The organism is Micromonospora sp. NPDC050495 (assembly GCF_040655175.1).
Classification (GTDB): domain Bacteria; phylum Actinomycetota; class Actinomycetes; order Mycobacteriales; family Micromonosporaceae; genus Micromonospora.
Genome location: NZ_JBFAJK010000009.1, coordinates 90,915 through 148,585 on the forward strand (window position 1 = coordinate 90,915; position 57,671 = coordinate 148,585).

The window sequence follows — 57,671 nt, forward strand, 5'->3', positions numbered from 1 at the left end:
TAGGGTGCCCGGCGGCGGCGTCGACCCGCGGGCGCCGTCGGGGTGGCTCCCCGGAGCCGCCCGCCGCCGAGCCGTGCGAGGAGGAGACGTGCAGGTGACCGTCCGGACGGCCGGGTACTCGGCATGACCAGTTCCCCGGCCGCCACCCGCGCCCCCCGCCTGCCGTCGCTGACCGGGCTGCGCTGGATCGCCGCGCTGCTGGTGTTCGGCTTCCACGTCGGCACCATGCAGATCATCGCCGAACCCGACCTCAAGGCCGTGGTGAACAAGGCGTTCAGCCTCGGCCTCTCCGGGGTGGAGTTCTTCTTCATCCTCAGTGGATTCGTGCTGGTCTGGTCCTACCAGGACGGGGAACGCCGCCGGGTCTTCCTGCGCCGACGGTTCGCCAAGATCTACCCGAACCACGTGGTGACCTTCGTGGCGGCGCTGGCCGTGGCGTTCTGGCTCGCCGACCCGGTCCTGCCGTGGGCCGCGGTGGCGAACCTCTTCCTGGTGCAGGCCTGGCTCCCCTTCGACGGCTACTTCTACAGCGTCAACAACGTGAGCTGGTCGCTCTCCTGCGAACTGGCCTTCTACCTCTGCCTGCCGCTGGTGCTGCCGTGGCTGCGCCGGGCCCGTACCGGGTTGCTGTGGGCGGTGGTGGTCGCGGTGCCGCTGCTCATCCTGGCCCTCTGGCCCGGCCAGCTGCTGGTGCCCGAGGAGAGCCGCTGGTGGTTCACCCAGATCTTCCCGGTGACCCGGTCGTTCGAGTTCTGGATGGGGGTGGCCGCCGCCGAGTTGCTGCGCCGGGGGCGCTGGCGCGGGCCGAACCTCACGGTGGCCAGCGGGCTCTTCGTCGCCACCTGGGTGGTCGCCGCGCTGTGGATCCGCGCCGAGTTCTGGGCGGCCCTGCTCGCGGCGGCGTACCTGCTGGTCATCGCCGCTGCCGCCGACGCCGACGTGCGCGGCCGGTGGACGCCGTGGCGGTCCCGCTCGATGATCTGGCTCGGTGAGGTCTCCTTCGCCTTCTACCTGGTGCACGTACTGGTGATGCGGACCGTGCTGCGGCTCACCGGCGACTGGGGCACCGGGCTGCCCGGGTGGCGGGGCCCGCTGGTGGTCCTGGGGTTCCTGCTGCTCACCCTGCTGCTCGCCGCGGCCCTGCACCGCTGGGTGGAGCTGCCGATGATGCGCCGTCTCGGCCCGACGCGGCGCGGCCGCCGGCCGGCCGCCGCCGCGCCGGCGCCGTCCGTGCCCGCCCCGAGGTCGGCCGCCGCCGGGCCGGCCGAGGATCCCGCCACCCCGGGCCGCCCCATCGAGTACGCCGGGCGGCGCGACCCGGGCTGAGCCGTCCGGCCCGCCTCCAGGGCCGTGGGGGCGTGGGGGCGTGGTCCCGGGTCCACCCTGGCCGGTGTGCTGATCGTGGGCGGGCGACACGCCCGCCGCCCGTGCGACCTGGCCGGATCGACGGTAGCGTGGAGCCGTGCCGGCGATCGCGCTCACCTGTCCCGTGTGGTGGGTGACGCGCTGGACCGCCCGCATGCTGGCCACCCTGGCCGTGGTCGTGGCGTGTGCGCTGGGCGCGGCCACCCTTCCCGTCGGCGCGGCCGCGACCGCCCGGGCGGCCACCGACGCCGGCGTCGTCGACGCCCCGGCCGGTCCCGCCGGCCCGGCCGAGGAATCCGACCGGATCGGCTCGCCCGCTCGGCTCGGGCAGCTCGGGGCCGACCCGGTTCTCCGGCCCGCGCCGGCCGACCTCGCCCTGATCCGCCCGGCTGCCGCCGGCGGCACGTCCGACGCTCTGGTCCCGGCCCGCCCGGCTGCCGCCAGCGGCACGTCCGCCGACGGCGCTGCCGTCGCCGACCTGCCGACCGGTGGTCCGGCGTCGGCGCCGGCCGGGCGGGCGGTGCCGCGGCCGGCCGAGCGGCAGATGGCTCCGGCCGGGCCGGCCCCGGCGACCGTCGGCCCTCGCGCCCCGCCCGCCGGCTGACCGCTGTGCGGGCCGCCGGCCCGCGCCCGCCGTACCCCTGCGAACCTCGCCCCGCACCCGCCCGACGCTGGCGGTGGCGCCCCTGCGGCGCCTGCCCCGTCGGCGGTGCGGCCCTCTCCACCACGACCCGTCCGTGAGGTGCCGACCATGGAGCAGACCGTCCTCTACCACTTCCTGACCGAGGTCCCGGAGGCCGCCGCCATCTGGACCGCCCTGCTCGTGCTCGCGCTCGGGGTGCTCGCCGCGCTGGTGGCCCGCCCCGAGCGGGACGGCCCGGACGAGCCGGTCCCCGACCCGGCCGCCGAGGCGGCGACCCGCCTCGCCGACCTGCGCCGGTACGCCGACGAGGTGGCGGTGGCGGCCGCCGGGGCGGCCCGGACGAGCCGCCGGCGGCGCGCCCGGTGGCTGGCCGCCCACGACGAGGCCGACCGGGCCTGGCGGGCGTACGACGAGGCCGAGGCGGCCGCCCGGCGGCTCGCCGGCGCCGCGGTGCTGACCGAGCCCTGCACGCCCCGCACGCCGGCCGAGTACGCGGCCCGGGAGCGCTGGCTGCACCGCGCCGCGATGGCGGCGCACTGGCGGGGTGACCTGAGCGCCCGGCAGCTCGCCGACGCGCTGGCCGGCCGCAACGGCTGGGATCCGCGCCGGCACCCGGCCGAGCAGGAGATCGTCCTGGCCCGGGTGGTCCGCGACGGCCGGCTGGCCCGCTGGCGGGCGGCCGCCGAGCGGGAGCGGCAGGGGTGGCGGGACGCCGAACTGGCCGCCGACGCGGCGCGGGTCCTGGCCGGGGAGGCGTACGCGGCCGCCGAGGCGCTGCGGCCCGCCCCGGTACGCTCCGCCGCGCGGGGGACGCCGAGTCCGGCCGTGGTGCCGGCCGCCGCCGGGCGGGCCGCCCGCTGGCGTCCGGCGCGGGTGGGCTGAATTGTTACCGGATTTTGGTGAGCCCGGTCACCGCGGCGCGGAATCGGTCATCGGGCCCAGTGGACGCGTTCGGTCGCCGTGATTGCGGGCCGGCCGGCACCGGATGTCCGGTTGTCGCCCGTCGGTTCCGGCAGGGCTACTCGTCCCATTGAGTGGCGTCAGTGCCGACCTGTTCCGCTCAGCGTCATGGTGTTCGACGTTTACGCAGGTGGGGGCGCTTGGCATGGGGCGTACCTGTCGGTAATGTCGGCGCGTCCGGTGCGGTTTTCGATCGCGAGTGGCGACGCCGTGCCGACCCGCCTAATCGTGCTCGCACGAACCGGGGACCCAAGGGCAACATCGGGGTGAATCCGCGCGCCACGGCCGCGGTAGGGCGTACTTCCCGCCCGAATCCGTCAGCTAACCCGGTAGGCGGCCACGGAAGGAGTTCCATCCTCGTGCCCATCACCCCCCGATCCTCCCCACGCCTCCACGGCGTCGCGGTGCCGCCGCTCGCCTGACCCGCGAGACAGTCCGGCCCGCCCCCCGAAGCCCGGCTCACCGGGCGCCCCCCGTCCCGCGGCATCCCGCCCCGCAACGCGCGTGAGTTCCTCCGCGCGTCGGGCCGGCGTGTGCCGCTCCGGTCCCGTGGAGGAAACAGTGAAGCACCATGTGAAGCGTCAGCTGCGCAGGCTGGCGACCGAACGCCCGTACCAGATCATCGCCGGCTCGGCCGCCGCGCTGGTGCTGGCCGGCGGCACCGCCGCCGTCGCCACCACCGAAGACGCCCCGGCCCGCCAGGAGCACCGCGCCGCGGTCGCCGAACTCGAGTCACGGCTCAATGACGTCGCCACCCGCGGCGAGGCCCGGGTCGCCATCCCGTCCCCGTCCACCTCGCCGAGCACGTCGCCGTCGCCCTCGGCCCGGGCGAAGACCGCGGCCTCGGCCGACCCGGACCTCACCACCCGCGCGGCGAAGCCGAAGCCCCCGTCGACCAAGGTCCTGAAGTACCGGTACCAGGCGCAGAACACCTACTGGAACTGCGGCCCGGCCGCGGTGCGCAACGCGCTCAGCGCGAGCGGCGTCGAGACCACCCAGGAGGCCATGGCCGGTCCGCTGGGCACCACCGAGGGCGGCACCAACTCCGCCGAGGACACCACCCGCGGCTTGAACCAGATGGTCAAGGGCAACCCGTACCGGACCCACATGTTCGGCGGCTCGGCGAGCCCCGCCGAGATGGACCAGCTCCAGGCGGACGTGGTCAAGGCCGTCACCGCCGGCCGGGGCGTGGTGGTCAACGTGGCCGGCGACGCCGTCGACACCGACGGCGGCTGGCACTCGTTCCCCGGCGGCCACTACATCGCGGTGATCGGCTACCGGAACGACGGCCGCACCGTGCGGATCGCCGACTCGGCGAACCCGGCGCTGCCCGAGTACTGGCTGAGCACCATCGACCTGGCGAACTGGGCGGCCAGCCGGGGCTACTCCGCCTGACCGCTCCCGTGCCCGACGGCGGGCCCCGGCACTTCGCCGGGGCCCGCCGCCGTTGCGCCGGCCACGCCGGGCCCGGGCGTCGGCCTCTCGCGCGTCGCGTCGGTCCGGTGGCACACTGCGCCCTATGGGCGACGCGACGGGTACCCGCCACCTGCTGTTGCTGCACGGCATGGGCGCCACCGGGGCGGTCTGGCTGCCCTGGGCGCCGCTGCTGGAGGCCCGCTGGGCGGGTCGCTGGCTCGCCCCCGACCTGGCCGGGCACGGCTGGTCCCCGCCGCTGCCGGCGTACTCGTTCGGCGCCCTCGCCCAGCGGCTGATGGAAGGGCTGGGTCCGGTCGCCGAGCGGCTCGGCCCCCGGGACCGGCTCGTCGTGCTGGGCCACTCGCTGGGCGGGGTGGTGGCGCTGGCCCTCGCCGCCCGCGCCCGCCGGCTGCCGGTGGACGCCGTGGTCGGGCTGGGCATCAAGGCGGTCTGGTCCCCGGCCGAGCTGAACAAGGCCCGCGAGCTGGCCGAGCGGCCGGTGACCTGGTTCAGCAGCCGGGACGAGGCGGCCCGCCGCTACCTGCGGGTGGCCGGCCTGACCGGGCTCTTCGCCCCGGACCATCCGGTCGTCGACGCCGGGTTGCGGCAGCAGGACGGCCGCTGGCGGCTGGCCATGGATCCGGCCGCCTTCGCGGTGGGGGAGCCCCGACTGCCGGCGCTGCTCGCGGCGACCGACGTGCCGGTCCTGCTGGCTCGCGGCGAGCAGGACCCGATGGTCTCCGACGCCCAGCTCAAGGAGTTGGGCGTGCCGGTGGCCACCCTGCCGGGGCTCGGCCACAACGCGCACGTCGAGGACCCGGCGGCGGTGCTCGCCCTGCTCGACCCGTACCGCTGAGACGGGCCGGTCAGCCCGCCGGGTGCAGCGGCACGCCGTCCGGGGCCACCGGGTCGGCGGCGCGCGGGGCGGGCGGCTGCCAGCGGTGGTCGAGCTCCCGGCGGGCCGCCTCGAGGAACGCCTCGGCGTACGACTCGGTGGGGAAGTCGCCCAGGTAGCGGCTCCGGGTCGCCCAGCGGGCCGCCGCCTTCGGGTCGGTCTCCAGCAGGTCGGTGAGCACCTCGTCCACGTTGGACATGTCCCGGCGCAGCACGTAGCCCGACCCGGCCAGCGGGAACCGCTCGACGAACCGGTCCCCGTCCGCGCCCATGTCGGTGACCGCGTACGGCTTGCCCGAGAAGAGCCAGTCGGAGATGACCCCGGAGACGTCCGAGATCAGCACGTCGGCGCGGTTCACGCACTCGGTGAGGCTCAGCTCCCGGCTCGCGGCGGCGCCCCACCGGTGCGCCCGGCCGGTCTTCGCCCGGTCGGCGGCGAGCAGTTCGGTGAGCCGGGCCAGCTGTCGCGCCGAGGCCGGGTCCTGGTTGGTGTACGGGTGGGCGCGCAGGATCACCGTGGCGCCCCGGTCCAGCAGCCGGCGGAGCATCGTCTCGGCCACCGGCAGCGAGCAGTAGTTGGCGTCGGCGTGGTGCCCGGTCCAGGTGGGCGTGTAGAGCACGGTCGGGTCGGCCGGCGCCGGGTCCCGGCGTACCTCGATGGCCTCGACCTGGGGACGGCCCACCACGACGAACTTCTCGGCGGGGATCTCCACGCCGGCCCGGGCGTACCGGTCGATCGCGGCCTGGCCGGCCACGAAGATCTTGTCGAAGATCGCCGAGACCGGGTTGGCGCTGGGCGCCTTGTCGCTGTCGCCGTGGTGCAGCTGCACGTGGGTGAGCTGGTGGAACCGGATGCAGTGGCTGTTCTTCGCGCCGTGGTTGACGTAGAAGGCCACCCGCAGGCTCGGCACCAGCGCCTCGTCCAGGGTCTTGTGGCTGGGGCAGTAGACCACCGGCGCCCGGGTGGCCGCGGCGACGGTCCGCAGGAACTCCGGCTCCCGCACCACCACCAGGAACGGCCGGCCGATCCGCTCCAGGTACGGCAGCCACATGGTGACCTGGTACTCGGAGCCGGGCGGGGCGGAGAAGTGCAGCAGGAACTCGGGCTGGTGCCGGCGCAGCGCCCGGCCCACCGGGCCACCCCCGGCCGGCGGGCGGAACCGGCGCCGGGCCAGGTCCAGCCCGACCGCGCCGCAGCCCACCGCGACCAGCAGCGCGGCCACCAGCGCCAGCCAGGCCGGCAGCGCCAGGGCGGCGGCCAGCGCCACCACGGCGAGCAGCCCGAGCAGCGCGTCGCCGAGCCGGGCGGCGATCAGCGGGGTCCACGACCGGACCGGCAGGTTGGCCGCCCGGATCTCCAGCGCGCCGGCGTCCCGCAGCGGCCCCACCAGCAGCACCAGGCCGAGCAGGGTCAGGGCGGTCAGCGCCAGCGCCGGGTCGAAGCCGCTGTCCAGGCGGCGGGCGTACCCGACCAGGATCCCGGCGGCGACCAGCGCCGACTCGGCGACGGCGTCGGCGTTCGGCCGGACCCGCCGCTCCACGGCGGCGGCGAGCAGCGCGGCCGCCGCCACCGCCAGGCCCCAACCGGTCGCGCCGGTGAGCGCCACGACTACGAAGGCCAGCACCGCCAGCCCGGTGGTCAGCACCCGGGCGAGCAGCTTCCGGACCAGGTCACCACGCATTTCGATCGTCCCGTCCGCTCGTCGGCTCAGGCCTGCGGGCCGGCCGGCAGCCGCTGCGACAGCGTCAGGTCGGCGGCGTCGGACCGGTGCGGGCCGGGCTGGGTGGGCACCGCCGCGACCTGCTCGCCGGGCGCCCGGCGTACGTCGATCACCTGGCCGGTGAGGTCGGAGATCAGCACGTCCAGCGAGGCCTGGGCGACCGCCTCGGCGGAGAGCAGGGTGTGCTCGGGCTCCTCGCCGAAGGCGCGGGTGCGCATCGGCGTCGCGGTGCGCTCCGGGTTGACGCAGTTGACCCGTACGCCGAACTCGGCCCACTCGTCGGCGAGCGCCTGGGTCAGGTTGACCAGCGCCGCCTTGGTGGCCGAGTAGAGCGCGTACCGGGCCCGTCCCCGGGTGTACGAGCTGGAGGTGTAGAGCAGCAGCTGGCCCTTGGTCTGCTGGAGGTGGGGCAGGGACTGCCGGGCGATGGTGACCGGCCCGACGAAGTTGACCTGGAGGAGCCGGTCCATGGTCTCCTCGTCCATCTCGGCGAGCGCGCCGCGCTCCAGGATGCCGGCGGTGACCACCACGTGGTCGATCCGGCCGGTCGCCTCGAAGGCGGTACGCAGCGCGGCGGAGACGTCCTCGGCCCGCTCCACGTGGGTGCCGGTGGTGGTGCGGCTGAACGGGAAGACCTGGGCGCCGTAACGGCGGGCCAGCTCGGCCAGCTCGTGGCCGATGCCGTAGCTGCCGCCGAAGACCACGACGGTCCGGCCGGCCAGCTCCTCGGTGTAGCTGCGGTGGTCGGTGACCCGGGGCGCCTGCGCGGCGGCGAGCTGGAAGAGCTTGTCCGCCAGGTGCACGTCGACCGGGTGGGTGACCTTGATGTTCTCGTCCGACCCGTCGATCACCTTGATCGGCGTGCCGGGCAGGTAGCGCAGCACCACCCCGCAGTCGTCGGTGGCGGCGAAGTCGGGATCGCCCGCGGCCCGCCGGTACGCCTCCCGGATGGTGCCGGAGCGGAACGCCTGCGGGGTCTGGCCGCGGCGCAGCGTCGCCCGGACCGGGATGTCGACGATGCAGTCGTCCTCGTCGACCTGGATGATCGTGTCGGCGGACGGGATGGCCACGTCGACCGCGGCGTAGGTCCAGAGCGCGTTCACGCACTCCCGGACGATCCGGGCGCTGACCAGGGGCCGGACCGCGTCGTGGAAGAGCACGTTGACGTCGCCCTCGCCGAGCGCGTCGAGCGCGATCCGGGTGGTGTCGTTGCGGGTCTCGCCACCCTCGATGATCTTGCTGACCTTGCGGAAGCCGGCGCCCGCGACGATCCGTTCGGCGTCGGGCACGTGCCCGGCGGCCATCAGCACGATGATCTCGTCGATCTCCGGCGCGGCCTCGAAGACGGCCAGCGTGTGCTCGATGATCGGCTTGCCGGCGATCTTCAGCAGCTGCTTCGGGATGCCCAGCCCGAGCCGGGCGCCGGTCCCGCCGGCCAGCACGACGGCCACCGTACGGGTCGGCCGCCACGGGCTCGGCCCGGCCGGTCCTGCGGCGGTCTGGTCGTGGGTCATCGCCGATCCTCACTCGTCCACGCGGTGCACGGCGCCGCGTCGTCCTGCGACGGGCCGTGCGGTCACCCCATCGTCCCGTACCGGGTGGGAGCCGACGCGTCGGCTCCCACCCGGGGACGTCACTGGCGGGCCATGTATTCCTCGTAGGCCGCGGTCACCTCGTCGGTCGGGCCGTCCATCCGGATCTGCCCGGACTCCAGCCAGATCGACCGCTCGCAGGTGTCCCGGATCGACCCGATCGAGTGGCTCACCAGGAACACCGTACCCGCGTTGGCGCGCAGCTCCCGGATCCGCTTCTCGCTGCGCCGGCGGAACCGGGAGTCGCCGGTGGCCAGCGCCTCGTCGACGAGCATGATCTCGTGGTTGCGGGCGGCGGAGATGGCGAAGCGCAGCCGCGCCGCCATGCCGGAGGAGTAGGTCCGCATCGGCAGCGAGCTGAAGTCGCCCCGCTCGTTGATGCCGGAGAACGTGATGATCTGGGGCACCTTGCTCTTCGCCCGCTCCGGGCTCATCCCCATCGCCAGGCAGCCGAGCATCGCGTTGCGCTCCCCGGACAGGTCGCCGAGCAGCGTGGCGTTGACGCCCAGCAGCGAGGGCTGGCCCTGGGTGTAGATCGCGCCCCGGTTGACCGGCATCAGGCCGGCGATGGCCCGCAGCAGGGTGGACTTGCCGGAGCCGTTGCTGCCGATCAGCCCGACCGCCTCGCCGCGGTACGCGGTGAAGCTGACCCCCTTGACCGCGTGCACCTGCCGCAGCGTCGGCCGCGCCGGCTCCCGGGAGACGAGGCGCTTGAGCGCCGCCACCGGGGAGCCCGGGGTCGAGGCGCCCGCGCCGTACACCCGGTAGATCAGGTGCACGTCGTCCACGATCACCGTGGGGATCCGGTCGTCGAGCGCGGTGGTCGCGCCCGCCCCGGCGTTCTGGTTGTCAGCCACGTCCGTACTCCTGTTCGCCGCGCCAGAAGTAGATGAATCCGCCCACCCCGACCAGAAGCGCCCAGCCGATGCCCATCAGCCACAGTTGGGGCGCCGGGTTGGTGAGGACGGTGCCCTCCAGCAACGCGTGCCGGAACAGCTCGATGTAGATCAGCAGCGGGTTGGCGTGCACGACCGCGGTCAGCGTGTCGGGCAGGTTCTGCGCGAACTTGTCCACGCTGTAGAGCACGCCCGAGCCGTACATCCAGGTCCGCATGATGAACGGCATCAGCTGCTTGAGGTCGGTGGCCTTCGCGCCGAGCCGGGCCACGATCATCGCCAGGCCGGCGTTGAACACCGTCTGGACCAGCATGGCGGGCAGCACCAGCAGCCACTCCCAGGTGATCGGCTCGCCGGTGATCAGCACGATCGCCACGAGGACCACCATCGCCGAGACGAAGTTCTGCAGCTGGGTGATGGTCACCGCGACGGGCAGGCAGGCGCGGGGGAAGTGCAGTCCCCGGATCATGTTGACGTTGCCGCTGATCGCCTGCGTGCCGCCGTTGACCACCGACTGGGTGAAGTTGAAGACGAACAGGCCGACGCAGAGGTACGCGATGAAGTTCGGCACCCCCTGCCGGGTGCTCAGGATCACGCCGAAGACGAGGTAGTAGACGGCCGCGTTGGTCAGCGGGGTCAACACCTGCCAGAGCCGGCCCAGCCGGGCCTGGCCGAACGAGGAGACCAGCTTGGCGTTGGCGTAGGCCATGGTGAAGTGCCGGTAGACCCAGAGCAGCCGGGTGTAGGCGGCCAGGCTGGGTCGGGCACCGGCGATCTTCAGGCCGTGTCGGGCGGCGAGCTGGGCCCCGGTGAGTCCTGAGTCGGCGTCGGCCACTGCCGGGTGGGCCATGGGCTGGTGGCTCCGATCTTGTGCGCTACGAGGATGTCCGACGGGCCGCGATCCCTGACGTACCAAGGATTGCCGCGCTCCGTCGCCGCGTGCACGGTAGTGCACGGAGACGTCGGGACGCAACCGTACCGTCGCTGCGGTACATTGTTCCACGTGACCACGGAAAAGAGACGTGTCCCGGCCGGGGCGGCGGTGCTGCGGGACGACATCACGACCGCCATCCGCGGCGCCGTCCTGGAGGAACTCGCCGCGGTCGGATACGGGCGGCTGTCGATCGAGGCGGTCGCCCGGCGGGCCGGCGTCAGCAAGACGGCGATCTACCGGCGCTGGCGGTCGAAGCTGGAGCTGGTCCTGGAGATCGTGTCCACCGTGGCGGTGCAGCGCCTGCCGCTGCCGGACACCGGGGCGCTCCGGAGCGACCTGGAGCTGCTCTTCATGATCATGCACCGCGCGCTGCGGCACCCGCTCGCCGCGCAGATCATCCCCGATCTGCTCGCCGAGGCGGCGCGCAACCCGCAGATCGCCCAGACGCTGGAGGAGGCGCTGCGGGTCAACCAGCGGGACCTGGGCCGCCAGCTCATCGACCGGGCGGTCCGCCGCGGTGAGCTGGGCTCCGACGTCGATCTCGACCTGGCGGTCGACCTGATCGTCGGGCCGCTGTACTGGCGGCTCGCCGTGTCGCGGACCCCGCTGGCCCTGCAGGACCTGCCCCGGCTCGCGGCGGTGGTCGCCACCGCCCTGGAGGTAGCATGCGAATCTGTCGTCGAAACGGACGTTCCGCTGTCCGCGATGACTCCCCCCATCGATGCGGTCGGGCGATGACCGCACACGTACCCCCCATTCCGGTCTCAACCAGACCGGTTAGCATCGCGTCCCGAATCAACATCCTGTCGACAGGAGGAAGCCCATGCCTGGGCTGAACGCAGAATTCATCCCCCCAGCAAAGCCGGTGATCGGCGAGGCCGAGATCGACGCGGCCGTCCGGGTGCTGCGTAGCGGCCTGGTGGTCCAGGGGCCCGAGGTCAAGGCGTTCGAGGAGGAGTTCGGCGACCTGGTCGCCGGCCGGCACTGCGTCGCCGTCAACTCCGGCACCTCGGCCCTGCAGTTGACCCTGATGGCGCTGGGCTTCGGTCCGGGCGACGAGATCATCGTCCCGTCGTTCTCCTTCGCGGCGAGCGCGAACGCGGTCCGGCTGGTCGGCGCGGAGCCGGTCTTCGTCGACATCGAGCCGGGCAGCTTCTGCGTCGACCCGGCGGCGGTGGCCGCCGCAGTGACCCCGCGCACCGTCGCGATCATGCCGGTGCACCTCTACGGTCACCCGGCCGCGATGGACAAGATCATGGAGATCGCCGAGCGGCACTCCCTCGCCGTCGTCGAGGACGCCGCCCAGGCGCACGCGGCAGCCCTGAACGGCCAGCCGGTCGGCTCCCTCGGCACCGCCGGGTGCTTCAGCTTCTACCCGACCAAGAACATGCACTCGCTCGAGGGCGGCATGGTGACCACCGCCGACGCCCAGCTGGCCCGTACCCTGCGCCTGCTGCGCAACCAGGGCATGGAGCAGCGCTACGCCAACGAGATCGTCGGCGCGAACATGCGGATGACCGACGTCGCCGCGGCGATCGGCCGGGTGCAGCTGCGCCAGCTGCCGGACTGGACCGAGCGGCGCCGGGCGAACGCCAAGTACCTCGACTCGAAGATCACCGGCATGGTGACCCCGCCGGTGGCCGACAACGCGCGGCACGTCTACCACCAGTACACGGTCCGGGTGCAGGGCGACCGGGACGCCGCCCAGCGCCGCCTCACCGAGCTGGGCATCGGCAACGCCGTCTACTACCCGACGCCGATCCACCGGCTCAAGCCGTACCTGACCGAGGACGGCCAGCCCGGCCCGTGGGACCTGCCGGAGACCGAGCGGGCGGCCGCCGAGGTGATCTCGCTGCCGGTCCACCCGGCCCTCTCCGCGACCGACCTGGACCGGATCGCCGAGGCCGCCAACCTCGCCGGGGCTGCCCGATGAGCGCGGCGCAGGGGCGGAAGCTGCGCGCCGGCCTGATCGGGCTCGGCGCGATGGGACGCAACCACGCCCGGATCCTGTCCAACCTCGACGGCGTCGAGCTGGTCGGCATCGTCGACCCCGCCGGCGACACCACCGGCACCCTGCGGGCACCGGTGGTGCCCGACCTGTCCGCGCTGCTCGCCATGGGCGTCGACTACGCCGTGGTGGCCTGCCCGACCGCGCTGCACGAGCAGATCGGCCTGGAGCTGGCGGCCAACGGGGTCTGCGCGCTGATCGAGAAGCCGCTGGCCCAGTCCGTCGAGGCGGCGCGCCGGCTCGTCGAGGCGTTCGAGGGCGCGGGCCTGGTGGCCGGCGTGGGCCACATCGAGCGGTACAACCCCGCCCTGCAGAGCCTGCGGACCCGGCTCGAGGCGGGCGAGCTGGGCGAGGTCTTCCAGGTCGTCACCCGGCGGCAGGGCCCGTTCCCGCACCGGATCGCCGACGTCGGCGTGGTGATGGACCTGGCTACCCACGACATCGACCTGACCAGCTGGGTGACCGGCAGGGAGTACACCTCGGTGTCGGCCCGGACCGTCTCGCGCAGCGGCCGGCTGCACGAGGACATGGTCGCCGCCGTCGGCCAGCTCAGCGACGGGACGATGGTCAACCACCTGGTCAACTGGCTGAGCCCGCTCAAGGAGCGGTCGACGGTGGTCACCGGCGACAAGGGCTGCTTCGTCGCCGACACGCTCACCGCCGACCTCACCTTCTACGCCAACGGGGCGATCGACACCGAGTGGGAGGCGCTGCGCGCCTTCCGGGGGGTGGCCGAGGGCGACATGGTCCGGTTCGCCATCCCGAAGCGCGAGCCGCTGCTGGTGGAGCACGAGCGGTTCCGCGACGCGGTCGAGGGCAAGGAGAGCGACATCGTGACGCTGCGCCAGGGCCTGCGCACCGTCCAGGTCGCCGCCGCGCTGCTCACCTCCGCCTCGGACGGCAGCACGGTCAACGTGACCAACCTGCCGGTCACGGACGCCGCCGCGACCGCCTGACCGGAAACCGGTACCGTTCCGGCCACCACCGCGCACCGGTGGTGGCCGGAACCGGTACCGCGGCCACCGGATCCGCCCGCCAGACCTCGTTCGAGGAGGACGCGCCGGGATGGTGACGACGAGCCCGCCGCCCACCGGGTGGCGGCCGCTGGGCGACACCCCGGTCCGGCTCGGCCTCGGGCCGGCCAACTACGCCGGGCAGGCTGCCGCCTTCGCCGCGGCCATCTGCCGGCAGCGTCCGGACGTCTCCGCCGAGGTGCTGATGCGCCGGACCGCGCACGGCTTCGCCTTCCCCGCCGACGTCCGGCTCGACCCGGACCGGCTCACCGAACTGGACGGCCAGATCGCCCAGCTGCGCCGGGTGATCGGCCGCTACACGCACCTGATCGCGGACGCGTTCCTGCCCGTCTTCGGCTCGCTCAACGGCGGGCACATCGGCGCCGACCTGCCCGCGCTGCGCCAGGCCGGCATCCGGGTCGCGCTGCTGGCGCACGGCAGCGAGGTACGCCACCCGGTGCGGCACCGGGAACGCAGCCCGTTCTCGCCCTTCCACGACCTGCCCGAGGAGCGGCTGGAAAAGCTGGCCGGCCGGGCCGAGCGCAACCACCGGGTCGCCGGGACCAGCGGGCGCCCGGTCTTCGTCACCACGCCGGACCTCCTGCTCGACCTGCCCGAGGCGACCTGGGCGCCGGTGGTGGTGGACGTGGACGCCTGGCGCAGCACCGCGCCGGTGCTGCGCCGGAAACGGCCGGTGGTGCTGCACGCCCCCTCGGCGCGCTGGCTCAAGGGCACCGACCGGATCCTGCCGGCCCTGTCCGCGCTGCACGACGCGGGCGCGATCGACCTCCGGCTGGTCGAGGAGCTGCCCTGGACCGAGGTGCGGGAGCTGATCCGCCGCGCCGACGTGGTGCTCGACCAGTTCGCGCTCGGCTGCTACGGCACGTTCGCGGTCGAGGCGATGGCCGCCGGCCGGCCGGTGCTGGCCTACCTGCACGACGAGGTGCTGGACCGGCTCGACGAGCGGCCGCCGATCGTCAACGCCAACCCGGACACCCTGCGTGCCGCCCTGGAAGAGCTCATCGCCGACCCGCGCCGCGCCGCCCGCCTCGGCGCCGAGTCGGTGGAGTACGCCCGGCAGCATCACGACGGCCGCCGGACGGCGGACGTGTTCGCCGAGTTCCTGGACAGCTGAGGCGTCGGGGCCGGCCGCCCGCCCCGGCGGCGGTCAGTCCAGCTTGAGCGAGGTCGTCGCGGTGGCCGACGGGAAACGCTTCGCCAGCCGGCTGGCCAGCGGGATGCCGAGGGTGTCGCAGGCGATGATCCGGTCCACCCGGTCGACGGCCAGCCCGCGCAGCTGCGGCGCGAACATCCACGCCATGGCCAGCGGCCGGAACAGCACCGCGTAGCGCGGGTAGAAGAGCTTGTGGTGGATGCCGCCGGAGACCCAGCGCCGCCGCTCCGAGACCGCCGCCCCCAGCCGCCCGATCCACCGGCCCGGCCAGCGTTCGGCGAGCCGGTCACCGACCCGCGACACCACTCCGGGGAGCTTGTAGACCAGCACCCGTTCGACCCGGCGGACCGGGTAGTGCACCTCGCGCCGGGGCGCCTCCCGGATCACCGGCAGCGGCTCGATCCCCGACTCCAGCCACGCCTGGGCGCCCCGGGTGAACAGGTGCACCTCGTCGCCGCGCGCCACCAGGGTCCGGACCAGCTCGACCACCCGGTCCGGCGGGTGCTGCGCCATCGACACGACCAGCACCACCGACCTGGTGGCCCCGGCTGCGGCTGCCTGCGTCGTCACGGGCCTCACCTCTGCCGATCAGGGGTAACGGCGAACCGGGTCAGCGACCGCAGCTTCGCCTCGAGCGGGACCAGCACCCGCTCGCGGGTGTACGCCTGCGCGTGGCGGCGGGCCGCCGCCCGCAGCTCGGGATCGAGGTCCCGGGCCGCCTTCCCGGCCGCCATCATGGACTGGGCGATCTGCTCCGGGTCCAGGCTGTCCGCGTTGAACCACAGTGGATAGCCCTGGAGCACCTCGGTGGCGGCGATGCCGGGGGCGTGCACCGAGACGATCGGGCGGCCGCTGGCCATGTACTCGAACACCTTGCCGGAGGTCACGTACTTCGCCCCGCCGGCCAGGAAGACCAGCACGTCGCTGTCGGCGTACGCCTGGGAGATCTCGGTCTTGGCCACCGGGCCCCGGTAGTGGACGCCGCCGCCGGGCTCGTCGGTCAGCCCGAGCCGCTCCCGCATCAGTTCCTGACTGCTGGCGAAGAAGCCGAGGTGGCCGTAGATGTTCAGCTCGGCGTCGGCGAGTTCGGGATGCCGGCGGGCGAGCTGGAACGCCGTGGTCATCTGCTCCACCGGCTGGGCGGCGGTGAGCGTGCCGACGTACGAGAAGCGCAGTGGCGCGGCCGGGCCGGCGTGGCCGTCGCCCGGCCCGTCCCCGACATCGGTGAGCAGATCGGGGTCCCAGCCGTTGGGCACCACCATCATCCGGTCCGCCACGGCCGGGTACCGCTCGGCGTGCCAGCCGCGCAGCGCCTCGTTGACGAAGCTCGCCGCCGAGGCGCGCTCGAGCACCCGGCGCTCCCAGCCCCAGACCGGGTGCCCCTCGGGAAAGCCCGGCTTGTCGGCGAAGAGGTCCAGCGTCCACGAGTCGCGGTAGTCCACCACGTACGGCAGGCCGGTGATCCGGTTGATCATCCAGGCGGCGGCGAACGAGGCGAACGGGTTGCCGGTGGCGAGGACGACGTCGAAGCGCCGCCGGGCGTGCAGCCGCAGCGCCTTGGCCACCGCGCTGCGGCCCCAGGAGAGGTAGTGCTCGGGGAAGATCCGCTGCCCGGCCTCGTAGAGCTTGCGGGAGACCAGCGGCATGGTGCGGCGCAGCCGGCTGAACCGGCGCAGGTCGTGCTCCCACTTGAAGTAGTTCAGCTCGGGCCGCTCCACCCGGATCCGCGGATCCACGGTGGCCGCCAGGCCCTCGTCGACCGAGCCGGCCACGTCGTGCAGGAACCGCATCGGGGCGGCGAAGACGGTGACGTCCCAGTCGTGCGCGGCCAGGTGGTTGGCGGTGGCCCGGGCCCGGTAGACCCCGCTGGCCCGGGACGGGGGGAAGTAGAACGAGAGATACAGAACCCGAGGCCGACGCCGGGGCTGGGTCGTCATCTGCTGCTCCTGAAGCGGCTCGGCACGGGGCACGGTCCAATCGCCGGGATCCGCCGGCGCCGCCCGCCGGGGTCCCGTGCCTGACGGCACGGACCGCACCGGCGGCGCCGCAGGGGCGCCGGGGTGCGGTCGTCGAGCACCGGGATCAGGCCTGCCGGTCCAGCGTAGCCCGCTCCGCGAGGATCTCCACCACGCGCTGCGCCGCCCGCCCGTCGCCGAACGGCTCACCCTGGGCGGTGGCCGGCGCGGGCCGGGTGGCGGTGCGGACCCACTCGTCGGCGGTGAGCCGGCGCGGGTCCGGGACGAGCCGGTTCCAGTCGCCGGAGAGGGTCTCCAGCCACTCGGTCTCCGAGCGCAGCGTGGTGCAGGGGCGGCCCAGCAGGTACGCCTCCTTCTGCAGGCCGCCGGAGTCGGTCACCACGCCGACCGAGCCGAGGACCGCGGCGATCATGCCCGCGTAGCCGACCGGGTTGCCCACGTGCAGGGCGCCCTGGGCGAGCTTCAGGCCCTGCTCCTGCGCCTTGGCGAGCAGCCGCGGGTGGGCCAGCAGCGCCACCGGGACCGGCAGCGAGGCCAGCGCCTCGACCAGCGCCGCCAGCCGGGCCGGGTCGTCGGTGTTCTCCGCCCGGTGCAGGGTGGCCAGCAGGTACGGCGCGTCCGGGTCGATGCCGTCCGGCAGCACCGGCCGGGGGTGCTCGCCGGCGAGCACGCTGTCCCGGACCTGGAGGCAGACGTCGACCATGACGTCGCCGCTGAGCACCGAGCGCTCGGCCAGCCCCTCGGTGGCCAGGTGGCGCAGCGCCTCCTCGGTGGGGGCCAGCAGCAGGTCGGCGGCGTGGTCGGTGAGGACCCGGTTGTGCTCCTCCGGCATCCGCCGGTTGAACGAGCGCAGGCCGGCCTCCAGGTGGGCCACCTTGATGTGCTGCTTCACGGCCGAGACGGCGCCGGCCAGGGTGGAGTTGGTGTCGCCGTAGACCAGCACCCAGTCCGGGGCCTCCCGGGCCAGCACCGGGTCGATGGCCTCCAGGATCCGGCCGGTCTGCATGCCGTGGCTGCCCGAGCCGATGCCCAGGTGCACGTCCGGGGCGGGGATGCCCAGCCCGGAGAAGAAGACGTCGGACAGGTTGACGTCGTAGTGCTGGCCGGTGTGCACGATCACGTGCTGGTGCTCGGTGCGGGCGAACGCCGCCGCGATGGGTGCGAGCTTCACCAGCTGCGGACGGGCACCGACGACACTGACTACCTTCACGGCTCTGTCTCCCGGAATGTTGTGAACCACGACGACGGTCCCGCCAGGGGCACCGGTCTCGACGAGAGGTTCGGGCACTCCGGCGGCCTCACCTGGCGCCGAACACGATACGTGACGCCGGCCGCGGGTACCCGGTGGGTGTGCGCCACCGGGCGCGGTTCGGCGTGGCGACGACCCGGTCGGATGTCCCGGGCGTCGCCTCGCTGACCCGTTTCGGGTGGTATCCGCCCTGGTCAGCCCGGATCGGCCCGGGCGACCCGATCGGATCGGGGCCGGGGCGCCGCGCGGGTGGGGCGATCGGGTCGGCGTTGCCGTACACTCGCCGACGTTCTCGCAGAGGCCGGTGCGGTGGGAGAGGCAGAGACAGGGATCATGGACGTGGACGGCGCCGTCGCGGCGCGAGGCACTCGGGGTCGGGTCGTCATGCTGGTCGACAACGGCGTGAACGGTGACTCCCGGGTGCAGAAGTCCGCCCGGTCCGCCGCCGAGGCGGGCTGGGACGTCATCCTGATCGGCAAGAAGGGCGACTCGGCCGTCGACACCTGGCGGCTCGGCGAGGCCGAGGTGCGCCTCGTCCCGGTCCGCACCGACCTGGTGGAGCCGCGTTTCCGCCGGGGCCGCTCGCTGCGCCGGCCGCTCGCCTACCCGGACAGCCGGCAGGCCGCCGTGCGGCTGGAGCTGATGCACGCCTGGCGGGCCGACGTCGTGGCCCGTATCGCCGAGCTGCGCGCCGGTCGCGGCGGTACCGGCGGCCAGGGCGGTCCGCTCGGCGAGCCCCGGCTGCTGTTCCCGCGCCTCGGGCTCGCGGCCGCCAGCCGTTGGGTGCGGCTGCGCGCCCGGGAGACCCGCAAGCTGCGCGAGGCCCGGGCCAACCCGCGCCTGCCGCTCAACCGGCTGGTCGTCAAGTACTGGACCACGACGCGGGGCGCGCGCGCCTGGCGCCGGCTCGACCCGTCGCTGTGGGAGTGGGAGCTGGCGTTCGGCAAGGTGATCGACGAGCTCAAGCCCGACCTGATCCACGCGCACGACTTCAAGATGGTGGGCGTCGGCGCCCGGGCGGCGGCCCGGGCCCGGGCCAAGGGCCGCGACGTGCGGTTCGTCTTCGACGCCCACGAGTACGTGCCGGGCCTGCTGCCCCGCACGCCGGGCTGGCTGCCGGCCCAGGTCGCCTACGAGCGGGAGTACATCGCCGCCGCCGACGCCGTGGTGACCGTCTCCGACGCCCTGGCCGACCTGCTGCGCCGCGACCACCGGCTGGCCGAGCAGCCCACCGTGGTGATGAACGCGCCGGTGCTGGCCGCCACCGAGGGCACCGACGACGCCCTGGTGCCCGACCTGCGGACGCTCTGCGGCCTCGGCCCGGAGACCCCGCTGCTGGCCTACTCCGGCGGCATCACCCCGGTGCGCGGCGTCGACCTGGTGGTCGAGGCCCTGCCCAGCCTGCCGGGCGTGCACCTGGCGATGCTGTCGCAGCACCCGACCGGCATCAACCGGGCCGCCGAGAAGCTGCTGGCCCGCGCCACCAAGCTCGGCGTGGCCGACCGGGTCCACCTGCTGCCGTACGTGCCGCACTGGCAGGTCTCCCGGGTGCTGTCGACCGCGGACGCCGCGGTCAGCCCGCTGCACCACCTGCCCAACCACGAGATCGCGCTGAGCAACAAGTTCTTCGAGTACTCCCACGCCCGGCTGCCGCTGGTCACCAGCGACGTGAAGACGATGGGGGACATGGTCCGCTCGACCGGCCAGGGCGAGGTGTTCCGGGCCAAGGACCTGACCGACTTCCTCCGCGCGGTCAAGCTGGTGCTGGCCGACCCCGCGAAGTACCGCGCGGCGTACGACCAGCCGGGCCTGCTGGAGCAGTGGAGCTGGGAGGCGCAGGCGGCGATCCTCGACCAGCTCTACACCCGGCTGCTGCCGGCCGCGCCCGGCCCGGGGGCCCGCGCCGACCTCGACGCCGTCGCCGGCCCGACCGCCGCCCCGGCCGACGCCGGCCCGGCCCTGCCCGTCGCCCAGTCCTGACCCGGCACGGCCGGCCGCGAGCAGCGCGCCGGCCGGGCCGGTGACCCGAGGAGGAGAGTCCGGTGGGTGTTCCCGCTGACCGGGACGTGGCCATCGTCACGCCGTGGTACCCGACCAGGCAGGTGCCGTTCGGTGGCGCCTTCGTGCAGGCGATGGTCGAGGCGACCGCGTCGGCGTGGCACCGGGCCACCGTCTACCACGTCGACGGCTGGGGCGCCCGCGTCCCGGAGCCGCAGGACCAGGCGATCATGCAGGCCCACCACGCGCTGCTCACCCGGGCCGTACGCGAGACCGGGACCGTCTCCGGCGCCCGGCTCTGGTACGTCCCCGTGCCGGTGCGGGTCGGGGTGTCCTTCGCCCAGTCCGCCCGGCGGCACGCGACCGCGCTGCGGACCGCGCTGCGCGGGGCGCCGATCGACGCGCCGGTGGTGCACGCCCACGTCGGCCTGCGGGGCGGCTGGACGGCGCTGGAGAACGCCCGCCCCGACGCCCGGGTCTTCGTGACCGAGCACGCGACCTTCCTGCCCTCGGTGCTCGCCGAGCCGGACTCCCGGGCCCTGTACGACGAGGTGATCCAGCGGGCGGCCGGGGTCTTCGCGGTCGGCGAGGAGGTGCGCAAGGTCCTCGTCGAGGCGTTCCCGCACCACGCCGACCGGATCACCTTCATGCCGAACCCGATCTCCTTCGGCGTGCCCCGCGAGCAGCCGGTCACCGCGCTGCGGCGCTGGCTCTACGTCGGCACGCTCAGCGAGCGCAAGGGCGTGGCGCTGCTGCTGGAGGCGTTCGCCCGGTGCCGGGCCGAGGACCCGTCGCTGAGCCTGACCTTCGTGGGGGAGGGGCGGCTGCGCGCCGCGCTGACCCGGCGGGTGGCCGAGCTGGGGCTCGCCGACGCGGTGAGCTTCGTCGGTTCGGTCCTGCCCGACCGGGCGTTGCAGCTGATGCGCGAGCACGACCTGCTGATCCACCCGAGCCGGCTGGAGACCTTCGGTATGACGGTGATCGAAGCGATCGCCGCCGGCACCCCGGTGCTGGTGACCCGCTGCGGCGGGCCGGAGGAGACCCTCGCCGGGATCGAGGACGCCGCCGGCGGGCTGATCGACGTGACCGACGACCCGGACACCATCGCCGACGGGTACCGGCGGCTGCGTGACCGGTTCCCCGCCCAGGTGGACCTGGCGCACGCCCGCTCGGTGCTGGTCGACCGGTACGGATACGACGCCGTCGGGCGGGCCCACGCGCGGGTGTGGTTCCCCGACGCCGACGACACCGCGCCCGCCACCCCGACCTCGTTCGCCGCCGCCACCCCGACGGAGTGACCATGCAGGTGTTGTTCCTCGCCCTCGGGGCGAACCGGTCCCGGGCGGCCCAGGAGGAGTCGGCCCAGGTGGTCGCCGACGGCGGCCGGGCCGTGGTGGTGATCGACCAGCGCCAGCCGTGGCGGCGGGTCAAGTTCCACCGGTCCGTCAAGGTGGTCGAGCTGTCCCGCCTGGAGGCGGCCCGGCTGCCGGTGCGGATCGAGCAGCTGCTGCTGTTCAAGGGGCCCCGGAAGGTGTTCCGGGCGGTGGGCCGGGGGCCGCTGCGGGAGCGGGTCGGCCGGGTCTCCACCGGCTACGAGACCCGCTTCGCCGACCGGGTGCACCGGCGGCTGGTGCAGCCGTTGTACCGCAAGGGCTGGGGCGAGGGGTCGCACGCGGTGATCCGGCGCGGCCTGCCGGCGGACGCCGCGTTCGACCTGATCGTGGTGACCGACCCGGCGTCGATGCCGTACGCGGCGGGCCTGGTCGCCGACTACGAGGCGCGCGGCGTCCCGGTGCCCCGGCTGGCCTTCGGCCTGGACTACGCGGGCCCGTTGGACGGCGACGACGACCGGCGTGGAGTGCCGGCCGATGCGCGGTGAGCGAGGCGCCCGCCGGCCGCGCGTGCTGTACCTGGCCTTCTACTTCCCGCCGTCGCGGGCCAGCGGCGTCTACCGGGCCCGGGCCACGGCCAACCATCTGATGAGCCGGGGCTGGGACGTCACGGTCTGCGCCGCCCCGGTGGACTTCCTGCGCGACGTGCTGGGCTCGGTCGACACCGACCTGGCCGCCACCGTCGCGCCGGAGATCCGGGTGGAGCGGCCGGCGTTGCAGCGGTTCGCGTGGGAGAAGGACGTGCGCCGGTACGGCCGGTTCCGGCGGAACCTGCCCCGCACCGCGCAGAAGCTCTACCAGCTCGGCCAGCGGCTCGGCTTCCCCGAGCACTACGCCTCCTGGGGCCTGGCCTCGGTGGCCCGCGCGCTGCGGCTGCACCGCCGCCAGCGGTTCGACGTGGTGCTGGCCACCGGGAACCCGTTCGCCTCGTTCGGCGCGGCCTGGCTGTTCCACCGGCTCACCGGCGTCCCGTACGTGCTGGACTACCGGGACTCGTGGACGCTGGACCTGTTCACCAACGGCCCGGCGTTCCCGGCCGGCCACCCGGCCTGGGCGTGGGAGCGGCGGGTGCTGGGCCAGGCCGCCGGGGTGGCCTTCGTCAACGACGCGCTGCGGGACTGGCACGCCCGGCGCTACCCGGCGGTGGCGGACCGGATGATGGTGGTCCCGAACGGCTGGGACCCGGACGTGGCGACCGCGACGGAGGCGGCGCCGCAGCGGACCGCCGGGCCACTGCGCTTCGCCTACCTGGGCACGGTCACCCGGGTGCAGCCAATCGAGGAGCTGGTCGGCGGCTTCGCGCTGGCCCGGGGGCACGCCGAGCTCGCCGACGCGCAGCTGCACATCCACGGGCACCTGGGGTTCAACCCCAACGGCGCGCGGGACCTGCTGGACCGGCTCGGCGCCGACCGCCCCGACACCGGGGTCCGGTACCGCGGCCCGGTCTCCAAGACCGAGGTGGCGTCGGTGTACGAGGACAGCGACGTGCTGGTGTTCCTCGCCGGCGGGTCGAAGTACGTCACCTCCGGCAAGATCTTCGAGTACATGACGACCGGCCGGCCGATCGTCTCGGTGCACGCCCCGGGTATCGCCGCCGAGGAGGTGCTCGCCGACTACCCGCTGTGGTTCCGGGCCCGGAGCCTGGAACCGGCCGACGTCGCGGACGCGATGCTGCGGGCCGGGCGGGCCGCCCACGCGCTGGACCCGGGGCAGCGGGCGGCGGCCCGGCGGCACGCCGACCGGTACGCCCGGGACCTGACGCTGGCGCCGCTGGAGGCCCGGCTGCGGTCGCTGCTGCCGGCGAGCGCGGCGGGCGACGGCGCCGGAGCCGACCCGGTCGGGGTGGAGGATCGTGACCATGCGCGGCGCTGAGCGGGACGCCCGGGTCCTGGTGCTGGCCCTCAACCGGGGGGTGTCGGACCGGATCCTCGGGTACGTGGGCCGGCTGGCCGAACGCGGGGCCGAGGTGGTGCTCGTGGTGGCCGGCCCGGCGCCCGGGCTCGACCCCGCCGGCGCCCGGCCGGTCCGGGTGGTCAGCCTGATCGAGGGCGGGCCGTGGACGCCGCTGCGCGGCCTGGAGAACGCCCTGACCCGGCCCCGGCGTACCGGCCGGCTGGCGGTCCTGCTGCGCCGCCTGCCGGTGACCGGCTACGCCCAGGTGCGTGCCGCGCTGCTGGCCGGGCGAGGGGTGCGCGCGCTGCGCCGGGCCAAGATCGGTGACGTTGATGCCGTGGTGGCCGCCGACATAGACTCGGTCACTCTCGGCTACCGGCTGGCCCGGCGCCATCCGGACGCGGTCGTCACCACCGCGCTGAACCTGGAACTCGTGCCCGACCAGGTCTCCTGACCGGAGCCGGCACCGGCATGTCCGATGATGATCCGGCCGCTCCGGCCGGCGGAAAGAGGTAGGAGCGTCATGCACTCTGCGAGCGGCGTCGCCCCAGGTGAGGCCCGGGGGCGCGTGGTCATGCTGGTCCACAACGCGGTCAAGGGCGACTCCCGGGTGCAGAAGACGGCCCGCTCGGCCGCGGCCGCCGGGTGGGACGTGATCCTGCTCGGCCGGTCGCCGGACCGTAAGCCGCACACCTGGGACGAGGGCGGGGCCGAGGTCCGGCTGATCCCGATGACCTCGCCGTTGACCAAGCGCCGGCACGAGTTCCGCCGCCGGTGGCTGCGCGGCCCGCTCGGCTACCCGCCCACCGGGGTGGCCGGGCACCGGCACCAGTGGATGAGGGCGTGGCAGGCGGACCTGCGGGTGCGCTACGGGCTGCTGCTGCTGGCCGAGCGCGCCGGCAAGCCGCCGGCGGCCGTGAAGCTGCGCAAGGCGGCCGTACGCGGCCAGCAGGCGGCGGCGAAGCTGCTCAGCGGCTGGGTGTCGCTGCGCTACCGGCAGCTCAACCGGGCCCAGGAGGCCCGCCGCCGGCTGACCGGCCCGTGGGACCGGTTCCAGACGTCCCTCTGGCTGAAGCTGATGGGTGACCGGGCGTGGCGCCGGCTGGAGCCCCGCCTCTGGGACTACGAGTTGGCCTTCGGCCCGGTCATCGACCGGCTCAAGCCGGACCTGATCCACGCGCACGACTTCCGGATGATCGGGGTGGGCGCCCGGGCGGCGATCCGCGGCCGGGTCGCGAAGCGGGACGTGAAGCTGGTCTGGGACGTGCACGAGTTCCTGCCGGGCGTCAGCCCGGGCCAGAACACCCTGCGCTGGCTGCCCGCGCACGCCGCCTCGGAGCGGGAGTACGCGCCGTACGCGGACGCGGTGATCACCGTCTCGGAGAGCCTCGGCGACCTGCTGATCAAGGAGCACGGCCTGACCGAGCGCCCGTACGTGGTGCTCAACGCGCCCAACGTCGACGAGCTGCCGGAGGACGAGGAGGTCGACGAGGCGAACCCGAGCATCCGCGCCGCCTGCGGCCTCGGCCCGGACGTGCCGCTGCTGGTCTACAGCGGGGGCGCGGTGGTGCACCGCGGGCTCGGCACCATGGTCGAGGCGCTGCCGCAGCTCGACGGCGTGCACGTGGCGTTCGTGGTGCCCAAGCCGGGCGACGCGTACGTCCAGGGGTTGCAGGCCCGCGCCGCCGAGCTGGGGGCCGCCGACCGGGTGCACGTGCTGCCGTACGTGAAGTACTGGCAGGTGGTCTCCTTCCTCTCCTCGGCCGACATCGGGGTCATCCCGATCCACCACTGGACGAACCACGAGATCGCGCTGATCACCAAGTTCTTCGAGTACTCGCACGGCCGGCTGCCGATCGTGGTCAGCGACGTGAAGACGATGGCGGAGACCGTGCGCCGTACCGGCCAGGGCGAGGTGTTCCGGGCCGAGGACGTGGCGGACTACGTGCGGGCCGTGCGTGCCGTGCTGGCCGACCCGAAGCGGTACCGGGCCGCCTACGACGAGCCCGGCCTGCTGGAGCGGTGGACCTGGGAGGCGCAGGCCGAGGTGCTGGACGAGGTGTACAGCCGGCTGCTGCCCGGCCGGCCGCGGCGCGGCGGCGACGCGCCGGCACCGGCCGCCGACCCGGCGGCGCAGGGCCAGCCCGTCCACGGTTGATCATCGACGGTCCCCGCCCTGGTGGGCGGGGACCCGTCGGCGGGCGGGTGACGACCGCCACAAATGGGGGCGATCTGCCGCCCGGTGTGCGTCCTGAATGGCGGACCGGCTGGCGTAGACTCGCCGCTCGGCAGGGGTGCAGGCGCAACGGAGACGGGCGGTAATGGGATCTGACGGTACGGCTGCGGCAGCCGGACACCGCGGACGCGTCGTCATGCTGGTCGACAACGGCGTCAACGGTGACTCGCGGGTGCAGAAGGCCGCCCGCTCGGCCGCCGACGCGGGCTGGGAGGTCATCCTGCTCGGCCGCTCACCCGGCGGCCTGCCGCAGACCTGGCAGCTCGGCCGGGCCGAGGTGCGGCTGCTGGCCATGCCCGACCCGCTCGCCCGCCGCCGGCACGAGTTCCGGCGGGCCTGGCTGCGCTGGCCGCTGGCGTACCCGCCGAGCGGGCTGGCCGCCCACCGCCAGCAGGCCGTCCGGGCCTGGCGGGCCGACCTGGCGGTCCGGGCCGCCCAGCTCGCGGTCGCCGACCCCGGCCAGCCCCGCCTCGCGCTGCGCCGCCGCGCGCTGCGCGCCGAGGAGGCCGCCGCGAAGGTCGCCGGCAAGTGGGTGTCGCTGCGGTACTGGATGCTCACCCAGGCCCGCCGCCGGCGCCGGTTCCGCAACCCGTGGGACCGGGCCTACACGCTGTTCTGGCAGGCGGTGCGCGGCGACCGCGCGTGGCGCCGGCTGGAGCCCGGCCTCTGGGACTACGAGCTGGGCTACGGGCCGGTGGTCGACGAGCTGCGACCGGACCTGATCCACGCCAACGACTTCCGGATGCTCGGGGTCGGCGCCCGCGCCAAGATCCGGGCCGCCGCCCAGGGCCGCGAGATCAAGCTGGTCTGGGACGCGCACGAGTTCCTTCCTGGCCTCAAGCCGTGGCAGGACAACGCCCGCTGGCTGCCCGCGCACGTCGCGCACGAGCGGGAGTACGCCCCGTACGCCGACGCGGTGATGACCGTCTCGGCCAGCCTGGCCGAGCTGCTCCAGCGCCAGCACGGCCTGGCCACCCTGCCGGACGTGGTGCTGAACGCGCCCGCCGCCGAGCACGGCGAGCGGGTCACCGACGCTCCCGTGCCGGACCTGCGGGCGAGCTGCGGCGTGGGGCCCGGTACGCCGCTGCTGGTCTACAGCGGCGCGGCCATGAAGCAGCGCGGCCTGGACATCATGGTCGAGGCGTTGCCGCAGCTGCCCGGGGTGCACGTGGCGCTGGTGGTCAACAAGCCCACCGGCCCGTACGTCGCCGGGGTGCTGGCCCGGGCGGCCCGGCTCGGCGTCGCCGACCGGGTGCACGCGCTGCCGTACGTGCCGCACTGGCAGGTGGTGCCGTTCCTGTCGGCGGCGGACGCCGGGGTCATCCCGATCCACCACTGGCCGAACCACGAGATCGCGCTGATCACCAAGTTCTTCGAGTACTCGCACGCCCGGCTGCCGCTGGTGGTCAGCGACGTGAAGACGATGGCCGGCACGGTGCGCGACACCGGCCAGGGCGAGGTGTTCCGGGCCGAGGACGTCGCGGACTACGTGCGGGCGGTCCGGGCGGTGCTGGCCGAGCCGGACCGCTACCGGGCCGCGTACGACCGTCCGGGGCTGCTGGAGAGCTGGACCTGGGAGGCCCAGGCCGAGGTGATGGACGCGGTGTACCGCCGGCTGCTGCCGGAGCGGGCACCGGCCGGCCCGGCCCCCGGGGCGGCCGGCCGGGCGGACGAGGTGCAGCCGGCGGTCGGAGCCGGCACGTGACCCAGCCGGACGTCACCGTCATCACCGCCGTCTACAACACCATGCCGTATCTGACCCGCTGCCTGACCTCGCTGGTCGAGCAGAGCATCGGGCGGGACCGGCTGGAGGTCGTGGCGGTGGACGACGGCTCCACCGACGGCAGCGGCCGGGAACTGGATCGCTTCGCGCGCCTGCACCCCGGCACCGTCAAGGTCATCCACCAGGCCAACTCGGGCGGGCCCGCGCAGCCCAGCAACGTCGGGCTGGAGCACGCCACCGGTCGGTACGTCTTCTTCATCGGCTCCGACGACTACCTCGGGCCGCAGGCGCTGGAGCGGCTGGTCGACGCCGCCGACCGGTACGGCTCGGACGTCGTGCTCGGCCGTACCGTCGGGGTCAACAGCCGCCACATCCACCAGGCGATCTTCGCGGCCACCGAGCCGGACGTGGACCTCTTCGACTCCGCCCTGCCGTGGTCGCTGTCGAACACCAAGCTGTTCCGGCGCGAGCTGATCGAACGTCACGGCCTGCGCTACCCGGAGGACATGCCGGTCGGCAGCGACCAGCCGTTCACCATCGAGGCGTGCTTCCGGGCCCGGCGGATCTCGGTGCTCGCCGACTACGACTACTACTACGCGGTGCGCCGGCTGAACGCCCGCAACATCACCTACAAGAGCCGGCACCTGGAGCGGCTGCGCTGCGCCGAGGAACTCGTCCGGTTCGTGGCCGGGCTGATCGAGCCCGGCAAGCGGCGCGACGCGGTGCTGCTGCGGCACTTCACCTGGGAGGTCGCCAAGCTCCTGGAGAACGACTTCCTGCTGCTGACGCGGGACGTCCAGGAGCAGGTGCGCGCCGGGGTCCGGGAGCTGGCCCGGCAGTACCTCACCGACGACATCCGGGACCGGCTCCCGGTCGAGGCCCGGGTCCGGCTCGGCGCGGCCCGCCACGGCGACCTCGACGACCTGCTGGCGGTGATCCGGCAGGACGCCGAGCTGGGCATCCCGCCGGCCGTGCTGGACGGCGACCGCTGGTACGCCGGCTATCCGGGGTTCCGGGATCCCCGGCTGGCCGTCCCGGACCCGTGGTTCGAGATCACCGACACGGTCGCCGACTGGCTGGCCCGCCTCGACACCGTCTCGGCCACCTTCGAGGGGGGCCGGGCCGGCGCTCGCGCGCTGCTGGTGACCGCCCGCAGCCCCCGCCCCGACCTCGCGGAACGCGCCTCCGACATCCGGCTCTGCGCCGGGGACGTCGCCGGTGTCACGCTCGCGGTCGCCGCCGACGCCACCGGCACCACCGTCCGGGCCCGGATACCGTTGGGCCGGGTGCTGGCCACCGTCGCCCCCGGTGGCGAGCTGCGCATCGTCTCCGCCCAGGTGACCGCCCTCGGCGCCACCGGGTCGGCGGCGCTGCGCGGGCCACGGCGGCCGGTGCCGGTACGGTCCGTGGTGCGCCACGGCGCCCGGCTGCACGTCATCACCACCACCACGAACCACAAGGGTCAGCTCGTGATCGCCGTAGCACCTGTGACGCCGCGCAGGCTGATGGCCCGCCTGCAGCGCAGGCTCCCACTAGGAGGAAAGTAGAAGTCATGAACATCTGCGTCGTCGCCCTCGGCAAGATCGGACTGCCGCTCGCCGTGCAGTTCGCGTCGAAGGGGCACCGGGTCATCGGAGCGGACGTCTCCGAGCGGGTCGTCACACTGGTCAACGACGGCGCGGTGCCGTTCCCCGGCGAGACCGACCTGGACACCAAGCTCAAGGAGGCCGTCTCCGCCGGGCTGCTCTCCGCCACCACCGACACCGCCGCGGCGGTCGCCGAGGCCGAGGCGGTTGTCGTGGTCGTGCCGCTGTTCGTGGACGCCGACGGCGTGCCGGACTTCGGCTGGATGGACGACGCCACCCGGGCCATCGCCCGTGGCCTGCGGCCGGGCACCCTGGTCAGCTACGAGACCACCCTGCCGGTCGGCACCACCCGCAACCGCTGGGCGCCGATGCTGGAGGAGGGCTCCGGCCTGACCGCCGGCACCGACTTCCACCTGGTCTTCAGCCCGGAGCGGGTGCTCACCGGTCGGGTCTTCGCCGACCTGCGCCGCTACCCGAAGCTGGTCGGCGGCATCGACGAGGCGTCCGCCGAGCACGGCGTCCGCTTCTACGAGGCGGTGCTGGACTTCGACGAGCGGGCCGACCTCAACCGGGCCAACGGCGTCTGGGACCTCGGCTCGGCCGAGGCGTCCGAGCTGGCCAAGCTCGCCGAGACCACCTACCGGGACGTCAACATCGGCCTGGCGAACCAGTTCGCCCGGTTCGCCGACACGGTCGGTGTCGACGTCACCAAGGTGATCGAGGCCTGCAACACCCAGCCGTACAGCCACATCCACCAGCCGGGCATCGCGGTCGGCGGGCACTGCATCCCGATCTACCCGCGGATGTACCTCTGGAACGACCCGGCCGCCACCGTGGTGCGCTCGGCCCGCGAGGCCAACGCCGCCATGCCCGACTACGCCGTCGACCTGCTCGCCGCCGCGTACGGCGACCTGACCGGCGTGGGCGTGCTGGTGCTCGGGGCGGCCTACCGGGGCGGGGTGAAGGAGACCGCCTTCTCCGGGGTCTTCCCGACCGTCGAGGCGCTGCGCCAGCGGGGCGCCACCCCGTACGTCTCCGACCCGATGTACACCAACGAGGAACTGGCCGCGCACGGCCTGCCCGGCTACGACGGCGAGCCGGTCGGCGCGGCGGTCATCCAGGCCGACCACGCCGAGTACCGCACCCTCGCCCCGGCCGACCTGCCGGGCGTGACGGTGCTGGTCGACGGCCGCCGGGTCACCGACCCGGCCCGCTGGACCGGCGTGCGCCGGGTGGTCATCGGCGGCTGACCCCGCCGCACGGACGCGGGCCCTGACCGGATCGGTCAGGGCCCGCGGTGTGTCGGCGGCCGGCCGGGAGCGAGCAGCCCGGCCGTGGCCGGGTACGGCGGCCCGGTCAGCCCTGGGTCAGCCCGGCCGGCGGGTTGTCGACGTCGCGGGAGACGACCTCGCCCTTCTCGTCGACCCAGCCCTTCGGCCGGGCCGGGTTGCCGGCCACCAGCTGGTACGGCTTGACGTCCTTGGTCACCACCGAGCCGGCGGCGATCATCGCGTACTCGCCGACCTCGATCCCGCAGACCAGGGTGGCGTTGGCGCCGATCGAGGCGCCCCGGCGGACCAGGGTCGGGGTGATCGTCCAGTCCGGGTTCTGGGCGCGCGGCCGGAAGTCGTTGGTGAACACCGCGCACGGGCCCACGAAGACCTCGTCCTCGATGGTCACCCCCTGGTAGACCGAGACGTTGTTCTGGATCTTCACCCGGTCGCCGACCGAGACGTTCGCGTCGACGTACACGTTGCGGCCGATGACACAGCCGGCGCCGATGTGCGCGCTCGACCGGATGTGGGCCAGGTGCCAGACCTTGGTGCCGTCGCCGACCTGGGCGCCGGCCTCCACGTCGGCCGTCGGGTGGACGAACACGGAGGCGGACCGGTCGTTGGTGTCAGTCATTGTCTACTCGCATCGTCGCGGGGCGCGCCGTCGCGCCGTCGGTTGCCGGGTGGACCGTGCCGGTCGATCGGCGCGGCCCCGCCCGGGCCAGGACCGCCCGGCCGCCCGGGAGGCGTCCCCCGTGTCGGCGCGGGCTGACGCAGCATAGCGAGCCGTCAGGGCAGCAGTTCGGCCACCGCGTCGGCGGCCGGCCGGTCCACCGGCAGCGGGTGCGCCGTCACCACCGCCTCGACCGGCAGCGGCGCGTACAGGTGCGGGAAGAGCGCCCCGCCGCGGGACGCCTCCCAGCGCAGCGCGTCGCCGAGCCGGTCCGGGTCCACCGCGAGCACGGTGAGGCCGGTGGCCCCGGCGAAGAACCGCCGGGCCGTCTCCACCACCTGGTCTACGGCCGAGAGGTGGATGAAGCCGTCCTGCCGGTCCAGCTCCGTGCCGGTGAACCGGCCGGCCGCCCGGGCCTGCTCCCACTCGCCGGAGGAGAGAATCTTGTAGATCATCACCGCAGCCTAGCCCCGGCGGGTCGGGGGATCCGCCCTGCTCAGCCGGGGCACGACGCGGTCCGTCGGTGGTCGGCCACGGCACGGTGGCGAACCGCTCCCAGGATTTTTCCGACCGGATGTAGAAATCGGGTCCGCCCGTTCGATGACCTCCTGACGCGGCCGGTGCTTCGACCGGCCGGTGGTTCCCGGGAGGTTGCCATGAAGACTGCGGTTCTCGACTCCCCGCGGCTGCGGGACGGCGCGGTACGCGGCGGGTGCACGCCGGCCGGGCGGGTCACCCGTTCGCTGCTCGGCTACGGCGTGCTGGCCGGTCCGCTCTACGTCGTGGTGTCGCTCGCGCAGGCCCTGACCCGCGACGGGTTCGACCTGGCCCGGCACGACTGGAGCCTGTTGGCGAACGGTCCCGGCGGGTGGATCCAGGCGGCGAACCTGATGCTGGCGGGCGTGCTGGTGACGGCCGCGGCGGCGGGACTGTGGCGGGCCGGCGGCCGTCCGGGACGGGCAGCGGCGCTCCTGGTCGGGGGATACGGTTCGGGCCTGGTCGGGGCCGGGGTCTTCCGGGCCGATCCGATGTTCGGCTTCCCGCTGGGGACGCCGGACGGGGCGCCGGTCCACCCGACGCCGCACGGCACGTTGCACCTGGTCTTCGGTGGGATGGCGTTCGTCTGCCTGGCCGTGGCCTGCCTGCTGTCCGGGCGCCGGGCCGCGCGGGAGGATCGGCGCGGCCGCGCGCGGTGGTCCCGGATCTGCGGGGCCGGAGTGCTGGTCGGGTTCGCCGCCGCGGCGTCGGGCCAGCCGTGGGGCACCCTGGTGCTCACCGCCGGGGTGATCCTGGGCTGGGTGTGGCTGGCGGAATGGTCGGCGCGGGAGTTCGCCCGCGACGCTGCCGCGGACGCCGCCGCCGCGCCGCGCTGACGCCGCCGCCGCTCCGCGCCGCCACCGATCAGGGGGTCGGCCGGACCACCGGGGAACCGGCATCATCACCGACCAGGACTGAGATCTCACCAGGGAGCATGTTGTGCGTTATCTCGTGTTGTTGAAGTCGAACGCGTCGACACCGCCACCGCCGGACCTGATGGAGGCGATCATGGCGCTCGGGGCGGAAGCCACCGCCGCCGGCGCGCTGCTGGACACCGCCGGATTGCAGCCCAGCGCGGCCGGCGCCCGGGTCGCGCTGGCCGGAGGCCAGCTCAGCGTCACCGACGGGCCGTTCGCCGAGTCGAAGGAGTTGATCAGCTACGCGCTGTACGACGTGCGCTCCCGCGCCGAGGCGACCGAGTGGACCAGCCGGTTCATGACCCTGCACCGGGACCGGTGGCCCGGCTGGGAGGGCGAGGCCGACGTGCTGAAGGTCTTCGGCCCGGAGGACTTCGGCCCACCGGCGGCGGCTGACGGCGGCCGGCAGTCGGCGTGACGGACACCGGAGCGGCGATCGAGGCGGTCTGGCGGATCGAGTCCGGCCGCCTGATCGCCGCGCTGGCCCGCCGGCTGGGCGACCTGGGCCTGGCCGAGGACCTGGCCCAGGACACCTTCGAGGTGGCGCTGCGGCAGTGGGCCGAATCCGGGGTGCCGGAGAAGCCGGGCGCGTGGTTGATGGCGACGGCCAAGCACCTGGCCGTGGACCAGGTCCGGCGGAGCGTCACCTACGCCCGCAAACTCGCCGACGTCGGCCGGGAGATCGACCAGCGCCGGCTGGAGGACCCGATGAACCAGATGGACGAGGCCCTCGACGATCACATCCGGGACGACCTGCTGCGGCTGATCTTCACCGCGTGCCATCCGGTGAACTCCGCCGAATCGCAGATGGCGCTCACCCTGCGCGTGGTCGCCGGTCTGCGGACCGACGAGATCGCCCGCGCCTTCCTGGTGCCGGAGGCGACCATGGGTCAGCGGATCTCCCGGGCCAAGCGGGCGCTGACCGACAACCGGGTCGGCTTCGAACTGCCGAGCCGCGCGGAGCTTCCCGACCGGCTCCACGCGGTCCTCGGGATCATCTACCTGATCTTCAACGAGGGCTACACGGCCACCGCGGGCGCCGACTGGACCCGCCCCGAACTGTGCGCCGACGCGATCCGGCTGGGCCGGGTCCTGGCCGGCCTGCTGCCCGACGAACCTGAGGTCCACGGCCTGCTCGCCCTCATGCAGCTGCACGCCTCCCGGCTCGTGGCCCGCACGGACGCCGCCGGCGAGCCGGTGCTGCTGGGCGACCAGGACCGGCGCCGTTGGGACCGGCTGTCGATCCGGCAGGGCCTGGAATCGCTGGCCCACGCCGAGCGGCTCGGTGGTGGCCCGTACACGGTGCAGGCCGCGATCGCCGCCTGCCACGCCCGGGCCCGATCCACGGCCGACACCGACTGGAAGCGGATCACCGCCTTGTACACGGTGCTCGCCCACGTGTCCCCGTCCCCGGTGGTGCTGCTCAACCGCGCGGTCGCCGTCGGCATGGCCGAAGGCCCCCAGCGCGGGCTCGACCTCGTCGCCGAACTCGCCGACGACAAGGCCCTGCGCGGCTATCCGCAGCTGTCCGCCGTCCGCGCCGAACTGCTGGCCCGGCAGGGCCGCCTGACCGCCGCCCGCCGGGAGTTCGAGCAGGCCGCGCGGTTGAGCCGGAACGACAGCGAACGCCGCCTGTTCCTGCGCCGGGCCGCGGCGTGTGCCGACCAGACACCAACCCCCGAACCCGAAGAGGAGTACCCGCTCATGCGTTTCCGCGCCACGCTCCAGCTCGACGGCAGGACCGCCACCGGCATCGAGGTGCCCGCCCGGATCGTCGAGGCGCTGGGAGCCGGCAAACGGCCCCGGTCGTCGTCCAGATCAACGGTCACACGTACCGGAGCACGCTCGGATCCATGGGCGGCGTGCACAAGCTGCCGGTCAGCGCGGAGCACCGCGCCGCCGCCGGGATCAGCGCCGGCGACGAGGTCGACGTCGAACTGCGGCTCGACGATCAGCCCCGCGAGGTCGCCGTACCCGACGACCTCGCCGCCGCACTGCGGGCCGACAGCGCGGCCGGTCGGGCGTTCGACGCCCTGTCGCCCAGCCGCCGCAGGGCGCTGGTCCAGCAGCTCGAGGGCGCCAAGACCGCCGAGACCCGGCAGCGCCGGCTCGCCAAGGCCATCGAGGGACTCCACCCGGCGTGAGGCGCCGACGCCGCGCCGCCGACGGGTTCGCCGCCCGCTGACCGGCAACCGCCCCTCCCGTACCGCCGCCGCGTCTGCCACCATTCCAGGGCGGCACGTCGAGCGGATGGAGGCACGGGTGCGGATCCTCCTGGTCGAGGACGATCGGCGGGTGGCGGCCGCCCTCTCGTCGGCGCTGACCCGGCGCGGCTACCAGGTCGAGCACGCGGCCACCGTCGAGGCGGCCCTCTCCGCCGCCCCCTGCGACCTGGTGCTGCTCGACCTGACCCTGCCCGACGGGGACGGCACCGACGTGTGCCGGGAGCTGCGCCGGCGCAGCAGCCAGCTCGGCATCATCGCGGTGACCGCCCGCGGCGAGGAACGCGACCGGGTGCTCGGCCTGCGGCTGGGCGCGGACGACTACGTGGTGAAACCGTTCTCGATGGTGGAGTTGCAGGCCCGGATCGAGGCGGTGCTGCGCCGGGCCGCGCACACCGCGCCGGAGCGCAACCTGATCGAGGCCGGCCCGGTCCGCATCGACGTGGGCGGGCGGACGGTCAGCGTCGCCGGCCGGGGCGTCACGCTGACCCGCAAGGAGTTCGACATCCTGCTCTCGCTGGCCCGGCAGCCCGGCGTCGCGGTGCCCCGGGAACGCATCCTGCTGGACGTCTGGGGCACCACCTGGGCCGACCGGCACACGGTGGAGGTGCACGTCGGCTCGCTGCGCGGCAAGCTCGGCGACCCGACGCTGGTGGAGACCGTACGCGGGGTCGGCTACCGGCTCCGCGGCGAGTGAGGAGTCCTCGGTGCGGCGCCGGCTGGTGATCAGCTACCTGCTGCTGATGGTGCTTGTGCTGCTCGCCCTGGAGACGCCGCTGGCCGCCACCCTCGCCACCCGGGAGACCGACCGGGTCCGCGCCGACCGGCTCGCCGACGCCACCCGGTTCGCCTCGCTGGCCGGCCCGGCGCTGCGCGGCGGCGGGCCCGGCCCGCTGGACGGGGAGCTGGCCGCCTACGACGGGCTGTACGGCATCGGCGCGGCGGTGGTCGACCGGGACCGGCGTACCGTGGTCGCCTCGGGGAGTTGGGAGTTCGGCCGGCGCGCCGACGAGGCGCTGGACACCGCGCTGGCCGGGCAGCAGTCCAGCGGGCCGGAGTCGGTGTGGCCGTGGGGGGACGGGCCGCTGGTGGTGGCCGTCCCGATCAACGACGGCGGCGAGGTGCTGGGCGCCGTGGTCACCGCCACCCCGGCCGGCTCGGTACGCCGCACCATCGCCGCCTGGTGGCTGCTGCTCGCCGGCATCGGCCTGCTCGCCGTGCTGGCCTGCGTGTCCACCGCGTTCGGGCTGGCCGGCTGGGTGCTGCGCCCGGTCACCGAGCTGGACGCGGTCACCCACGAGATCGCCGAGGGGCACCGGACCGCCCGGGTGCGTCCCCGGCTCGGCCCGCCCGAGCTGCGCCGGCTCGCGACCAGCTTCAACCACATGGCCGACGCGGTCTCCGACGTGATGGACCGGCAGCGGGCCTTCGTCGCGCACGCCAGCCACCAGCTGCGCAATCCGCTGACCGCGCTGCGGCTGCGGGTCGAGGAGCTGGGGCCGAGCCTGACCGACGCCGACGGCCGCGCCGAGCACCGGCTGGCCCTGGAGGAGACCGACCGACTGGCCACCGTGCTCGACGCGCTGCTCACCCTGGCCCGGGCGGAACGTGAGGAGAACCAGCGGGTCACCGTCGACGCCGCCGAGGTGGCCGCCTCCCGGGTGGCGGCCTGGCTGCCGCTGGCCCGGCACCGCTCGGTCGCGCTGCGGTTCGACACCGCCGCCGCCCCGGCGTACGCCCGGACCGTGCCGACCGCCATCGACCAGGCCCTCGACGCGTTGATCGACAACGCGGTCAAGTTCAGCGGGGCCGGGGGCGAGGTGACGGTGACCGTGCGGGCGGCCGACGGTGGGGTCGCGCTGGCGGTGCGGGACACCGGCCCCGGCATGACGACCAGCCAGCTCGACCAGGCCACCGAGCGGTTCTGGCGGGCGCCCGACGCGCAGAACGTGGACGGGGTCGGGCTGGGCCTGACCATCGTGGCGGTGCTGGTCGACGCCTCCGACGGCCGGTTGGTGATGCGCCAGGCCGAGCCGCGGGGGCTGGTCGCCGAGCTGTGGTTCCCCGCGCCGGACGAACCGGCCCTCGACGAACCGGCCCTCGACGAACCGGCCCTCGACGAACCGGCCCTCGACGAAGCGGCCCCGGACGAAGCGGCCCCGGACGAACCGGCGCCGGACGAACCAGGCCCGGACGCACCGGCGCCGGACGGGCCGGCCCCGGACGGGCCCACCGTCGACGGGGAGCAGACCCCGCCGGGCGGCCCGGCGCGGGCGCCGGTCGGCACCGGCTGAGGGCACCGGTCGGCACCGGCTGAGGGCGCCGGGGTCAGGGTTTGCTGGCGCGGTACCAGGCGGCCGCGCCGGGGTGCAGCGGCAGGGGAGCGGTGACGATCGCGGCGCGGGGACTCATCCGGCCGGCGGCCGGATGCGCGGCGGCCAGCTCCTCCCGGCGCTCCATCAGCAGCCGGGTCACGTCCCGCACCAGGGACTCCGGCAGGTTCGCCCGGACGATCAGGTAGTTCGGGTTCGCCACCGTGCTGATCGGATCGGTGCGGTACACCGAGTGCGGGATGTCCCGGGTCACGTAGACCTGCCCGTAGGCGCGGCGCAGCGGCTCGGTCCACTCGCCCAGATCGACCATCCGCACGCTGGTCCGGCCGGCCAGCTCGGCGACGCCGCGCACCGGCAGGCCACCGGAGAAGAAGAACGCGTCGATCTGGCCGGCCCGCAGCGCGGCCACCGAGTCGTCCAGGCCGAGGTGCTCCTGGCGGACCCGGTCGCCGCCGAGCTGGGCCACCGCGAGCAGCCGCTTCACGGTGACCTCGGTGCCGGAACCGTCGGCGCCCACCGAGACCCGTCGGCCGCGCAGGTCGGCGAGGGTGCGTACCGGGCCGCCGGCCGTGGTGACCAGGTGCAGCAGGTCGTCGTAGACGCGGGCCACGGCGAGCACGGCGGGGTGCTCGGGGGCACGCGGGGGCAGCACGTCGGCCTGGGTGAACCCCAGCTCCGCCGCGCCGGCGCCGACCAGCCGGACGTTCTGCGCGGACGCGGCGGTGACCTCCACGCTGGCGCGTACCCCCGGCAGCTCCCGGTTGAGGATGGCGGCCAGCGACTGGCCGAAGGCGTGGTAGACGGCGGTCGGGCTGCCCGTGGCGATCCGGATCGGGACCGGCTCGGTCGGCTCGTCCCGGCAGCTGGCCAGCGCGGCCAGGGCCGACCCGAGCAGGACGAGCAGCGCGAGCGGCGCGGCGACCCGGCGTCGTCCGGGCACGGACCAGTGTCGGCTCACGCGCTGCACTGTGCGCCGTGCACCGCCCGCCGCGCAAGCCCGGGCCGGGGTGGCGGGCGGCACGGCCCGGCCGCAGCCGCGCCACGGCCACCTCCTCCCGCACCGTGGCCTCGGCGGCGGCCCCGGTGGCCGCCGCCGAGGACCCCGGCGGGCGCCGGCGTACCGGCAGGTGGCCGGGGGAGCGGAGCCCCGGTCCCGGTGGGGGCCCCGCCCACCCGGAGCGGAGGGGTGCGCCCCGGCGGCGCGGTCGCGGGTGGCCGCCGGGCGCGGTTCAGCAGGCGGTCACGGGCGGGGCGAGCGTCGCGCTGTCGACGATCCGGGCCCGGTGCGGGCCGTTGGCGACGCTCACCACGAAACAACCGGCGCCCGGCCGCAGCATCGCCGGGACGTCCAGCAGGGCCGCGCCGCGCACCAGCACGGCGGCCAGGTCCCGGTCGGCCAGCCGGATGCCGAGACTGTGCCGGCGTACGTGCCGCCCGCCGGCCAGCAGCGCCGCCCGCCAGGCGGCGGCGGCCAGCCGGGGCCGCCACACCCGCCGGGCCGGTGAGGCGCCGGGCACCGGGCCGCCGAGCAGCTCCCGCCGGCCCTGCCGCCAGCCGGCCTCCAACAGCGTCGCGTACGCCGGCCGGTGCTCGCGCGGCACGGACAGCCGGTGCACCTCGTAGCGGCGGCGCAGCCCGCCGGTGGCCAGTTCGTGCTCGACCGGCACGGCGAGGCGGCCGAGCAGCTGCCGCAACCGGCGTGCCGCGTCCTCCCGGTTGAACTCGGCGACCCCGCCCCGGTACGTGTCGGCGCCCGGACGGCGCGGATCGGTGGCCGGCGGCGGGGTGCAGCGCAGCAGGCAGGCGACCTCGAACGCGTCGACCACGGTCGGCCAGTCCAGCGGCGGCGGGGTCGACGGCGGGCGGGGCCGGTCGAGCAGGGTCACGGGCTCGGGGGCCATCAGGTGCTCCTTGTCGACGTCGGGGTTCCCTTACGGTGGCCCCGCCGCCGCCGGGGCGGAACCGCTGCGCCCGAGCCTTGAGCAAAATTTGCGGCTACAGCTCCGTCACCACGACGTCGACCTGGCGCGGCCGGCCGGCCACCGGCGGCTGCTCCTCGACCTGGTACTTGAGCTCGCGCAGCGCCCCGACCAGGGCGGCGGCGGTGCGCGGCCGGGCCCCGGCGGTCAGCAGGTCCCGGACCAGCCGCCCCTTGGTGGCCTTGTTGAAGTGGCTGACCACCGAGCGGGCCGGCACCCCGTCGACCGCACGCTCGTGCAGCACCCGCACGGTGACGGTGCGCTCGGCCAGCGCGCCGCGCGGCGTCCAGGTGGCCGCGTACGCGCCGGAGCGCAGGTCCAGCACCGGCCCGGCGCCGGCGGCCGCCGCCATCGCCGGGGCGAGGGCCCGCCGCCAGTACGCCGACAGCGCCCCGACCCCCGGCAGCTTCGCCCCGATCGGGCAGCGGTACGGCGGGATCCGGTCGGTGAGCCGGACCGCGCCCCACAGGCCGGAGCTGATCAGCACGCTGCGGCGGGCCAGCCGGTCGGCCGTGGGCGGCAACGAGGCCAGGTCGAGCGCCTCGTACAGCACCCCGGTGTAGATCTTCGCGGCCGGCGCCGTGGCGGCCTGCCGCAGCCGGGCGTTGCGGCGCAGGTCGTCGCGCTGGCCCTCGCTGAGGCCCAGGGCGGCGCGGGCCGCCGCCTCGTCCGGCCCGGCGCAGAGCGCGACGAGGGCGGTCAGCACCTCGTCCCGGGCCGGGGTCAGCTCCGGCAGGGCCAGCCGGGACAGGTCCAGCCGCCGGCCGGCGCCGGCCTCGGCCTTCCCCTCGGACGGGGGCAGCAGGATGAGCACCGGCACAGATTACGGCCCCGGCTCAGCGCCACGGTCGCACGGCGCTCTCCGGGTGGTACACGCGATAGCCGCCGGCCTCGGCCACCACGGCGGCGTCGGCCCGGTCGCCGAGCAGCCGGCGCAGCCCCCGCTCCGCCGATGAGCCCACCGGCACCACGTACCCCGGCCGGGGCGCCCGCCCGACCCGCTTCCAGTACGCCGGGTAGCGGTTCTGCCCCGGGGTCAGGTTGCCGTCCAGCACCGCGCAGACCACCCGCTCGCCGGTGTTGAAGATCAACCGGTTGCAGGTCCAGTAGTCCGAGTAGACCTCGTGCAGGCCGGCCCGGCGGACCGCGCCGGCCAGCTCGCGGGCCTGCCGCTCCTCGGCGCGCAGCGACGGCGCGTCGGCGACGAACGCCACGGTGCCGGCGAGCGTGGCGGCGGCCAGCGCGACCAGCACCAGGGTGGCCAGGGCGCCGCCGAGCCGGGCCAGCGTCCCGGCCGTGCCCCGCCAGGCGTACCGGGCGGCCAGCCAGAGCGGCCAGAGCACCGCCGGCAGCGAGAGCTGCAGCACCGACAGGTAGCGGGCGTTGCCCAGCGGGTCGGTGGCCGACAGCGGGCTGCGGACGTACCCGAGCAGGGTGAGCACCGCCCCGACGACCAGCGCGAGGATCGCCACGGCCCGGACCCGCGCGGCCGGTTCCGTGGCCCGCCGGTAGGCGACCAGCCCGAGCCCGGCGGCGGCCAGCAGCAGCGGCGGATAGAGCAGCCCGAACCAGCCCGCCCAGCGGGCACAGCCGTCCATCGGACAGAGGCCGGTCGCCAGCGGCACCCCCTCCAGCAGCCCGCCGTGCAGCCGCTCGGTGAGCGTCGGGGCCAGCCCGTCCTTGGTGCTGATCTCCCGGAACACCGACAGCGAGTCCTGCCCGTCCGGGGCGATCAGATTGTCCTTGATCATCGGGGCCAGGCCGATCAGGAACCCGCCCAGCAGCAGCACGCCCGGCCAGCCGACCAGCTCCCGGGGCACCGCCCAGACCAGCACCAGCCCGGCCACCGCCAGGTAGGGCGCGATCAGCCAGTCGGACCAGAGCGCCACCCCGGCGAGCAGCCCGAACGCCCCGGTGGCCAGCCAGCGGTGCCGTACCCGGTCGTCGGCCAGGGCCAGCGCGATCAGCAGCATGGCCAGGACCGCCGGCTTCACCTCCGGCCGGCCGCCCACCACGGTGAGCTGGTCCCGCACCACCCGCTCCGAGCCGAGCGCGAGCAGGCCCACCACGGCGGTGGCCAGCCAGGGGGAGAGAAGCCGGCGGGTCAGCCGGTACGCCAGCCAGAGGAACACCGCGTAGAGCAGCAGCAGCGGCAGCCGCAGCACCGGCCAGCTCGGCCCGGCGACCGCGAGCAGTGGGGCCGCCAGGTAGGACTCCAGCATGCCCATGTAGCGCTGGCCGTACAGGAAGACGGGCCGCTCGTGGCCGGTGGCGATGTGCAGGGCGGCCAGGCCGAAGGTCGCCTCGTCGCTGTTCGAGGTGGGCAGGGTCAGCAGCGTCAGGACCAGCCGGTAGCCGACCCCGGCCACGCCGAGCAGCAGCGCCACCAGCGCCGGCCGGTCGAGCGTCGGACGCCGTCGCCTGGGGTCCCGCACTGGTGTCGACACGACCAACGCCCCCGTCGTCGCCTGCGACCGCAGTTTTTCACGGCGTCGGGCGGCGGCGGGGAGGATCCGCGCACTCCGCCCGGCCCCACTCGCGTGGCCGGGTCCCCCGGGTTGTGGCAGGGTGGCAGCGTGCCACCGACACCACCGGACCAACTGGCCGTGCCGCAGCTGCACCGGGCGGCGCGGATCGAGGACGCCGTGCACGGCCTGGTGGAGCGCCGGCTGCGCCGCACCGGATGGCAGGCCAACATCATCGCGTACGCCGGCTACGGCGCACCGGGCTGGGCGCGGGTGCTCTGCCGGGTGCTGCTCGGCCGCCCCGACACCCGCCAGCGGGGCCGGCTGGAGAAGGTCCGGGGCTGGCGCAGCTTCGCCACCCTGCCGGCCAAGTACGCCACCGTCACCATCGAGGCCGGCGGGGTACGCCGGGAGGTGACCGCCGACCGCAGCGGCTTCGTCGACACCGTCATCGAGGCCGACTTCACCCCCGGCTGGGGCTGTGTGCGGCTGAGCGTCCCCGACGCGGAGCCGGTGGACGCCCTGGTCCGGATCCTCGACCCGGATGTCCGGTTCGGCATCCTCTCCGACATCGACGACACGGTGATGGTGACCGCGCTGCCCCGGCCGCTGCTCGCCGCCTGGAACACCTTCGTCCTCGACGAGCACGCCCGGGCCGCCGTCCCCGGCATGGCCGTGCTGTACGAGCGGCTGGTCACCGCCCACCCCGGCGCGCCGGTCTTCTACCTCTCCACCGGCGCCTGGAACGTGGCGCCGACGCTGACCCGGTTCCTCTCCCGGCACCTTTACCCGGCCGGGCCGCTGCTGCTCACCGACTGGGGGCCGACCGCCGACCGGTGGTTCCGCAGCGGCCGGGAGCACAAGCGGGCCACCCTGGCCCGGCTGGCCCGGGAGTTCCCCGACGTGCGGTGGCTGCTGATCGGCGACGACGGGCAGCACGACCAGGAGATCTACCGCGAGTTCGCGGCCGCCCACCCGGACAACGTGGCCGGGGTGGCGATCCGTCGGCTCTCGCCCACCCAGTCCGTGCTGGCCGGCAGCCTGCCCACCCCGCCGGACCGGCCCTCCGCCGGCCCGGTGGGGCAGAAGTGGCTCGCCGCGCCCGACGGCGCCGGCCTCTGGAAACTGCTCCGCGAGGCGGGCCTGGTCTGAGCCGGACGACGCCGGGCGGCCGGACGACGCCGGGCGGCCGGACGGCCGCAGGAAGTCGAGTGCGACCCGGCCCACCCCACGCGCCAGCCCCGGGCAGCGGCGCCGTCGTTCCCGCCACCCGGATGACCGGCGTCCGGCCCGCTGCGGCCCGTCGGGCTCGCCCGGCCGCTGCGGCCGGGGGTCCGTGACGGACGGTAGCGTCGTTCGCCGGGCAGAAAAGGTGAGAGCGATATGCCGCTGAGGCATAAATATGACTCAGCGGCATATCGCCAAGAAGTGGTGCCTCCACCAGCCCGTGCCACGCGTGGCGCCGTGGGAGGCGGGGAGCGGGCTCAGGCGGTGACGATTCCGGTCGGCGTGGTGGCCGAAGTGCGGACGCCGAGCGCGGCGAGGCGTTCGCGCGCCGCCGGCACCGTGGCGGGATCCGCCGCCAGTTCCACGATTTCACCCAGGGGAAACGGCTCACCGCTGGTGGTGAGGAGCTCCGGCGGCCCGGTCCAGGAGTGCCGCCAGGCGGCGGCACCGGAATCGACCGTCGCCGCCTCGACCGCGCCCTCGAAGGCCGCGGTCAACGCGTCCAGAGCCGACTCGGCGTCGGCGTCCGGGCTGAGTCTCTCAGCGAGGTCGGCGTACCGGTCGGCGGCGAAGAGGTCGAGCAGCAGGTCGAGGTCGGCGTCGGCTCGTCCGGTAAGCCCGGTGGCCGCCTGGAACAGCGGGTGGGCCAGGCCTCGGGCGGCCTGGCAGGCCAGGGCGGGGGTGAGCCGGTCCCAGGGCAGCAGCTGGACTCCGGCGTGGTCGAAGAGACTCGTCCGGAGTTCCCGGCTCGTCGCGTCGACATCGAGGAGCAGGTCGGTCGCGGGCCGTCCGTCGGCGGCGACGGGTACGTCGCGGACGAACCGCAGGGCGGCGATCCGCTCGCCGATCGACGGGTGGGTGTCCCACCACGCTGGCTCGGTCGGGGCCACCTCGACACTGCGCTGCCGGACCTGCTCCCGCCGGGCGGCCAGGTACGTCGCGAACCCGTCGAACAGATCCTCCGGAAGGTGGCCGGATTCGTAAGCCGGAGTGACGTGGTGCGCCAGGTACTCCTCCCAGCCGGTTGCCACCACCCGGAGTTCGCGCAGGGCGGTGGTCATCGCGTCCCGCCCGGCGGCAGAGACGGCGTACCGGTCGGCCTCGTATTCCATCTGCCAGCTGACCGCCTGCTCGACGGCGACGTGGAGCCGGGCGTACCCGGTGAGCAGCCCGCGCAGGAGGAAGAGATGGGTATGGCGGGCGATCTCCACCACCGTCGTCCGCCCGCCGTGGGCCAGCAGCACAGTCCTGCTGTGCCGGCGGGAGAAGTGCCCCAACTCGTGGGCGAGGACGGCCCGAAGTTGGTCCACGGTGTACGTCCGCAGCAGCGGCAGCCCGAGGACCACCCGGCGCCGGCCGGGAATTAGCCCGAGGAGTCGGCTGCTGTCGGTCACTGCGGCGTGCGCTCCGGCGACCAGCCGAATCTCGTCCGGCTCCTGCGCGGCGACCCCGGCGGCGAGGTCACGCACGATCCGCCACAGCTCCGGTGCCTGCTCGGGGGTGAGCCGCACCCCCACCGGCGGGGACGGGCGCACCAGGAGCACCCAGCCCGTGATGTAGACGACGGTGAAGAGCAGGAAGAACGCGGCACCGAGCAAAAAACCGCGGGTGGCGGTAGAGCCGGCGATGTCGAGGTATTCGCCCCCGCCGAACCCCAGGATGGTGAGCGCGACCACCAGGCCGGCCGTCAGGACGTAGAAGCCGATGAGCAGGACGACGGACAGCGCCGCCCGCAGTGATGTCTTCATGTGATCTTCCTCCCCGTTGTGCGGCGAGCACCGTATCGAGGGGAGGGGTGAAGGACAAGACTCCTCAGGTGTCGATTCAGTCGCGGCGCAGCCAGAGCACGCCCAGCGGCGGGACGCGCAGCGCCGCCGAGGCGGGCATGCCGTGCCAGGGGACGTCCTCGGCGTGCACCGCGCCGAGGTTGCCCACCCCGGACCCGCCGTAGTGGTGGGCGTCGGTGTTGAGCAGCTCGGTCCAGGCGCCGCCGGCCGGCAGGCCGACCCGGTAGCCCTCCAGCGGGAGGGCGGAGAAGTTCGCCACGCAGACCAGGGTCGCGCCGTCGGGCGCGATCCGGATGAACGAGACGGCGTTGTTGGCGACGTCGTCGCCGGCGATCCAGCGGAAACCGGCCGGTTCGGTGTCCTGCGCCCAGAGCGCCGGGGTGGCCCGGTAGATCCGGTTCAGGTCGCCGACCAGGCGTTGCACGCCGGCCCGGGCCGGGTCGTGGGTGAGGTACCAGTCGAGGCCGCGCTCCTCGCTCCACTCCCGGTCGTCGGCCAGCTCACAGCCCATGAAGAGCAACTGCTTGCCGGGATGCGCCCACATGTACGCGAGCAGCGCGCGCACGTTCGCCAGCCGCTGCCAGGTGTCGCCGGGCATCTTGCCGGCCAGCGAGCCCTTGCCGTGCACCACCTCGTCGTGGCTGATCGGCAGCACGTAGTTCTCGCTCCAGGCGTACGCCAGGGAGAAGGTGAGCTGATGGTGGTGGTGCTGCCGGTAGATCGGGTCCTTCGAGGTGTAGAGCAGGGTGTCGTGCATCCAGCCCATGTTCCACTTGAAGCCGAAGCCGAGCCCGCCGGAGCTGGTCGGCTTGGTCACCCCCGGCCAGGCGGTGGACTCCTCGGCGACCATGACCGCGCCGGGGTGGTGCCGGTAGACGGTGGCGTTGACCTCCTGGAGGAGCGCGATGGCCTCCAGGTTCTCCCGGCCGCCGTGCACGTTGGGCGCCCACTGCCCCTCCTGGCGGGAGTAGTCCAGGTAGAGCATCGAGGCGACCGCGTCGACGCGCAGCCCGTCGACGTGGAACTGGTCGAGCCAGTAGAGCGCGTTCGCGACCAGGAAGTTGCGCACCTCCCGCCGGCCGAAGTCGAAGACGTAGGTGCCCCAGTCGGGGTGCTCGCCGCGGCGCGGGTCGGGGTGCTCGTAGAGGGGGGTGCCGTCGAAGCGGGCGAGGGCCCACTCGTCCTTCGGGAAGTGCGCCGGCACCCAGTCGAGGATCACCCCGATGCCGGCCTGGTGTAGCCGGTCGACGAGGTGACGGAAGTCGTCGGGGTCGCCGAAGCGCGCGGTCGGGGCGTAGTAGCCGGTGACCTGGTAGCCCCAGGAGCCGCCGAACGGGTGCTCCATCACCGGCAGGAACTCCACGTGGGTGAAGCCCAGCTCGGTGACGTACGCGGTGAGCTGCTCGGCCAGCTCCCGGTAGCCGAGGCCGGGCCGCCAGGAGCCGAGGTGCACCTCGTACACGCTCATCGGCTCCTGGTGCGCCTGGCGCCGGGCCCGCCGCGCGAACCAGTCGCCGTCGTGCCACTCGTACGCCGAATGGTGCACCACCGACGCGGTGGCCGGCGGCAGCTCGGTCCGGGCGGCGAGCGGGTCGGCCTTGTCCCGCCAGTGCCCGTCGGCGCCGAGCACCCGGTACTTGTACCGGTTGCCCACGGACGCGCCCGGCACGAAGATCTCCCACACCCCGCTGGAGCCGAGCGAGCGCATCGGCCAGCCGTCGTCGGGCCCCCAGCCGGTGAAGTCGCCGACCACCCGCACGCCGCGGGCGTTGGGCGCCCAGACGCTGAACGCCACCCCCTCGTCGAAGACCCGGGCGCCGAGCGCCTCCCAGAGCCGCTCGTGCCGGCCCTCGCCGATCAGGTGCAGGTCCAGCTCGCCCAGGGTGGGCGGGTAGCGGTAGGGGTCGTCGTGCGGGGTGCCGTCGACCTCGATCCGGTAGTCGAGCACCTCGCCGGGGAGCACGGCCTCGAAGACGCCGACGTCGTGCACCCGCTTCATCGGGTGCCGGTCGCCGTCGACCAGCACGGCCACGTCGGCCGCGCCCCGGCGCAGGGTCCGGATGGTGGTGTGCCCGTCGGCGGGGTGCGCGCCGAGCACCGCGTGCGGGTCGTGCGCCTCGCCGGCGATCAGCTGGTCCATCGTGCGTCGTCCTTCGCGGCCGGTGCGGTCGGTGCGGTGCCGCCGGAGAGGTCGGCGGGTACGTCCTCGACGGTCAGGTCGGGCGCTGCCGGGGGCGGCGCCTCGGCGGCGGCGGGCGGGGCCGGCCGCCGCACGGTGAGCACGTGCGCGGGTTGCAGGTAGGGGTCGAGCCGGACGGCGTTGCGCTGCCCCCAGTCGTAGCTGGTCCCGGTCAGCTCGTCGTGCACGGTGAACCGCTCGTGCCAGTCGAAGCCGAGGGCCGGCATGTCCAGCGTGGTGTTGCCCCACTGCACGGCGCGCGAGTCGAACGAGCAGACCACGATGACCGTGTTGCCGGTGTCCGGGTCGTGTTTGGACCAGCAGAGCAACGCCGGGTTGTCGATCTCGTGGAAGTGCAGGTTGCGCAGCTGGTGCAGGGCGGGGTTGGCGCGGCGGACCCGGTTCAGGGTGGCGATGAACGGGGCCAGGGAGCGGCCCTGCTCCTGCGCCCCGGCCCAGTCGCGGGGGCGCAGCTCGTACTTCTCGTTGTCCAGGTACTCCTCGGCGCCCGGCCGGGCGACGTGCTCGAACAGCTCGTAGCCGGCGTACACGCCCCAGGAGGGGGAGAGCAGCGCGGCCAGCACCGCCCGGATCTTGAACATCGGCGGGCCGCCGTGCTGCAACGACTCGTGCAGGATGTCCGGGGTGTTGGGCCAGAAGTTGGGCCGCATGTGGTCGGCCGCCGCGACCAGCTCCGCGCAGTACGCCCGCATCTCCGCCGCCGTCGTGCGCCAGGTGAAATAGGTGTACGACTGGGTGAAGCCGATCTTGCCGAGCCCGTGCATGATCGCCGGGCGGGTGAACGCCTCGGCCAGGAAGAGCACGTCCGGGTCGACCTTCTTGACCTCCCCGATCAGCCAGTGCCAGAAGTCGAACGGCTTGGTGTGCGGGTTGTCGACCCGGAAGATCTTGATGCCCTCGCCGACCCAGTGCAGCACCACCCGCAGGATCTCCGCCCGGATGCCCTCGGGATCGTTGTCGAAGTTCAGCGGGTAGATGTCCTGGTACTTCTTCGGCGGGTTCTCCGCGTACGCGATGCTGCCGTCGGCCCGGGTGGTGAACCACTCCGGGTGCGCGGTCACCCACGGGTGGTCGGGGGCGCACTGCAACGCCAGGTCCATCGCCACCTCCAGGCCGTGCTCGGCGGCGGCGGCGACGAAGTCGCGGAAGTCCTCCGGCGTACCCAGCTCGGGGTGGATGGCGTCGTGGCCGCCCTCGGCGGCGCCGATCGCCCACGGCGAGCCGACGTCGTCCGGGCCGGCGGTGAGCGCGTTGTTGCGGCCCTTGCGGTTGACCCGCCCGATCGGGTGGATCGGCGGCAGGTAGAGCACGTCGAAGCCCATCGCCGCGACGCCGGGGAGGCGCTCCATCGCGGTGGCGAAGGTGCCGGACCGGGCGGGCGCGTCCACGGTGGCCGGGATCGCGCCCTCGGAGCGGGGGAAGAACTCGTACCAGGCGGAGAAGAGCGCCCGGGGGCGGTCCACCCAGAGTTGGTGCTCCTCGCCGGTGGTGACCAGTTCGCGCACCGGGTGGTCCCAGAGCAGCGGGGCCAGGTCGAGCGCGGGGCCGACCCGGCGGGGCAGGTCGAGGTCGGTGTCGGCCAGCGCGTCCAGCGCCGCCCGGATCCGCTTCCGGTCGGCCGGCTCGACGAGTTCGAGGGCCGCGGTCAGCACCCGGGCCCCCTCGGCCAGGTCGTTGGCCAGCTCGGCCGGGCCCTGGCCGGCGGCGACCTTCTTGGTGACCGCGTTCTGCCAGGTCAGGTACGGGTCCTGGAACGCCTCCACGGCGAACCGCCAGGTCCCCACGGCGTCCGGGCGGATGGTGGCGTGCCAGCGGTCCTGGCCGGGCTCGCCGGGGCGCATCCGGGTGAACGGGCGGGCCGCGCCGTCCGGGCCGAGCCAGACCACGTTGCAGCCGAGCGCGTCGTGCCCCTCACGGTAGGCGCGGGCCGACACGGGCACCGGTTCGCCGACCACCGCCTTGGCCGGGTAGCGACCGCAGGCGACGACAGGAGAGACGTCTTCGATCGGGAACCGTCCAGTCACCGGTTCAACCTACTGCCCGAGATCCTCTCGCGCTCGGCTGCACCCAGATCCCCGGCACCGCCCTCGGCGCGCCCGAGCGCGCGTCCCGGCGGTCGCCGTCGCGCGCGAACGGCCGCGTCGGCGGGGAGCCATCAGTCCGCCCGGCGCGCCACGAACACGAACTCCCGCCCGGGGCGGTCGGGTGCCTCCCGCACGTCGACCGTCCGGTAGCCGCTGGCGGCCAGGCTCGCCTCGACCTCGTCCCGGTCGCGGAACCGCAGCGTCGAGTCCGACGTGACGACCGCTCCGTCGGCCAGGAACCGGTACGTGTACCGGAAGGACACCAGCGGCAGTGCGACAGCGGTCACCTCGAGCCGCCGTCGCACCGGCCCGACCCCCGGCACGTCCCGGGTGACCGGCGCGGTGTCCGCCGCCCACTCCTCCCACGCACGCCGCTCGGGACGCCGGGTCTCGAACACGAGGTGACCGCCCGGCCGCAGGGCGTCGTGCACGCCCCGCAGGGTGCGCGCCCAGTCGTCGTCGGTGCAGAAGACCTGGGCCACGTTCCCGGTCATCGTGGCCAGATCGGCGTGCAGCGGCGGCAGCGTCGTGGCGTCGCCGGGCAGCCAGCGGACCCGACCCGTCGGATCCTTCGCCCGCGCGACCGCCAGGGACGCCTCGGCCGGGTCGACGCCCACAACGGTGCGGCCGTGGCGGGCGAGCAGCAGAGCCAGGTTCCCTGTCCCACACCCGACGTCGAGCACCACCCGCGCGCCCACCTCGTCGGCGACCGCGAGGTACGCGGCCAGGTCGTCCCGGTCGCCGTCGAACGCGTCGTAGACCGGCGCGAGACGAGGGTGGGCGAAGATCGCATCCGGCACCCGGGGACTGTATCCGGCGGCCGGCGTGATGGGTGTCCGTGCCGTCAGTCGAGGTCGTGTTCGACCGGTGTTGAGCACCCGGGCGAGCGGCGTCGAAGCGCGCCCACGGCCGGGACGGACCCGCGTCGGACGACGGTCAGCCGGCGGCGCCCACCGACCGGTACACGTCCAGCGTGCGCTGCGCGATGGCGTCCCAGGAGAAGTGCTCCACCGCCCGGCGGCGGCCGGCGAGACCGAACTCCTCGGCCCGCTTCGGCTCGGCCAGCAGGTCGTTGATCGTCGCCGCCAGGTCGGACACGAACCGCGCCGGATCCAGCGGCCGGCCGCTGCCGTCGGCGGCCTGCTCGATCGGCACCAGCAGGCCGGTCTCGCCGTCGGCGACCACCTCGGGGATGCCGCCGGTGGCGGTGGCCACCACGGCCGTCTCGCAGGCCATCGCCTCCAGGTTGACGATGCCCATCGGCTCGTACACCGACGGGCAGACGAAGATCGTGGCGTGGGTGAGCACCTGGATCACCTCGGGCTTGGGCAGCATCTCGGCGATCCACACCACCCCGGAGCGGTTCGCCCGCAGCTCGGCGACCAGAGCTTCCACCTCGGCGGCGATCTCCGGGGTGTCGGGGGCGCCGGCCAGCAGCACGAGCTGGGTGTCGGCGGGCAGCTCGCGGGCCGCGCGCAGCAGGTACGGCAGGCCCTTCTGCCGGGTGATCCGGCCGACGTAGACCACGCTCGGACGGGCCGGGTCGATGCCGAGCCGGTCCAGCACGTCGGTGCCCGGGTCCGGGGCGTACTGGGCGGTGTCGATGCCGTTGTAGACCACCCGCACCCGGTCCGGGTCGATGCCCGGGTACGCGGACAGCACGTCGCGGGCCATCCCGGCGCTGACCGCGACGATCGCGTCGGCGGCCTCGAACGCGGTCCGCTCGCACCAGGAGGAGAGGGCGTAGCCGCCGCCGAGCTGCTCGGCCTTCCACGGGCGCAGCGGCTCCAGGCTGTGCGCGGTCACCACGTGCGGCACCCCGTGCAGCAGCTTCGCGGTGTGCCCGGCCAGGTTGGCGTACCAGGTGTGGCTGTGCACCACGTCGGTGCCGGCGGCCCCGGCGGCCATCTCCAGGTCCACGCCCATGGTGCGCAGCGCGGCGTTCGCGCCGGCCAGCGCGGCCGGCTCGGCGTACGCGGTGACGCCCGGCTCGGTGCGGGGCGCGCCGAAGCAGTGCACCCGCACGTCGGCGAGCCGGCGCAGCTCGCGGGCCAGGTACTCGACGTGCACCCCGGCGCCGCCGTAGACCTCCGGTGGATACTCCCGGGTGAGCAGGTCCACGCGCAGCCGTGCCGAAGACGTCATGACCGGCACCCTAGTGCAGTTCGCCACCCCGCACCGGCTGCGGAACTGTGCCCGTACGAGTGGTGAAGTCGGGGCGGGATGGATAGCGTCTGGGCATGGCTGCCAAGGTGCTCGCGATCGTCCTGGCCGGCGGGGAGGGCAAGCGCCTGATGCCCCTCACCACGGACCGGGCGAAGCCCGCCGTCCCCTTCGGCGGGATGTACCGCATGGTCGACTTCGTCCTCTCCAACCTGGCGAACGCCGGCTTCCTCAAGATCGTCGTGCTCACCCAGTACAAGTCCCACTCGCTGGACCGGCACATCACCAAGACGTGGCGGATGTCGACCCTGCTCGGCAACTACGTCACCCCGGTGCCGGCGCAGCAGCGCCGCGGCCCGTGGTGGTTCGCCGGCTCGGCCGACGCGATCTACCAGAGCTTCAACCTGATCAACGACGAGCAGCCCGATTATGTGATCGTCTTCGGCGCCGACCACATCTACCGGATGGACCCGCGCCAGATGGTCGACGACCACATCGCCTCCGGCGCCGGGGTGACGGTGGCCGGCATCCGCCAGCCGCTGTCGACGGCCGACCAATTCGGCGTGATCGAGGTGGGCGCGGACGGCCGCCGGATCAGCGCGTTCCGCGAGAAGCCCACCGACGCGGTCGGGCTGCCCGACGCGCCGGACCAGATCTACGCCTCGATGGGCAACTACGTGTTCAGCACGAAGGCGCTCTGCGAGGCGGTCGAGCGCGACGCCGCGGACAAGAGCAGCAAGCACGACATGGGCGGCAGCATCATCCCGATGCTGGTCGAGCGGGGCGAGGCCAACGTCTACGACTTCAAGGACAACGAGGTGCCCGGCAGCACCGACCGGGACCGCGGCTACTGGCGGGACGTGGGGACCCTCGACTCCTTCTACGACGCGCACATGGACCTGATCAACGTGCACCCGGTCTTCAACCTCTACAACTTCGACTGGCCGATCTACACGGAGCAGCCGCCCTTCCCACCCGCCAAGTTCGTCCACCAGTGGGGGGAGCGAGTCGGCCGTGCGGTCGCCTCGATGGTCTCGCCCGGCGCGGTGATCTCCGGCTCGCTGGTGGAGAACTCGATCGTCGCGCCGAAGGTGAAGGTGCACTCCTGGGCGCACGTGGACGGCGCGGTGCTCATGGAGGGTGTCGAGATCGGCCGGCACGCGGTGGTCCGCCGGGCCATCCTGGACAAGAACGTCTACGTCCCGGAGGGCGCCGAGATCGGCGTCGACCTGGAAAAGGACCGGCAGCGCTACACCGTCTCCGACAACGGCATCGTCGTCGTCGGCAAGGGCCAGCGCGTCGAGGCCTGATCCACCCGCACAACCCAGGAGGTTTCCACCGTGGCGCACCCCCGTGCCGGCCAGCCCGCCCAGCCCGCCGACCTGGTCGACGTGCCCCGGCTGCTCACCGCCTACTACGCCGAGCACCCGGACCCGGCCGACCCGGCCCAGCAGGTCTCCTTCGGCACGTCCGGGCACCGCGGGTCGAGCCTGCGCAACGCCTTCAACGAGGACCACATCCTCGCGGTCACCCAGGCGCTCTGCGACTACCGCCGGGAGCAGGGGCTGGACGGCCCGCTCTTCCTCGCCCGGGACACCCACGCGCTCTCCGCGCCCGCCGAGGCCAGCGCGCTGGAGGTGCTCGCCGCCAACGAGGTCACCGTGTTGCGGGACAGCCGCGACGGCTACACCCCCACGCCCGCGCTGTCGCACGCCATCGGAACCCACAACCGCGGGCGGACCAGCGGCCTGGCCGACGGCATCGTGATCACCCCGTCGCACAACCCGCCGGACGACGGCGGCTTCAAGTACAACCCCACCCACGGCGGGCCCGCCGACACCGACGTCACCCGCTGGATCCAGGACCGCGCGAACGCCATCCTGGCCGCCGGGCTCAAGGAGGTGAAGCGCATCCCGTACGCCCGGGCCCGGGCCGCCGACACCACCGGCGGGTACGACTTCCTCGGCCGGTACGTCGACGACCTGCCCGCCGTGCTGGACATCGCCGCGATCCGCGACGCCGGGGTGCGGATCGGCGCCGACCCGATGGGCGGGGCGAGCGTGGCGTACTGGGGGGAGATCGCCGAGCGGCACCGGCTGGACCTCACCGTGATCAACCCGACCGTCGACCCGACCTGGCGGTTCATGACGCTGGACGGCGACGGCAAGATCCGGATGGACTGCTCGTCGCCGAACGCGATGGCGTCGCTGATCGCGGCCCGCTCCGACTACCAGGTCTCCACCGGCAACGACGCCGACGCCGACCGGCACGGCATCGTCACCCCGGACGGCGGCCTGATGAACCCGAACCACTACCTGGCGGTGGCGATCGGCCACCTGTTCCGCACCCGGCAGGAGTGGGGTCCGGCGGCCGCCGTCGGCAAGACGCTGGTCTCCTCCTCAATGATCGACCGGGTCGCCGCCGACCTGGGCCGCCCGCTGCTGGAGGTGCCGGTCGGCTTCAAGTGGTTCGTCCCCGGCCTGCTCGACGGGGCGGTCGGCTTCGGCGGCGAGGAGAGCGCGGGCGCGTCGTTCCTGCGCCGCGACGGCGGCACCTGGACCACCGACAAGGACGGCATCCTGCTCTGCCTGCTCGCCGCGGAGATCATCGGGGTGACCGGGCGGACCCCGAGCGAGCACTTCGCCGACCTGGCCGAGCGCTTCGGCGCGCCCGCGTACGCCCGGATCGACGCGCCGGCCACCCGGGAGGAGAAGGCCGTGCTCGCCAAGCTGTCACCCGATCAGGTGCCGGCCACCGAGCTCGCCGGCGAGCCGATCACCGCCACGCTCACCACCGCGCCCGGCAACGGTGCGGCGATCGGCGGGCTGAAGGTGACCACCGAGTCCGGCTGGTTCGCCGCCCGGCCGTCCGGCACCGAGGACGTCTACAAGATCTACGCCGAGTCGTTCCGCGGGCCGGAGCACCTCGGCCGGATCCAGGAGGAGGCGAAGGCGCTGGTCTCCGGCGTGCTCTCCCGCGCCTGACCGGCGTTGGTCTCCGGCGGCGCTCCCCGCGCTGACCCCGGGTGCCTCCGGGGTCAGCAGGGCGGTTCCAGCTCCCGCTGGTCGCGCTCCCGGCGCAGCTCCTCCGGCAGCAACTCGCGCAGCTGGTCGGGGAGGAACGGCAGGTCCAGCAGGCTCAACTTGAGCTGGTTGCGCTCCTGGTAGCGCTTCGGGTCGAAGCGGACCACCCGGCCGGCGTCGCGGCGGTAGCGGATCTGCACGGTCCCCTCGCGCGCCGCCTCCTTGATCACCAGCCCGTCCATCTCGACGGCGACCGCCGCCGAGTGGGGCTGGAGGTCCAGCCGGATGCTCTCCTCCGGGGCCAGCACCACCGACCGGGAGATGCCGGCCATCGGCGCCGACGGGGTCACCACCACCACGTCCGCCGCCGGCGAGATGAGCGGCCCGCCCGCCGCGTAGCTGTACGCCGTCGAGCCGGTCGGGGTGCTCACCACCAGCGCGTCGCAGCGGTAGTAGCCGTACCGCTGGCCGTCCACCGCGAGGGTGGCCGTGACGAACCCGGAGCCGGGCTGGCGGACCAGCGCGATGTCGTTGAAGGCGACCACGTCGTCGCCGCACACATCACAGGCCAGGCAGGCGTGCGACTCGACGGTGAAATCCTTCGCCGCCAGCCGGCTCAACGCGTTCGGCAGGTCCGGCGGCTCCACCTCCACCAGGAAACCGAGCCGGCCCAGGTGCACACCGAGCACCGGCTTCGGGTCGTGCACCGCCATCCGCAGCGCGCCCAGCATGGTGCCGTCCCCGCCGATACTGATCAACGCGTCGGACCGGACGGCCAGGTCGTCGGCCGGGACCGGCTCGACGCAGGACGGCACCCGGTGCTCGTCCTCGGTCCGCACCAGCAGCGTCTTGCGGTGGCTCGACGCCCACCGCTCAATGATTCCGACCACCTCGGAGACGTCCCGGGTGGGGTGCAGCACCAGACCCAGTCCCGCCACCCGTACAGCTCACCACATCCCGGGCCGGTCGGCGGGACGTACGCGCAGGCAGGCCGGCGCTGGTCTCCGCGCCGGCGGGCCCGGCCGCGCGTTCAGTGGCGCGGCCCGGGCTGTGCGGGTCGGTAGGGCGCGAGCACCCCGAGCGGGTGCGGTGCCTCCCGGCCATCGCGTCGAAGTCGTACCCGTCGGTGCGGTGCCCGGACGCGGGCCAGGGGCGGACCGTGGCGGTCCACCCCTGGCAGGCGCGGCGTCAGCGGGACAACGGCAGGCGCACCGCGCCGTCCGCGACCGGGCCCACGGGGTGGGCGCAGAGCATCGCGAGCTTTGCGATGATCTTGTCGGCGTCGTCGAACGGGTCGAGGTCGGAGACCTCAGCCGGCTCCAGGGGTGGCACTGTCACGTGCGAGATGAGCGGGTGCAGCGGGCGGACGTCCGCCTCGCCGGTGCCCAGCAGGTTCTCGTGCAGTTTCTCTCCGGGTCGCAGGCCGGTGTAGTCGATCGGCACCGAGCTGGCGGCCTGTTCGATCATCTGGCGGGCCAGGTCGTCGATCCGGACCGGCTCGCCCATGTCGAGCACCAGCGCCTCGCCGTCGCGGCCGATCTCCGCGGCTTGGAGCACCAGATGGACCGCCTCCTGCACGGTCATCAGGTAGCGGGTCACGTCGGGGTGGGTGACGGTCACGGGTTGGCCGGACTCGATCTGCCGCTGGAATGCGGTCACCACGGAGCCCCGGCTGCTGAGCACGTTGCCGAAACGGACACTCAGGAAAGTGCCCGGGTGGGTCGCCGCGGCGTGCGCGGTGAGCCGCTCGGTGATCCGCTTGGAGTAGCCGAGCACGCTGACCGGGTCGGCGGCCTTGTCGGTGGAGATGTTGACGAAGCGGGCGACGTCGCGGCAGGCATCCAGCACCGACAGCGTGCCCCAGACATTGGTCTTGATCGCCTCGCCCGGGTGCCGCTGCAACAGCGTGAGGTGCTTCAGCGCCGCCGCGTGGAAGATGATCTCGGGGCGGCGCACCCGGATGATCCGCCTGATCTCCTCGTCGTCGCGCAGGTCGGCAAGGATCAGCTCAGGTCCGTCGAGCAGGGCTCGACCGTGCAGCGACATCTGAAGGCCGTGCAGCGCGGATTCGTCGCGGTCCAACATCATCAGCTCACCCGGGTCGGCCCGCATGATCTGCCGGCACAGCTCCGAGCCGATCGAACCACCCGCGCCGGTGACCAGGATCCGTCGCCCGGTCAGCCCGTTGCCGGACAGGGTCAGGTCACCGACCACCTGGCGCCGGCCGAGCAGGTCGCTGATCTTCACGTCCCGGACGTCGGTGACGGTGATCCGGTGGTCGACCAGGTCCCGCACCGGCGGGAGAACCTTGAACGCCGCCCCGGCCTGCAGGGTGGCTTCCCGGATCTGGCGGATCAGCGTGGCATCCGCATTGGCGACAGAGAAGATGACGGTGCTGGCCCGGGTGCGCCGCACCGCGTCCCTGACGTCGTGCCGCCCGCCGAGCACCCGGATCCCCTCGACTCGCAGATCTCGCTTGTCCGGGTCGTCGTCGAGGAGCCCGACCGGAAGGTACCTGCTTCTCGGGTCGGTCATCATTGCCCGTAGCAGGCCTTCGCCGGCAGAGCCGGCGCCGAAGAGCAGCACCCGGCTCGCGGCGACGGCGTCCGGTCGCAGCGCCCGGTCCCGGCGGTGCCGGTAGGCGGTCCGGAGGCCGAGCATCAGCAGCAGGGCCATCGCTCCGCCAGCGACGGGAGTGCTCGCCGGGACCGGCCGCTCGCCGGAGGCGAGCAGTCCGAACAGCACGAGTGCGGCGGTGGCCGTGGTGGTACTGGCCAGGCCGCGGACCTCCTGGAGGCTGCCCAGGGGATGCCGGCCGGACCAGACCTGGCGCAGCACGCCCAGCGCAAGGTGGAGCAGGCCGGCCATCACGCCGACCGTGGCCATCCACATCGCCTGGTCCACCGTCAGGTCGAACTCCTGCCGGGTCGAGGCGGCGATGAGGAATCCCCCCACCCAGGCCGTGACGTCGGCGGCGAGGTAGCTGGCCCTGCGCCGCCAGCCCCGGCGGCGTCGGTTGCCCTCCGCGATGACGGGTGTGGTGGTGGCGCTGTGTGGCATGGCGACTCCCCATTTGTGGTGCCGTGGCATTGCTGGCGGTGAACCGGGCTTCTCTAGTTGTATTCGGTCAGAAAGACACAAAAGGTGTGTTTGCGGTAAACAGTCAGTTATTGCGCAGCCCGGATGTCGCCACGACGTCGTCGAGCAGTCGTTGGAGGCGAGCCGACATGACCTCGCGGGAACGGTGCTCCTGGATGAAGCGGCGTCCGCGACGGCCCATCTCGACGAGGGTCGCATCGTCCAGTTCGGCGAGCTTGCGCAACCCGGCGGCGATCTCGCCGCTGTCCACTGTGAGGCCGGAGTCGCTGGTCAGCAGGATGTCCTCGGGCTCGCCGGGGCAGTTGTTCAGCACCGGCAAGCCCGCGGCCAGGTAGTCGTAGAGCTTGTTGGGGCTGGCTCCCAGCCGGTACACAGGGCTGTAGGCGAGGACGTGCACACCGATGTCCGCGCCACCGAGGATGGCCTGCAACTCCTGCTTCGGCACCGGGTCGAGGAATCGCACGTTGGTCAGGCCCTCCGCGCCGGCCCGCTGAACCAGCTCACGTTTGTCGTGCCCGTCGCCGATCAGGACGAAGGTGTGCTCGGGTAGCTCGGCGGCGGCGTCCAGCAGCTTGTCGAGACCGTTGATCGGTCCATGCGCTCCGGCGAACACGATGAGCCGTCCCCGTACCGGTACGCGGTCGCGAAGCGGTGGGTACACGTCGGGCCTGAGGTCGAAGTCCGCCGGCTCGGCGCTGTTGCTGACCCACCCGAGTTTCGACTCGTCGACTCCCCGCGCGGTGAGGTAGGAACGCCAGCCGTGGGCGACCATGACGATCCGGTCGGCCCGGCGGTACAGCCAGAGCTCCAGGAACCGCAACGCACGGTGGATCAGGGACCCCGACCGCAGATATCCCGTACTGACCATGGCCTCCGGCCACAGGTCGCGGATCTCCAGCACGAACTTCGCCCGCCGCAGCCGCGCCACCGCCCATCCGGCCACCGGGGTCAGGATGTGCGGGGACGAGGCGTACACGACGTCGGGCCGCGGTTGGCGCAGCCCGGCGACGAGAGCGTTGC

At 74.1% G+C, this 57,671-nt stretch carries 46 protein-coding genes, 2 pseudogenes and 1 riboswitch (1 of these 49 only partly in view); of the genes and pseudogenes, 27 read left to right on the forward strand and 21 right to left on the reverse strand.

Annotated elements, in window-relative coordinates; translation table 11 throughout:
- The first annotated feature begins 123 nt into the window (after positions 1 to 123).
- The 5 genes from AB0I11_RS12650 (at position 124) to AB0I11_RS12670 (ending at position 5,240) form a co-directional block, all read left to right on the forward strand.
- Entirely contained in the window at positions 124 to 1,326 is a 1,203-nt protein-coding gene (locus AB0I11_RS12650) for an acyltransferase (protein ID WP_357318022.1), read from the forward strand.
- A gap of 136 nt (positions 1,327 to 1,462) precedes the next feature.
- Positions 1,463 to 1,969: a hypothetical protein gene (locus AB0I11_RS12655; protein ID WP_357318025.1), complete on the forward strand. Its 507-nt coding sequence runs from the start codon at positions 1,463 to 1,465 to the stop codon at positions 1,967 to 1,969.
- Between the two features lie 147 nt (positions 1,970 to 2,116).
- A complete protein-coding gene (locus tag AB0I11_RS12660) occupies positions 2,117 to 2,890 on the forward strand; it encodes a hypothetical protein (RefSeq protein WP_357318028.1) in 774 nt (257 codons plus the stop codon).
- A gap of 287 nt (positions 2,891 to 3,177) precedes the next feature.
- Positions 3,178 to 3,319, forward strand: a riboswitch (cyclic di-AMP (ydaO/yuaA leader).
- A gap of 198 nt (positions 3,320 to 3,517) precedes the next feature.
- Entirely contained in the window at positions 3,518 to 4,363 is an 846-nt protein-coding gene (locus tag AB0I11_RS12665) for a C39 family peptidase (RefSeq protein ID WP_357318031.1), read from the forward strand.
- 124 nt (positions 4,364 to 4,487) lie between these two features.
- Positions 4,488 to 5,240 (forward strand): alpha/beta hydrolase, encoded by a 753-nt coding sequence (locus AB0I11_RS12670; protein WP_357318034.1) that lies wholly within the window; start codon positions 4,488 to 4,490, stop codon positions 5,238 to 5,240.
- A gap of 10 nt (positions 5,241 to 5,250) precedes the next feature.
- Here the strand turns inward: AB0I11_RS12670 and AB0I11_RS12675 are convergent, their stop codons facing one another.
- The 4 genes from AB0I11_RS12675 to AB0I11_RS12690 all read right to left on the reverse strand — a co-directional run bounded on the left by AB0I11_RS12675 (position 5,251) and on the right by AB0I11_RS12690 (position 10,337).
- Positions 5,251 to 6,960, reverse strand: a complete 1,710-nt coding sequence (locus AB0I11_RS12675; protein ID WP_357318037.1) for a CDP-glycerol glycerophosphotransferase family protein — start codon at positions 6,958 to 6,960, stop codon at positions 5,251 to 5,253.
- Between the two features lie 26 nt (positions 6,961 to 6,986).
- Positions 6,987 to 8,513 (reverse strand): bifunctional cytidylyltransferase/SDR family oxidoreductase, encoded by a 1,527-nt coding sequence (locus AB0I11_RS12680; protein ID WP_357318040.1) that lies wholly within the window; start codon positions 8,511 to 8,513, stop codon positions 6,987 to 6,989.
- 119 nt (positions 8,514 to 8,632) lie between these two features.
- Positions 8,633 to 9,448 carry an ABC transporter ATP-binding protein gene (locus tag AB0I11_RS12685; protein WP_357318043.1) on the reverse strand — a complete coding sequence of 272 codons (816 nt, stop codon included), beginning with the start codon at positions 9,446 to 9,448 and terminating at the stop codon, positions 8,633 to 8,635.
- Positions 9,441 to 10,337, reverse strand: coding sequence for an ABC transporter permease (locus tag AB0I11_RS12690; RefSeq protein WP_357318046.1), 897 nt, complete (start codon positions 10,335 to 10,337; stop codon positions 9,441 to 9,443). The genes AB0I11_RS12685 and AB0I11_RS12690 overlap by 8 nt, the downstream gene beginning before the upstream one ends.
- Before the next feature lie 192 nt (positions 10,338 to 10,529).
- On the opposite strand from AB0I11_RS12690, the gene AB0I11_RS12695 reads away from it, so the two are divergent.
- From AB0I11_RS12695 to AB0I11_RS12710, 4 genes are all read left to right on the forward strand, one after another.
- Positions 10,530 to 11,159, forward strand: a complete 630-nt coding sequence (locus AB0I11_RS12695) for a TetR/AcrR family transcriptional regulator (RefSeq protein ID WP_357318249.1) — start codon at positions 10,530 to 10,532, stop codon at positions 11,157 to 11,159.
- 85 nt (positions 11,160 to 11,244) lie between these two features.
- Complete coding sequence (locus AB0I11_RS12700) at positions 11,245 to 12,354, forward strand: DegT/DnrJ/EryC1/StrS family aminotransferase (RefSeq protein WP_357318049.1); 1,110 nt, start codon at positions 11,245 to 11,247, stop codon at positions 12,352 to 12,354.
- Positions 12,351 to 13,385, forward strand: coding sequence for a Gfo/Idh/MocA family oxidoreductase (locus tag AB0I11_RS12705; RefSeq protein WP_357318052.1), 1,035 nt, complete (start codon positions 12,351 to 12,353; stop codon positions 13,383 to 13,385). Before AB0I11_RS12700 ends, AB0I11_RS12705 begins: the two co-directional genes overlap by 4 nt.
- Positions 13,386 to 13,494: 109 nt before the next feature.
- Positions 13,495 to 14,577, forward strand: coding sequence for a hypothetical protein (locus AB0I11_RS12710; protein ID WP_357318055.1), 1,083 nt, complete (start codon positions 13,495 to 13,497; stop codon positions 14,575 to 14,577).
- 33 nt (positions 14,578 to 14,610) lie between these two features.
- Here the strand turns inward: AB0I11_RS12710 and AB0I11_RS12715 are convergent, their stop codons facing one another.
- The 3 genes from AB0I11_RS12715 to wecB all read right to left on the reverse strand — a co-directional run bounded on the left by AB0I11_RS12715 (position 14,611) and on the right by wecB (position 17,802).
- The gene (locus AB0I11_RS12715) at positions 14,611 to 15,186 is read right to left on the reverse strand and encodes a hypothetical protein (RefSeq protein WP_357318058.1); all 576 of its coding nucleotides are present in this window, start codon (positions 15,184 to 15,186) and stop codon (positions 14,611 to 14,613) included.
- Positions 15,187 to 15,191: 5 nt separating this feature from the next.
- On the reverse strand, positions 15,192 to 16,553 hold the full coding sequence (locus AB0I11_RS12720) for a glycosyltransferase (protein ID WP_357318061.1): 1,362 nt from the start codon (positions 16,551 to 16,553) through the stop codon (positions 15,192 to 15,194).
- 145 nt (positions 16,554 to 16,698) lie between these two features.
- Entirely contained in the window at positions 16,699 to 17,802 is a 1,104-nt protein-coding gene (gene wecB, locus AB0I11_RS12725; protein WP_357318063.1) for a UDP-N-acetylglucosamine 2-epimerase (non-hydrolyzing), read from the reverse strand.
- Between the two features lie 372 nt (positions 17,803 to 18,174).
- Between wecB and AB0I11_RS12730 the strand changes: the two genes are divergently transcribed.
- The 9 genes from AB0I11_RS12730 (at position 18,175) to AB0I11_RS12770 (ending at position 29,918) form a co-directional block, all read left to right on the forward strand.
- Complete coding sequence (locus AB0I11_RS12730; protein WP_357318066.1) at positions 18,175 to 19,821, forward strand: glycosyltransferase family 4 protein; 1,647 nt, start codon at positions 18,175 to 18,177, stop codon at positions 19,819 to 19,821.
- A gap of 62 nt (positions 19,822 to 19,883) precedes the next feature.
- Positions 19,884 to 21,137 (forward strand): glycosyltransferase family 4 protein, encoded by a 1,254-nt coding sequence (locus tag AB0I11_RS12735; protein WP_357318069.1) that lies wholly within the window; start codon positions 19,884 to 19,886, stop codon positions 21,135 to 21,137.
- A gap of 2 nt (positions 21,138 to 21,139) precedes the next feature.
- On the forward strand, positions 21,140 to 21,718 hold the full coding sequence (locus tag AB0I11_RS12740) for a hypothetical protein (RefSeq protein ID WP_357318073.1): 579 nt from the start codon (positions 21,140 to 21,142) through the stop codon (positions 21,716 to 21,718).
- Complete coding sequence (locus AB0I11_RS12745; RefSeq protein ID WP_357318077.1) at positions 21,708 to 23,102, forward strand: glycosyltransferase; 1,395 nt, start codon at positions 21,708 to 21,710, stop codon at positions 23,100 to 23,102. The genes AB0I11_RS12740 and AB0I11_RS12745 overlap by 11 nt, the downstream gene beginning before the upstream one ends.
- A complete protein-coding gene (locus tag AB0I11_RS12750) occupies positions 23,089 to 23,577 on the forward strand; it encodes a hypothetical protein (RefSeq protein ID WP_357318080.1) in 489 nt (162 codons plus the stop codon). Before AB0I11_RS12745 ends, AB0I11_RS12750 begins: the two co-directional genes overlap by 14 nt.
- 120 nt (positions 23,578 to 23,697) lie before the next feature.
- Complete coding sequence (locus AB0I11_RS12755) at positions 23,698 to 25,281, forward strand: glycosyltransferase (RefSeq protein WP_357318252.1); 1,584 nt, start codon at positions 23,698 to 23,700, stop codon at positions 25,279 to 25,281.
- Between the two features lie 214 nt (positions 25,282 to 25,495).
- Positions 25,496 to 27,064, forward strand: a complete 1,569-nt coding sequence (locus AB0I11_RS12760) for a glycosyltransferase family 4 protein (RefSeq protein WP_357318083.1) — start codon at positions 25,496 to 25,498, stop codon at positions 27,062 to 27,064.
- Positions 27,061 to 28,629 carry a glycosyltransferase gene (locus AB0I11_RS12765; protein WP_357318085.1) on the forward strand — a complete coding sequence of 523 codons (1,569 nt, stop codon included), beginning with the start codon at positions 27,061 to 27,063 and terminating at the stop codon, positions 28,627 to 28,629. Before AB0I11_RS12760 ends, AB0I11_RS12765 begins: the two co-directional genes overlap by 4 nt.
- A 5-nt stretch (positions 28,630 to 28,634) precedes the next feature.
- A complete protein-coding gene (locus AB0I11_RS12770; protein WP_357318088.1) occupies positions 28,635 to 29,918 on the forward strand; it encodes a nucleotide sugar dehydrogenase in 1,284 nt (427 codons plus the stop codon).
- A 106-nt stretch (positions 29,919 to 30,024) separates the two neighbouring features.
- Here the strand turns inward: AB0I11_RS12770 and AB0I11_RS12775 are convergent, their stop codons facing one another.
- Together AB0I11_RS12775 and AB0I11_RS12780 are read right to left on the reverse strand one after the other, a co-directional pair.
- Complete coding sequence (locus AB0I11_RS12775) at positions 30,025 to 30,576, reverse strand: acyltransferase (protein ID WP_357318091.1); 552 nt, start codon at positions 30,574 to 30,576, stop codon at positions 30,025 to 30,027.
- 155 nt (positions 30,577 to 30,731) lie between these two features.
- Positions 30,732 to 31,070, reverse strand: a complete 339-nt coding sequence (locus tag AB0I11_RS12780; protein WP_357318094.1) for a DUF952 domain-containing protein — start codon at positions 31,068 to 31,070, stop codon at positions 30,732 to 30,734.
- A 201-nt stretch (positions 31,071 to 31,271) separates the two neighbouring features.
- Here AB0I11_RS12780 and AB0I11_RS12785 point away from each other — a divergent pair, with 201 nt between their 5' ends.
- The 6 genes and pseudogenes from AB0I11_RS12785 to AB0I11_RS12810 form a co-directional block, all read left to right on the forward strand.
- Positions 31,272 to 31,988: a DUF998 domain-containing protein gene (locus AB0I11_RS12785; protein WP_357318097.1), complete on the forward strand. Its 717-nt coding sequence runs from the start codon at positions 31,272 to 31,274 to the stop codon at positions 31,986 to 31,988.
- A 103-nt stretch (positions 31,989 to 32,091) separates the two neighbouring features.
- Positions 32,092 to 32,487 carry a YciI family protein gene (locus AB0I11_RS12790; RefSeq protein ID WP_357318100.1) on the forward strand — a complete coding sequence of 132 codons (396 nt, stop codon included), beginning with the start codon at positions 32,092 to 32,094 and terminating at the stop codon, positions 32,485 to 32,487.
- Positions 32,484 to 33,332: pseudogene (locus tag AB0I11_RS12795) on the forward strand (DUF6596 domain-containing protein); the annotation flags it as partial. The gene AB0I11_RS12790 and the pseudogene AB0I11_RS12795, both read left to right, overlap by 4 nt.
- A gap of 392 nt (positions 33,333 to 33,724) precedes the next feature.
- Positions 33,725 to 34,213 carry a YdeI/OmpD-associated family protein gene (locus tag AB0I11_RS12800; RefSeq protein WP_357318255.1) on the forward strand — a complete coding sequence of 163 codons (489 nt, stop codon included), beginning with the start codon at positions 33,725 to 33,727 and terminating at the stop codon, positions 34,211 to 34,213.
- A 106-nt stretch (positions 34,214 to 34,319) separates the two neighbouring features.
- Positions 34,320 to 34,988: a response regulator transcription factor gene (locus AB0I11_RS12805; RefSeq protein WP_357318258.1), complete on the forward strand. Its 669-nt coding sequence runs from the start codon at positions 34,320 to 34,322 to the stop codon at positions 34,986 to 34,988.
- A gap of 10 nt (positions 34,989 to 34,998) precedes the next feature.
- Positions 34,999 to 36,360: pseudogene (locus AB0I11_RS12810) on the forward strand (HAMP domain-containing sensor histidine kinase); the annotation flags it as partial.
- Between the two features lie 259 nt (positions 36,361 to 36,619).
- Here AB0I11_RS12810 and AB0I11_RS12815 read toward each other — a convergent pair.
- The 4 genes from AB0I11_RS12815 to AB0I11_RS12830 all read right to left on the reverse strand — a co-directional run bounded on the left by AB0I11_RS12815 (position 36,620) and on the right by AB0I11_RS12830 (position 41,050).
- A complete protein-coding gene (locus AB0I11_RS12815) occupies positions 36,620 to 37,591 on the reverse strand; it encodes a TAXI family TRAP transporter solute-binding subunit (RefSeq protein ID WP_357318103.1) in 972 nt (323 codons plus the stop codon).
- A 262-nt stretch (positions 37,592 to 37,853) separates the two neighbouring features.
- A complete protein-coding gene (locus tag AB0I11_RS12820) occupies positions 37,854 to 38,525 on the reverse strand; it encodes a hypothetical protein (protein WP_357318106.1) in 672 nt (223 codons plus the stop codon).
- Between the two features lie 94 nt (positions 38,526 to 38,619).
- Entirely contained in the window at positions 38,620 to 39,423 is an 804-nt protein-coding gene (gene yaaA, locus AB0I11_RS12825) for a peroxide stress protein YaaA (RefSeq protein ID WP_357318109.1), read from the reverse strand.
- Between the two features lie 16 nt (positions 39,424 to 39,439).
- Complete coding sequence (locus AB0I11_RS12830; protein ID WP_357318111.1) at positions 39,440 to 41,050, reverse strand: hypothetical protein; 1,611 nt, start codon at positions 41,048 to 41,050, stop codon at positions 39,440 to 39,442.
- 129 nt (positions 41,051 to 41,179) lie between these two features.
- Here AB0I11_RS12830 and AB0I11_RS12835 point away from each other — a divergent pair, with 129 nt between their 5' ends.
- Positions 41,180 to 42,220, forward strand: coding sequence for a phosphatase domain-containing protein (locus AB0I11_RS12835; RefSeq protein ID WP_357318114.1), 1,041 nt, complete (start codon positions 41,180 to 41,182; stop codon positions 42,218 to 42,220).
- A 332-nt stretch (positions 42,221 to 42,552) separates the two neighbouring features.
- Here AB0I11_RS12835 and AB0I11_RS12840 read toward each other — a convergent pair whose 3' ends face one another.
- The 5 genes from AB0I11_RS12840 to glgA form a co-directional block, all read right to left on the reverse strand.
- The gene (locus AB0I11_RS12840; protein WP_357318117.1) at positions 42,553 to 44,043 is read right to left on the reverse strand and encodes a M48 family metallopeptidase; all 1,491 of its coding nucleotides are present in this window, start codon (positions 44,041 to 44,043) and stop codon (positions 42,553 to 42,555) included.
- A 76-nt stretch (positions 44,044 to 44,119) separates the two neighbouring features.
- Positions 44,120 to 46,222, reverse strand: a complete 2,103-nt coding sequence (gene glgB, locus AB0I11_RS12845; RefSeq protein WP_357318120.1) for a 1,4-alpha-glucan branching protein GlgB — start codon at positions 46,220 to 46,222, stop codon at positions 44,120 to 44,122.
- On the reverse strand, positions 46,210 to 48,306 hold the full coding sequence (locus tag AB0I11_RS12850; protein ID WP_357318124.1) for a maltotransferase domain-containing protein: 2,097 nt from the start codon (positions 48,304 to 48,306) through the stop codon (positions 46,210 to 46,212). The genes glgB and AB0I11_RS12850 overlap by 13 nt, the downstream gene beginning before the upstream one ends.
- Positions 48,307 to 48,437: 131 nt before the next feature.
- The gene (locus AB0I11_RS12855; RefSeq protein ID WP_357318128.1) at positions 48,438 to 49,166 is read right to left on the reverse strand and encodes a class I SAM-dependent methyltransferase; all 729 of its coding nucleotides are present in this window, start codon (positions 49,164 to 49,166) and stop codon (positions 48,438 to 48,440) included.
- 136 nt (positions 49,167 to 49,302) lie between these two features.
- A complete protein-coding gene (glgA, locus tag AB0I11_RS12860; protein ID WP_357318131.1) occupies positions 49,303 to 50,511 on the reverse strand; it encodes a glycogen synthase in 1,209 nt (402 codons plus the stop codon).
- A 95-nt stretch (positions 50,512 to 50,606) separates the two neighbouring features.
- Here glgA and glgC point away from each other — a divergent pair, with 95 nt between their 5' ends.
- The gene (gene glgC / locus AB0I11_RS12865) at positions 50,607 to 51,839 is read left to right on the forward strand and encodes a glucose-1-phosphate adenylyltransferase (RefSeq protein WP_357318134.1); all 1,233 of its coding nucleotides are present in this window, start codon (positions 50,607 to 50,609) and stop codon (positions 51,837 to 51,839) included.
- Between the two features lie 30 nt (positions 51,840 to 51,869).
- Positions 51,870 to 53,513, forward strand: coding sequence for a phosphoglucomutase (alpha-D-glucose-1,6-bisphosphate-dependent) (gene pgm / locus AB0I11_RS12870; RefSeq protein WP_357318137.1), 1,644 nt, complete (start codon positions 51,870 to 51,872; stop codon positions 53,511 to 53,513).
- A gap of 53 nt (positions 53,514 to 53,566) precedes the next feature.
- Here pgm and AB0I11_RS12875 read toward each other — a convergent pair whose 3' ends face one another.
- The 3 genes from AB0I11_RS12875 to AB0I11_RS12885 form a co-directional block, all read right to left on the reverse strand.
- Positions 53,567 to 54,490: an NAD(+)/NADH kinase gene (locus AB0I11_RS12875; protein WP_357318140.1), complete on the reverse strand. Its 924-nt coding sequence runs from the start codon at positions 54,488 to 54,490 to the stop codon at positions 53,567 to 53,569.
- 250 nt (positions 54,491 to 54,740) lie between these two features.
- The gene (locus AB0I11_RS12880; RefSeq protein ID WP_357318143.1) at positions 54,741 to 56,612 is read right to left on the reverse strand and encodes a polysaccharide biosynthesis protein; all 1,872 of its coding nucleotides are present in this window, start codon (positions 56,610 to 56,612) and stop codon (positions 54,741 to 54,743) included.
- Positions 56,613 to 56,715: 103 nt separating this feature from the next.
- Positions 56,716 to 57,671, reverse strand: the 3' portion of a protein-coding gene (locus AB0I11_RS12885; RefSeq protein ID WP_357318146.1) for a glycosyltransferase family 4 protein. It continues 259 nt past the right edge of the window; only the last 956 of its 1,215 coding nucleotides appear in the window; its start codon lies beyond the right edge, outside the window; the stop codon is at positions 56,716 to 56,718.

Bases quoted from the DNA above. Each gene is read 5' to 3' on its own strand.
- AB0I11_RS12760 (WP_357318083.1), top strand. From the start codon at position 25,496: ATGCTGGTCGACAACGGCGTCAACGGTGACTCGCGGGTGCAGAAGGCC.
- AB0I11_RS12730 (WP_357318066.1), top strand. From the start codon at position 18,175: ATGGACGTGGACGGCGCCGTCGCGGCGCGAGGCACTCGGGGTCGGGTC.
- AB0I11_RS12670 (WP_357318034.1), top strand. From the start codon at position 4,488: ATGGGCGACGCGACGGGTACCCGCCACCTGCTGTTGCTGCACGGCATG.
- AB0I11_RS12705 (WP_357318052.1), top strand. From the start codon at position 12,351: ATGAGCGCGGCGCAGGGGCGGAAGCTGCGCGCCGGCCTGATCGGGCTC.
- AB0I11_RS12650 (WP_357318022.1), top strand. From the start codon at position 124: ATGACCAGTTCCCCGGCCGCCACCCGCGCCCCCCGCCTGCCGTCGCTG.
- AB0I11_RS12690 (WP_357318046.1), bottom strand. From the start codon at position 10,337: ATGGCCCACCCGGCAGTGGCCGACGCCGACTCAGGACTCACCGGGGCC.
- AB0I11_RS12745 (WP_357318077.1), top strand. From the start codon at position 21,708: ATGCGCGGTGAGCGAGGCGCCCGCCGGCCGCGCGTGCTGTACCTGGCC.
- AB0I11_RS12785 (WP_357318097.1), top strand. From the start codon at position 31,272: ATGAAGACTGCGGTTCTCGACTCCCCGCGGCTGCGGGACGGCGCGGTA.
- AB0I11_RS12720 (WP_357318061.1), bottom strand. From the start codon at position 16,553: ATGACGACCCAGCCCCGGCGTCGGCCTCGGGTTCTGTATCTCTCGTTC.
- AB0I11_RS12780 (WP_357318094.1), bottom strand. From the start codon at position 31,070: ATGATCTACAAGATTCTCTCCTCCGGCGAGTGGGAGCAGGCCCGGGCG.
- AB0I11_RS12770 (WP_357318088.1), top strand. From the start codon at position 28,635: ATGAACATCTGCGTCGTCGCCCTCGGCAAGATCGGACTGCCGCTCGCC.
- AB0I11_RS12675 (WP_357318037.1), bottom strand. From the start codon at position 6,960: ATGCGTGGTGACCTGGTCCGGAAGCTGCTCGCCCGGGTGCTGACCACC.
- AB0I11_RS12775 (WP_357318091.1), bottom strand. From the start codon at position 30,576: ATGACTGACACCAACGACCGGTCCGCCTCCGTGTTCGTCCACCCGACG.
- AB0I11_RS12710 (WP_357318055.1), top strand. From the start codon at position 13,495: ATGGTGACGACGAGCCCGCCGCCCACCGGGTGGCGGCCGCTGGGCGAC.
- AB0I11_RS12700 (WP_357318049.1), top strand. From the start codon at position 11,245: ATGCCTGGGCTGAACGCAGAATTCATCCCCCCAGCAAAGCCGGTGATC.
- AB0I11_RS12660 (WP_357318028.1), top strand. From the start codon at position 2,117: ATGGAGCAGACCGTCCTCTACCACTTCCTGACCGAGGTCCCGGAGGCC.
- AB0I11_RS12840 (WP_357318117.1), bottom strand. From the start codon at position 44,043: ATGAAGACATCACTGCGGGCGGCGCTGTCCGTCGTCCTGCTCATCGGC.
- AB0I11_RS12680 (WP_357318040.1), bottom strand. From the start codon at position 8,513: ATGACCCACGACCAGACCGCCGCAGGACCGGCCGGGCCGAGCCCGTGG.
- AB0I11_RS12820 (WP_357318106.1), bottom strand. From the start codon at position 38,525: ATGGCCCCCGAGCCCGTGACCCTGCTCGACCGGCCCCGCCCGCCGTCG.
- AB0I11_RS12750 (WP_357318080.1), top strand. From the start codon at position 23,089: ATGCGCGGCGCTGAGCGGGACGCCCGGGTCCTGGTGCTGGCCCTCAAC.
- glgC (WP_357318134.1), top strand. From the start codon at position 50,607: ATGGCTGCCAAGGTGCTCGCGATCGTCCTGGCCGGCGGGGAGGGCAAG.
- glgA (WP_357318131.1), bottom strand. From the start codon at position 50,511: ATGACGTCTTCGGCACGGCTGCGCGTGGACCTGCTCACCCGGGAGTAT.
- AB0I11_RS12755 (WP_357318252.1), top strand. From the start codon at position 23,698: ATGCTGGTCCACAACGCGGTCAAGGGCGACTCCCGGGTGCAGAAGACG.
- AB0I11_RS12740 (WP_357318073.1), top strand. From the start codon at position 21,140: ATGCAGGTGTTGTTCCTCGCCCTCGGGGCGAACCGGTCCCGGGCGGCC.
- glgB (WP_357318120.1), bottom strand. From the start codon at position 46,222: ATGGACCAGCTGATCGCCGGCGAGGCGCACGACCCGCACGCGGTGCTC.
- AB0I11_RS12880 (WP_357318143.1), bottom strand. From the start codon at position 56,612: ATGCCACACAGCGCCACCACCACACCCGTCATCGCGGAGGGCAACCGA.
- AB0I11_RS12805 (WP_357318258.1), top strand. From the start codon at position 34,320: ATGGAGGCACGGGTGCGGATCCTCCTGGTCGAGGACGATCGGCGGGTG.